Below are 54,121 nucleotides of genomic sequence, written 5' to 3' on the forward strand. Positions count from 1 at the left end.
TAATCATAATATTCCTATAATATCTGACTTTTAATATTATTCCCGAATCGGAGGGATCGGTGCCGGGCCGAGGTTTTGTCGGTGGAGAGACTTGTTGCGGCTGGCTTGTCGGGACGGGCATGGGGCAGGCCGGGACAGCCCGCAACGGGTGAGAAAACCTGCTCGCTCTCCCAGGGGGATGTGAGGCTACCTGTCGCCGAGCGCTCTGTAGCACGCCTCTCTGACCACGCTTTGAAGCCTGGAACAGCCCGGCTCCGTATCCGGGCCTTCTATCCATTCTATCCGGAACGGTCCTCCGCCGGGAAACCGGAAACGAGCACGATAGCGGCCACAGGAGGCGACGCCTACATGCTCGGCGAACTCCACTTTCCAGTCAGACGGGTCATGATAATTCAGCATTCGCAAAATGCGTCTTCATTCCAGGAGACCTACCCGCATAAACCAACGTGTAGCGACGCTGTTCCTCGACATCGGCACTTGGCATCGACACGTTGCCTTTGGTTCATCAAGTCCGCGGCCAGCGGCGACGGCGTTTTGGTCTTCGGCGTGACCCGCTCGTCTCGGGTGCGATGGCTTATCCGGAGATCAACGCCCTGATGGCGAAGGGGCGAGGGGCAGGGAGGTGTCGCTTCTGCTAATGTCATCCTCGGGCTTGACCCGACGGGCCGGAAGCCTTCGAAGCGGTTCTCCGGTGGCCCTTGGATTGCCGAGTCAGGCTCGGCAGCGACAATAAACTGACGGATCAGCCGCCGGCACTGCCGCCGAGCCGCGCCGCCAGGCTGTCCAGGTCGGGCTCGAACCAGATCTCGCGGCCGCGATCGGCCTCGCGCACCCAGTCGCGCAGGGCATTGCTGGCGGAGAGATGCTGCGAGATGTCGCCGATCACCGCCAGCTTCAGCCGGTAGTTGACCGCCTTCTGGGCGATCTCCCCGGCCAGGCCGCTGCGCAGCCGGAAGAAGGCGGGGCCGAGGCGGGCGGCCGGGATGGCCAGGACCGAGGCGCCGGCGAACATCGCCTCGCCGATCAGGTCGGTGGTGGCGCGGGGCGTGTCGATCGCCGGCCCGTCCGTGTCGCAGACCAGCACCCGCTCGTCGCCCCAGCCCAGGATCTCGGTCATCGGTCACATCCTTCGGCCCATTGCGGCGCCGGCCGTTTCGTTGCTGCCCGTTCGAACGCAGCCGGCGATCTCCGGCGAGTTCGACGGAATCCGGGCCGTGGGCCGTGTGTCTTTAGAACGGATTACGGAGGCAAAGGAATGCCCCTCAAGACATCGCTCCTCAAGGCCACCCTCGTCGCCATCGCCCTGGTGACGGTTGCGCCGGTGGCCGCCCAGGCCGCGGGCGCCGGCGACCCGCACATCTCCTATTACTCGCATCGCCGGGACCACGACCGCGATTGGCGGCGGCACCATGATCGCGACCGGGACCGCCACAGCGACCGCCGGCACTGGGATCGCGATCGTGATCGCCATCACGGCGACCGGCACCATCGCAACAGCGCGGAGGAGCGGTTCTGGCGGCTGGTCCGCTGATCCAGGTCTCGCCTGAGCGAGGCAAGGCCCGCCCTGGACATGTCCAGGGCGGGCTTTTTTCTTCCCGGCGCCAGGGCTGGCGGGCGAGTGTCCGCCTGATCGGAATTCGTGGTCTCGCCTGCGCGGCGCAGGCGGTCGAGCATTACGAGATTTTCCGCTACGGCCCCCTCAAGGCGTGGGCCGCGCATCTGGGGATGAAGGATGCGGTGGACCCGTTCGACCAGACCGTGAAGGAGGAGAAGAAGACCGACCAGCTGCAGAACCAATTGGCGGAGCGCGGCCTGAACAGGAAGGCCGCCTGAACGACCGACGGCGGCCACGATGCCGCGGCCGGATCTCCGATGGCGAGCCCGCTCCATGTCTCGCCGTCGGAGGTTCGGCGCGAGCGCCGCCCCGTCTTCGTTGCCGCCTCGCTGCGTTGATGCGTGGCGGCGGGCGCCGGCGGCTGCTACGATCCTTGCGGGTCGGGGGCTCGTCACCCGGGGGGCGAGGAGGTCGGACCATGAACCGCACCCGTGTCGAGCCGGCGATTGTATTCCGGCGACCCCGTGGAGGCACCGCCGTCATGGCCGACGCGGATGCGCTGGCCGGGTGGTTCGAAGCCATATACGACGCCATACTGGATCCGCATCGAACCGAAGGCGCATCGACGCTGCAGGGGCGATCGCTCCAGCTCCTCGAGATCGACCGCGTCCTGATCGAGCTCGCCGACGAAACCGGCGGCGATGGGGATCGGATCACCGCGGCGCTGCGGGCCGTGTGCCAGGCCGTGATCGCGGAGTACCGGGAGATCGTGCCCTTGCCGCCGGCCGCGCTCTCCGATCCGGCGGCGGCCAACGCGGCCTGAGCCGGATCTTCCGACCGGAACCCACGGCATCGCACGCTCATTGCCACAGGAGAGGCCGCCCGGCCTGTTCCACCCGGCCCGCGCCCTCCCGGGCGAAAGCGATGGCAACGGCCCGCCCGATGCCGGAATCGCCGCCGGTGATCAGCGTGATCTTGCCCTGCAGCCGGCCGCTGCCGCGATAGCTGTCCTCGCCATGATCCGGTGGAGGATCCATGGGTGCGGTCAGGCCCGGTGGGCCCTGCTGCTGCTTCGGATGAGGAGGAACGGGGCGGGGGTCGGCCATCGTCATCTCCGTATCGCCATCGCCTCAGGTGGCTGCCGGCCGGACGCGGTTCCGGCGGGCGGGAGCGGCGGCAAGCGCGCAAACCGGCCGGGTGTGACGCTTTCGGATGAACGCTTCGCGCCGTTCGCGCTTCAGCGATCGACACCCGCGAGGTGCGGAGCCGGTTCGCAATACTCGATCAGCAATTCGGTGAGGACCCGTATCTTCCGTGCGGGATGCTGACCCGGCGGGCGGATGACATAGGCACCGGCCGGAGGCGGTGGATGACGCGTCATGACCGGCATGAGCGCACCGGACGCTATATGTTCATGGGTCAGACAATCGGGCAGGTAAGCGATCCCGAGCCCCGCTGTCGCGGCGGCAACCAGGGCCATGCCGTTGTCGGCCTTGAAGCGGCCCTGGGGACGAACCGTGATGATCTTGTCGCCGTCCATGAGCTGCCAGCTCTCGGTGCCTTGCATCAGGGCCTCGTGAGCGACGAGCTCCTCCGGCGTTTCGGGCGATCCGTGCGCCCTGATGTAGTCCGGGCTCGCGACGAGCTTCCCATAGATCGGTCCGACGCGCCTTGCGATCAGGTTGGAGTCCTGAAGATAGCCAACCCGTATCGCACAATCATAACCCTCCGTGATGAGATCGACGAAGCGATCGCTGTAGCAGGTGTGGATCTGGAGCTGGGGGTGGCGCCGCGCCATTTCCGCGAGGATGGGAGCGAAGTGAGTCGGGCCGAAGGAAAGCGGCACGGCAACGCGCAGGCGGCCGCGAAGCTCGCCGGCGGGTAGGATCGTTTCCCTGGCCACGTCGATCTCGGCACAGACCCTGGCTGCATAGTCCCGGAACGTGGCCCCGGCCTCCGTGAGAGCCGCGCCCCGGGTGGTCCGTGCAAGCAGCTGGACACCAAGTTCCGCTTCAAGCCGGACGAGCCGCCGGCTGACGATCGACTTGGAGACGCCGAGCCGGAGCGCGGCAGGCGAAACGCCTCCGGCATCAGCCACTTCCACAAAGGTCCGCAGCTCCTCGATATCCATTTGGCGTTCCCCTTTCCGCGACACAGCTTGCCGTGAAAGGGTGCTACTGCATCTCGAATAGGAACGACAATACTGGTTCCGGGCAACGTCGCCCTGGCGCATGTCTCCCGCAAAACCGATGCCGCTCATATGCGGCAACAAAGGATGTCGTAATGACCTTCCGTAACGGCCTTGCTTCGCTTCTTCGTCCTGAAGACTCGGTACTCGTTCTGATCGACCACCAGCCTTACCAGCTCGCGAACCTGAACAGCCACGATCCGCAGATGGTGGTCAACAACACGACGGCCCTGGCGAAGGCCGCCAAGGCCTTCGGCGTCCCCACCATCCTGACGAGCGTGATCGCCGACCGTGGCGGTCTCCTCTTCCCCCATATCACCGATGTGTTCCCTGGCCAGGAGGTGATCGACCGGACGTTCATCAACACCTGGGAGGACAGGAAGGTGGTGGACGCGGTCAAGGCGACCGGCCGCACGCAGCTGATCATCGCCGGCCTGTGGACCGACATCTGCGTCGCGATGCCGGTGATCCAGGCTCTCGGCGAAGGCTGGGACGTGACGGTCATCACCGACGCGTCGGGCGCGACCTCGGTCGAGGCTCACGAGGTCGCCATCCAGCGCATGATCGCGGCTGGCGCGAACATGATGACCTGGCTGGCGCTGGCGTCCGAATGGCAGCGCGACTGGGCCCGGACCGAGCACGCCGCAGAGTTGACGGACGTGCTCAAGCAGCATGCCGCCGGCAGCGGCATCGCGTTCCTGTGGGAACAGCAGCTGCTCAACACGCCGGTGCCGAGCACCGCTGGCTGATCCGGGAGGGGGTGCCGAGAGTCCCGAGCGGCGCTTCGGGAAAAAGCCGATGGCTTACCGGGCCTCGTCATCCCCTTTCGCTCGAAGGCCGTCCATGCCTTGATGCGACCGGCCGGCCTGATCAACGACCACCGGCCGCGCGCTGCCTTCTTCACGCAGGGGTTCGAGACCGGGCGCGCCAGGGCCAAGCTGGCGCATTGCTCCAACGCCGGATTTCGGCGGGCTCGGGACGCGCGTGCTCGGGCACTCCGCCCGATCCTTATCCCGCGCCTGCAGCCGGCGGAGGTCATTGGCGGAAGGGGTGGGATTCGAACCCACGGTGACGTCGCCGCCACGCCGGTTTTCAAGACCGGTGCCTTAAACCGCTCGGCCACCCTTCCGGATGGGCCGCACCATACGGATTTGCCCCGCCGGTTTCAAATCGCTTCGCATCGTTCGGGCCATGCGGGAGGCGCGGGCAACATTCGACACCTGAAATCGTGAGTTGTCGCTTTTCACTGCGAACCGAAGCGGTTACGGGCGTTGCTGTCGAAGCAGTCGGTATGCCAATACAACCTATGAGGGCATGCAGAAATACCCAGAAATACTGGGTGCAAAGCGACGGCCGGGACAGGTTGCCTCACCGGCCTCCAGCACATGCCATAATATGACGGACCGGACCGAGACGAATATGCTGGACCTTTGACGGGATCTTATGACATACGGGCGGACATGACTGCCGAACCGATCCAGACCCGGTCCGGACGCCGCTCTTTTTGCGTGAAATTCAGCCGCACGAAGTCGGATCGTCTCCCGGGGCTCGCCGTCGTCGCAGCCATCGGCGTGGCGCTGGCCGCCACCGGATGTGCTCCCTCCCAACCGGGCAAGGGGAGCCTCGCCGAGCGGCCCACTCTCGCACGACCCGCCGATCCGGGTGTCGTCACCATCGATGGCGTCCGCTACGTGGCGCGGACGGATCGGGAGTCGGTGCAGGTCGGCAACGCCACCTGGTACGGGCCCGGCTTCCACGGCCGCAAGACCGCCAGCGGCGAGCGCTTCGACACCGGCCTGGTCACTGCGGCGCATCGCAGCCTGCCGCTGCCCAGCCTGGTCAAGGTCACCAACCTCGACAACGGCCGGACGCTGATCGTCAAGATCAACGATCGCGGGCCGTTCGTGCGGTCGAAGATCCTCGACATGTCCTCGCGCGGCGCGGAGCTGCTGGGCTTCCGCGGCGCCGGCACCGCCCGGGTCAAGATCCAGGTGCTGGAGGAGGAAACCCGCTTCAACGCGCTGCAGCAGCAGCGCGACCAGGCGCGGAAGAACCAGGTCGCCTCGACCGGCAAGGATGACGACCTGCCCGACAGCCGCTACGTCGCCGTGCCGTCGGCGCCGCGCGTGCCGGACCGGCTGCCGGAGATCGTCGGCAACGTCCGGGACGAGGCCAGGCCGAACCCGGCCGGCCTGTTCGTCGCCGCCGCCAGGGCCACACGGCCGCAGGAGGTCGCCTCGCTGTCCGAGGCGCTGCGCCGCTTCGGTCCGATCTCGACCGCGGCCGCCGCCGGCGCGATCGAGCTGCGCATCGGCCCCTTCATCGACCCCAAGGCCGCATCGACCGCCTTGAAGCAGATCGCCGACGCGGGCTATTCCGGAGCACGCATCGTCCCCGAGTGACCCGTCCGGTCCGCGGCGCGACGAGGCCGCAACCGAGGACGGATCGCTTGGGCGGACATTTCATCACGCTTGAGGGCGGCGAGGGCTCGGGCAAGAGCACCCAGGTCAAGCGCTTGGCCGCCCACCTTGCCGGGCGCGGCCTCGAGGTCGTGAGCACGCGCGAGCCCGGCGGCTCGCCGGGGGCGGAGGCGATCCGCACCCTCCTGGTCAAGGGCGACACCGACCGCTGGGACCCGGTGACCGAGGCGCTGCTGCATTTCGCCGCCCGGCGCGACCATCTGCGCGTCACCGTGCGCCCGGCGCTGGAGCGCGGCGCCTGGGTGGTGTCCGACCGCTACGCCGACAGTTCGATGGTCTATCAGGGCTGGGGCATGGGCGTGGACCGCGCCAGCCTGGACGCCCTGTTCCGGATCGCCACCGACGGGCTGAAGCCCGACCTGACGCTGGTGCTCGACGTCCCGGTCGAGACCGGCCTGGCCCGCGCCGGCGCCCGCCGCGGTGGCGAGGACCGCTATGAGCGCATGGGCGAGGCCCTGCACCAGCGCCTGCGCGAGGGTTTCCTGGCCATCGCCGCGGCCGAGCCGGAGCGCTGCGTCGTCATTGACGCCACGGGTACGGCCGATGAGGTGGCGGCCGCCATCCGCGCCGCGGTCGACGCCAAATTCGGGCCCGCAGCACCGTGAGCGGCGAGTTTCCGGTTCCCCGCGCCAATCCACGGCTGCTGGGCCATGAGGCGGCGGAGGCGGCGTTCCTCGACGCCCTGCGCGCCGGCCGGCTGCCGCATGCCTGGCTGATCACCGGCCCACCCGGCATCGGCAAGGCCACCTTCGCCCACCGGGTCGCGCGCTTCCTGCTGGCCGGTGCCCCGCGCGGCGCGCCGAGCCTGGAGATCCCGGCCGACCACCCGACGTTCCGCCGCGCCGCCGCCGCCGGCCATGCCGACCTGCTGACCATCGAGCGCAACGGCGGTGGCGAGGAGGAGAAGAAGCGCCGCAGCCGCGAGATCCCGGTCGAGCAGATCCGGCGGATCGAGCCCTTCCTGCGGCTGACCGCGGCCGAGGGCGCCTGGCGCGTCGTCATCGTCGACGAGGCCGAGGCGATGAACCGCAACGGCGCCAACGCCCTCCTGAAGATCCTGGAGGAGCCGCCGGCCCATGCCGTGCTGCTGCTGACCTGCGGCAATCCCGGCGCGCTCTTGCCGACCATCCGGTCGCGCTGCCGCCTGCTGGCGCTGGAGCCGCTGCCGGACGCCACCGTCGACCGTCTGCTGGCCGAGCACGCCTCCGAGCTGGACCCGGCCGAGCGGGCGTCGCTGGTGCGGCTGGCGGAGGGCAGCATCGGCCGCGCCGCGTCGCTGATCGAGGATGGCGGCCTGGGCCTGTACCGCGACATGCTGGCGCTGCTGGATGATTTCCCGCGGGTCGACTTCAAGGCCGTGCACCGGATGGGCGACCGGATCGGGCCCGTCGCCGCCGATTCCAGCTGGCGCCTGTTCACCGAGCTGCTGGTCTGGTGGATGGAGCGGCTGGCCCGCGCCGCCGCCCGCGGCATCGCCCCGGCCGAGATCGTGGCGGGCGAGGGCACGGTGATGCAGCGCGTGGTCGGCGCGCTGGACCGGGCCGGTGGCAGGGCGGGCGGCCTTGATCGCTGGGTGGAGCTGTGGGACAACACCCGCCGTCTGTTCGCTCAGGCGGACGGGTCCAACCTCGATCGGAAGCAGGTTCTCCTGCAGGCGTTCATCGGCATCGAGCGCGCCTGCAACGGCTGACCGCCGCCGTAGCACGGGCCACATAGCACGGGAAGAGGCCGCGATGACGGCGCCGAAGACATTCTACATCACCACGCCGATCTACTACGTCAACGACAAGCCGCATATCGGCCACGCCTACACCACGCTGGCCTGCGACGTGCTGGCCCGGTTCAAGCGGTTGGACGGCTATGACGTCCATTTCCTGACCGGCACCGACGAGCACGGCCAGAAGGTGCAGAAGGCGGCCGAGGCGGCCGGGGTGGACCCGCAGGCCTTCACCGACCGGGTCAGCCAGAATTTCCGCGACCTGGCCGCGGCGATGAACTTCAGCAATGACGACTTCATCCGCACCACCGAGCCGCGCCACGTCAAGGCGTGCCAGGCGATCTGGGAGGCGATGAAGGCCAATGGCGACATCTATCTCGGCGGCTATGCCGGCTGGTACTCGGTGCGCGACGAGGCGTATTACGGCGAGGACGAGCTGACCGTCGTCGACGGCAAGCGCATCGCCCCGACCGGCGCCGAATGCGAGTGGGTGGAGGAGCCGAGCTACTTCTTCCGCCTGTCGGCCTGGGGCGACCGGCTGCTGGCCTTCTACGAAGCCAACCCGGACTTCATCGCGCCGGAGTCCCGCCGCAACGAGGTGATCGCCTTCGTCAAGGCGGGGCTGCGCGACCTGTCGATCAGCCGCACCACCTTCAACTGGGGCGTCAAGGTGCCGGGCGACGAGGCGCACATCATGTATGTGTGGGTCGACGCGCTGACCAACTACCTGACCGCCGTCGGCTATCCGGACGTGGGTTCGGACAGCTTCAAGCGCTGGTGGCCGGCCGACCTGCACATGGTCGGCAAGGACATCCTGCGCTTCCACGCCCTGTACTGGCCGGCCTTCCTGATGTCGGCCGGGCTGCCGGTGACGAAGCGGGTCTTCGCCCATGGCTGGTGGACCAATGAAGGCCAGAAGATCTCGAAGTCGCTCGGCAACGTGATCGACCCGCTGGAGCTGATCGCGACCTATGGGCTGGACCCGGTGCGCTACTTCCTGCTGCGCGAGGTCTCCTTCGGCCAGGACGGCGACTTCTCCCGCCGCGGCATGGTCCAGCGCACCAATGGCGAGCTGGCCAACGGCTTTGGCAACCTGGCGCAGCGCGTGCTGTCGATGATCGGCAAGAACTGCGCCGGCCAGGTGCCCCAGCCGGGCGAGCTGACCGATGAGGACCGCGCGCTGCTGGCCCAGGTCCCGGCGCTGCTGGAGACGCTGCGCCGCGAATTCGACGTCCAGGCCTTCCATCGCGGCCTGGACGCCGTCTGGGCGGTCGTCGGTGAGGCCAACCGCTATGTCGACGAGCAGGCGCCCTGGACGCTGCGCAAGACCGACCCGGCGCGGATGGCGACGGTGCTGTGGGTGCTGGCCGAGACGGTGCGGCGCCTGTCGATCCTGATGCAGCCGGTGATGCCGCAAGCGATGGCGAAGACGCTCGACCAGCTGGCCGTGGCCGCCGATGCCCGCGGCTTCGACCGCGTCGGCGACGACCACGCGCTGGTGCCCGGCACCGCGTTGCCGGCGCCGCAGGGCGTGTTCCCGCGCTATGTCGAGCCGGAGGCGACGGCCTGATGCTCGTCGACAGCCACTGCCATCTCGATTTCCCCGATTTCGCGGCGGAGATCGAGGATGTGGTCGGCCGCGCCGCCGCGGCCGGGGTCGGCTGCATGCTGACCATCTGCACCCGGCCGGACCGGCTGGCGGATACGATCGCCCTGGTCGACCGCTTTCCCATGCTCTACGGCGCGGCCGGGGTGCATCCGCATGAGGCGAAGGATTTCACCGGCCTGACGGTCGAGGGAATCCTCGAGCTCGTCGCGCATCCGAAGATGGTCGGGATCGGCGAGACCGGCCTCGACTACCATTACGGCCTCAGCCCGGCCGAGGCGCAGCAGGAGAGCTTCCGCCGCCATATCCGCGCGGCGCGCATCGCCGACCTGCCGGTGATCGTCCACACCCGCGAGGCCGAGGACGACACGCTGCGCATCCTGGCCGAGGAGGGGCGGGGCGGCGAGCTTCCGCCGCTGCGCGGCATCATCCATTGCTTTAGCGGAACGCGGCAACTCGCTGAAGAATCGGTAAAACTCGGACTTCACATCTCGCTGTCCGGGATCGTGACCTTCAACAAGTCCGAGGACATCCGGGCCACGGCGAAGGATGTGCCGCTGGACCGCATCCTGGTCGAGACCGACGCGCCCTACCTGGCGCCGGTGCCGAAGCGCGGCAAGCGCAACGAACCCGCCTTCGTCGCCCACACCGCCCAGCGCGTGGCTGAGCTGCACGGGCTGTCCGGTTCAGATTTTGCTCGAAGGACGAGCGACAATTTCTTCAATCTGTTCACGAAGATCCCGAAGCAAGAGGCCTGAAGAGGATGCGCGTCACGGTGCTCGGCTGCGGCGGTTCGATGGGCGTGCCCATGGTCGGCGGCGTCTGGGGCACCTGCGATCCCGCCAATCCGCGCAACCGCCGGCGGCGCCCGTCGATCCTGGTGCAGAGCGACAGCACCACCATCCTGATCGACACCTCGCCGGACCTGCGCGACCAACTGCTCGACAACAGCGTCAAGCGGGTCGACGCACTGCTCTACACCCACGTCCATGCCGATCACATCCACGGCATCGACGACCTGCGGCCGCTGGCCTTCAAGCAGCCGATCAACGCCTATATGGATTCGGCGGTGCGGCAGGAGCTGGAGGAGCGCTTCGGCTACATCATGACCTCGGTCGAGATGGACCGCGGCTTCTACCATCCGTTCCTGGTGCCGCATCTGCTGGACGGGCCGTTCCGGGTCGGCGACATCGACATCGTGCCGTTCGAGCAGGACCATGGCCGCGTCGTGTCGATGGGCTACCGCTTCGGCAAATTCGCCTATTCGACCGATGTCGTCCGCCTCGACGACCGCGCCTGGGCGGCGCTGGAGGGGGTGGAGCTGTGGATGGTCGATGCGACCCGGCCGGAGCCGCACGTCTCGCACGCCCATCTGGCGCTGACGCTGGAATGGATCGAGCGGCTCAGGCCGAAGCAGGCCTGGCTGACCCACATGAACCACCAGATGGATTACGAGTGGCTGTGCCGGCAGCTGCCGGGCCATGTCCGGCCGGCGCATGACGGGCTGGTGATCGAGATCGGCTGAGACGGGGATTTTTCGCCCCGTTCCGGCGGCCCCGCCACAAATTCATCCCATTCCTGCGAATAGATTCACAGCGGGACCGCTTCGGGATCCGTCCCGGGAACCAGGCGGCTTTGGGGCTGGGGGCGGTCCTACATCCACCGGCAATCATGGGGGGCGGCGGCCAATGGCGAATGTGTCGATCGACGGCTATGTGTCCAAGACCATCTCGGACATCTGCCGGAACCTGAATGACGACAGCCTGAATCATTGTGCCCATTTCGTCTCGCACGTGCTGGGCATCCAGTTCGGCTACACCTGCTCGGCCCAGTCGGGGAAGAGCCTCAGCCCCTCCGCGAACATCCGGGTGCAGGAGCTGTTCGCCCGCTGCCCGACAGTGGCGGAATGGGATGACACCGCCGCGAAATCCAAGACCCTTCTGGTCTTCGTGACCAAGAAGGGCAACCTGGTCGACCTCAAGACCAAGACCTTCGGCAACATCCCGAAGAAGCATGTCGGCGTCCTGTGGCGGGACAACATCTATCACTATTCCAATTCGGCCGGGCAGGTGATGAAGCAGGCGCCGGCCGACTTCTTCACCCGGATGGCCGGCGCCTACGGGCCGCTGCAGAAATTCACCGGAACCCTGCCCGTCGAAGTCGGCAACCAACTGGTCTGAGGTCCGCCATGAAGATCATCGCAATCCCGGCCGCGCTGGGCCTCTCCCTCCTGGCCGGGTCCTGCCTGGCGGGGAACGGCGCCGCGGCCCCGACCACCGCCGACCTGCTGGAGACGGTCTTCCGGCACGCCGACACGGATATCCGCAAGGTGCCGTCCTGCGAGAGCGTCTTCGCCACGCCGCAGGGCCACACGCTGGGCCGCTACGTCGCCGAGCAGCTGTCGAACCTGTCGGGAACGGGGGAGAACAGCGTCACGTCCTCCTGCACGCCCGGGAAGGGGGGGTGGAGCTGCGACGTGACCTTCCTGCACAAGGATCCGGCGCAGGAGGAGGTGACCAATTACGGCCTGCGCCTGCAGGTCACGGCCGCCGGCCAGCTGAGCCCGGACGGCCTGTCCTGCACCGGCGGCGGTTGAGGCGGAGCGGGCTTGCCGGGAAGGGCGCCTCCGGAAAAAGGCGGCGCCCACGCTGCGCGGTGGCTTCTACGGGCGGCGCGGGGGCCGGCGCGGCTGCGGCGACGGGTTGGCGGCCTGGTTCGCGGCGGCGCGCTCGGCCAGCGCCAGCTCGGTCTTCAGCTCGGCGATCTTGCGGTCCATGGCGTCCCGCAGCGTCTTCGAGGTGTGATTGCCGAGATGGCCGCGCTTCTGCTCCAGCTCCTGCAACTGCTTCCGCTTTTCCTCGCGGTTCCGGCGAATCGGGGCGCCGTCGGACCGCTGTCCGTCAAAAGAACGCATAACTGACCCTACACTGGGTTTTCGGGGGGATGCCGTGGGCACGGCCCGGGGCCGTGCCGCATCCGCGGAAGCGCTGGCCTAACCGATCCGGGGGCCATCGTGCAAGCTGGTATGTGGCGCGACCTCGCGGTAGGGTCGCTGCCTCCGGGCAGAGATGGGGATGGGGAGGGCGCCGTGCAGCCATCGACACGCAGCTTGCGATTCTGGTGTGCCGCGGTCCTGGTGCTGGTGGCCGGCCTGTTTGCCGCGGCCGTTCCGGCCGGCGCCGCCTCGAAGGACAACCGCTTCCGCATCGTCGACGAGCTCGGCCCCGACCAGGTCGAGGAGCTGATCACCGTCGCCATCGACGGCCGCACCATCGGCATCCTGCACATCACCAAGGACGATCCGGTCGCCGAGTTGCAGGTGAAGGTGCCGGCCGGCCGGCCCGCGCGCTACGAGCTGTGCGGCTTCCTGATCGTCCAGACGCCGGAGGGCACCCGGCGCCAGCACCCGATCAACCACACCGGCACGATCGAGAATGCCGATGGGCGCGTGCTGAAGGCGTTCAACCAGAACAACGAGATCTTCTACCTGCAGGACGGCACGCCTGGCGATGCCGCCGCGGCCACGACCACCATCGTCGGCACCGGGCAATGCGCCCAGCCGGTCGCCTGACGCCAACCGACAGAACGGACACAGCCATGCAGACGCCCTGGACCGCCGATACGGCGCGCTACGAGACCGCCCGCTTCCGCCGCTCCGGCCGCAGCGGCCTGCAGCTGCCGGAGATCTCGCTCGGCCTGTGGCAGAATTTCGGCGGGGTCGACCATGTCGAGACCGGCCGCGCCGTGCTGCGCCGGGCCTTCGACCGCGGCGTCACCCATTTCGACCTGGCCAACAATTACGGCCCGCCCTACGGCTCGGCCGAGGAGAATTTCGGCCGCATCTTCGCCGCCGATTTCCGGCCCTATCGCGACGAGCTGCTGATCTCGACCAAGGCCGGCTACGACATGTGGCCGGGGCCCTACGGCAATTTCGGCTCGCGCAAATACCTGGTCGCCAGCCTGGACCAGAGCCTCAAGCGCATGGGGCTCGACTATGCCGACATCTTCTACTCGCACCGGCTCGACCCCGAGACGCCGCTGGAGGAGACGATGGGCGCGCTCGACCATGTCGTGCGCCAGGGCAAGGCGCTGTATGTCGGCATCTCCTCCTATTCGCCGGAGGCGACGCGCCAGGCCGCGGCCATCCTGAAGGATCTCGGCACGCCCTGCCTGATCCACCAGCCGTCCTATTCCATGCTCAACCGCTGGATCGAGGACGGGCTGCTGGACACTTTGGAGGATCTCGGCATCGGCTGCATCGCCTTCTCGCCGCTGGCGCAGGGCATGCTGACCTCGAAGTACCTGGACGGGGTGCCGGAGGATTCGCGGGCCAAGCGCGGCCGCTCGCTGCAGTCGCGGCTGCTGTCGGAGGGCAACATCGCCCGGATCCGTGAGCTGAACGCCATCGCCCAGCGGCGCGGCCAGACCCTGGCGCAGATGGCGCTGAGCTGGGTGCTGCGCGACCCGCGCGTCACCTCGGCCCTGATCGGCGCGCGGTCGGTGGCGCAGCTGGACGACAGCCTCGACGCGCTGAAGGGCGCGCCGCTGGCCGCCGAGGAGCTGGCCGAGATCGACCGCCATGCCCTCGACGGCGGCATCGACCTGTGGCGGGCCTCGTCGACCGCCGCCGCCAAGGCCTAAGGCAGCCGGCGCGCGGGCTGGCTTTGCGGTGCGGCGGACGGCTGGTTGTCGTTCGCCGCGACCCGGCAGGCGATGGCGCCGCCGCCCGCAACCGTCAGCTGCGGATACAGCGCCAGCAGCCGGCGCAGCACGCCGTTGGTCCAGCCGAAGCCGTCCTGGTTCGGATACTCCCCGCCGCTGGCGGCTTCGGTGCCGGCGACATCGTATTTCTCGGTCAGCTTGCCGGTCTGCGCGTAGATTCCGGCGACCCGCTCGGCCCAGCGGCGGGCGACGGTCTCCGCCAGGCGGTCATGGCCGGTGCGGGCCAGGCCGCGGATGGCGATCCATTCCAGCGGCGCCCAGCCATTCGGCGCGTCCCATTGCTGGCCCGACGCGATCTCGGTGGTCAGCAGCCCGCCGGGGGCGAGCAGCCGGCGTTCCAGGGTGTCGGCGACGCGGGCGGCCTGGTCCGGATCGGCCAGGTCGAAGAACAGCGGATAGGCCGTCGCCAGGGTGACCGTGCCGGTCAGCCGCCCTTCGCGCCACAGATAGTCGGTGAACACTCCGGCCTCGGGGTCCCACAGCAGGCGCCGCACCGCCTCGGCGCGCTGCCGGGCCAGGGTCTCCAGCTCCGCCGCGCGATCCGGCCGGCCGGCGGCCGCATAGGCCTTGGCCAGCACGGTCTCCAGCTCGGCCATCAGGCTGTTCAGGTCCGGCGGCACCACCGCCGTCACCCGGATCGTGCCGAGGGTCCTGCCGTCGGCTAGCCAGCGCGAGGAAAAGTCCCAGCCGCTTTCGGCCGCGGCCCGCAGGTCGCGATAGACCTCGCCCGGCGGTCGGTCGGTCGACCGCGCGGTCTCGACATCCTCGCGATAGGATTCGTCGCGCGGCTGGTCGCTGTCGTCCCAATAGCGGTTCAGCAGCGTGCCGTCCGGCAGCCGGACCAGCCGGCGATAGGCCTGGCCGGGCTTCAGGAAGTCGGCGCCGTCCATCCAGAAGGCGTATTCCCGGGCCAGGGTCGGCAGGGCGTCGGCATAGACTTTCGTCGGGTCGTCGCTGCTTTCGGCCGCCAGCTCGACCATGGTGGCGAAGAACGGCGCCTGCGACCGGCTGAGATAGTAGCTGCGGTTGCCGTTCGGGATGTGGCCGTAGCGGTCGATCAGGCTGGCGAAATTGGCCAGCACGTCGCGCGCCAAGTCCTGCCGGCCGCTCTGGATCAGGCCCAGCATGATGAAATAGGAATCCCAGTAATAGACCTCGCCGAAGCGCCCGCCCGGGACGACATAGGGGTTGGGCAGCGGCAGCAGGGTGGAGCGCGGATCGGGCCGGTCCGGCCGCCGCGTCAGCACGTCCCACAGCGCGTCGATATGGCTGCAGACATCCTGGCCCGGCACCGAGTGATAGCCGGTCTTTTCCGGCGCTGGCGGCGTGAAGTGGCGCCGCACGAAGGCGGCCAGGTCGAAGCCGGGCTTGCCTTTCTCCTCGGCGTAGCGGCGCAGGATCTCGGCCGGGTCCGCCTTCGGCTCGGCATCGACGAAGGTCTTGCCGTCCGGGAAGACCCGCTGCATCTGCACGTCCTGGAACAGCTCGCCATAGACCGCCGCGGGCGGCTGTTGCTGGGCCAGGCCGGGCAAGGCGAGGAGGCACAGGGCGAGCAGCAGCGGGACGGCGCGGGCCTGGAACAGCCGCATGGGAAAACTCTCCGGCCTGAGGGGCGGGAGACAGGGAATTTAGGTCCCGCGGCGCCGGCGGCCAGACGGCCGGCTCTGTATCAGGCCGGCGCAATCTCCCGCTGAGCCTGGACTGCGGTGATGAAGCCGGCATAGCTCCAGCCGAGATGCCTGGCCGAGGTCTGGGCGCCGGTCTCGCGGTCGAACTGCTCCGACAGCGCGCCATCGGCCGGGGTGAAGGCCTGGACCGTGGCCAGGAAGGCGTCGCCACGGTCGTGGAAGGCGGCGGCCATCCGGCGGCTGTCGAGGCCGTCGGGCTCGGTGCCCAGCGCGCGGGCGGCGAAGCCGCGATTGTCGTCGGTCAGCGCGAATGCCGCGCCGCCCGCCAGCGCCGCGGCCAGGCGGTAATGGAACTCCGCCGCCGCCAACGTCGCGATGTACCAGGCGCCGCCGCCGAAATAGCGGTCCTCGCGATAGCGGCCCAGCGCCGGGGCGGCGCGGCCGGCATTGATCGGGTAAAGGCCGGCGAACAGGTCCTCCAGCGCCGCCAGCGTCGCCTGGGCGCGCGGATCCAGCACGCTGTGCGGGCCGGAGGGGAGTCTGGCATGGAGCACGCCGAGGATCACCGCGATGTCGAGGTCGCGGCCCGGCGCGCCGGACCCGGCCGGCAGGAGGCTGGCATAGGCCCGGGCGTCGGGCCGCCAATGCCCGTCCGCCGCGGCGGCGAGGGCGGCTGCAGCCTCCCGGCACCGGCCGGCGGCCGCGGCATTGCCCTGGGCCTCCAGCCATTCTGCGCCCCGGCGCAGCGCGGCGCATTGCACGACGCCGGTGTAGTAGTCGTGGCCGAGGCTGTCTTCCCAGATCTCGAAGCTGGGCTCGGCGTGATGCGCCAGCACGAAGTCCAGGTCGATGCGCAGCAGCGCGGCCGCCTCGTCCCGCACGCCCGGCGCCAGCACGCCATCCTCCAGGCACCGCAGCAGGGTCAGGGCCTGCAGTGCCGACCCGTCATGCTGCGGCCGCGACCAGTTCAGCGTATCCAGCGTCCCGTCCGGGTTGACCCGCACCTCGCCCCAGATGCGGTCGCCGGCGACGCCGCGCAGATCGGCTTCGGACCGGACATGCTGCACGAAAGCCGGATCGACGCCCCGCCTCGGGTCGCCCCGGGCCAGCACCGCGGCGCCGGTCAGGTCGCGCAGCCCGAGGCTGAAGCGAATGTAGTCGGCGATGGCGCCGGCATCCGCGGCCGGCCGGGTGCCATCCGCCACCAGGATGCGCAGCGCATCCATCACCAGTGCCGAATCCCGGAACCAGTGGAAGAAATAATCCGGATCGGGGTCGTAGGCGCCCATCACCGAGGACGCCACCACCGATCCCGGCCGCGGCACGATGCGCTGGCGGAAGGGCGGCCGCTCCTTCACCAGATGGGTGGCGGAGACGCCGAGCGTCAGGTTGCGGGCGGCGACCGCGTATTGCCGGTCGATCCAGTCGCCCAATGAAGCCATATCCCCGCCATCTGATGTCATCGGCAGTCGTCCATTCCGACTTCTAAAGCCGTCATCGCGAGGAGCGAAGCGACTTGGCGATCCAGCGGCTCGATGCTGGATGGCCACGCCCCTTCGGGGCTCGCCATGACGATAATGAGCGTAGAGTGTGGTCCCGGGTCCGGCTAGCGCTGGCCCAGATGCGGGCTCTGGAAGCCGAGGGTGCGCAGGCCGCGCTGCACGTCCGGGTCGCTCATGAACAGCTTCCACAAGAGGCCGGTGCGGTGGTTCTCGATCATCACCACGATCGGGCCCTGGTCGATCGCCAGATGAGTGTCGGCCACCCAGTCCGCCTGCTCAGAGAAGGCGTCGACGAAGCCGAACTTGTCCCAGATCCGGTCGCCCAGCGTTTCGTAGAAGTGCCGCAGCGCCCGCATCGACTGCTCGGGGGTGTAGGGCATGGCCGACAACGCCGCGGTCGGGCTGATGACGCCGAGGTCGTTGTCCGGCGCATGCGCCGAATAGCCGCCCGGCGTGTCGCTGGCGGTCAGGCCCCAGCAATCCGGCCCGTAGCCCTTGAAGCCGTTCGGGTTGCGGATGCAGTGCTCGTAATTGATCAGCGTGTGCCGGCGGTTCTGCTCCCAGTAGTCGGCGTACTGGTCCTTCAGGCCGCGCGGGTCGAGGCCGAGGAACGAGTAGTGGCTGAAGAACAGCGGCCCGCCATAGGGCATGCCCAGCGGCAGCTCGATGTCGTAGTAGCGGCGCTGGCTGAGGAACCACCGGCCGACGGCGTAGCCACGGTGATAGACCTCGGCGTCGATGGCGTAGCGCGGCGAGGCGGCGGCCATGACGTAGGTGATCAGGCACTCGTTCCAGCCGCGGATCTCGTGGCCCAGGCCCCAGCCATTGTTGGCGCCCCAGTGCCAGAACAGCACGTTCAGCCCGCCGCGCGTGTACCAGCTCCACTCGGTCTCGTTCCACAGCCAGGCGATGTGATTGCGCAGCTCGGTCTCGCTGGCGGCGTCGCGGTCGAAATAGCGCCGGGCGGTCAGCAGCCCCTGGAACAGGAAGGCGGTCTCGACCAGGTCGCCGCCATCATCCTTGCGGCTGAAGGAGACGGTGGCGCCGGTGCGGCCGTCGAGGAAATGCGGGAACACGCCGTGATGCGAGGTCGTGTGCTCGAGATGGCGCACGATCGTCATCAGCCGCTCGACCGCCGCGGCGCGCTCGATCCAGCCGCGCTCGGCGGCGACGATGATAGCCATGATGCCGAAGCCGGAGCCGCCGGTGGTCACCCAGTCGTTCGGCGCCTTGCCCGCCCGGTCGGTGCGGTCCGGGATCATGCCGCTGACCGGGTGCGCCGCCTCCCAGAAGAAGCGGAAGGTCTGGCGCTGCACGAGGTCGAGCAGGGCGTCGTCCGACAGCGCCGCGGCGCCCTTCTTCGAGGCGCGGCGGGCGGGTGCCGATCGCTTGGTCATTCCATCGGGTCTCGGTGGTGGAGCAGGGGGGCGAAGCCGGCGGAGGAGGGGATGGCCCGCCGCGGCGGCCGGCCGATCGGGATCCGGCGCTCGCCCGTGACTTCGTCGGTCAGGTGCAGCCGCAGGACCCGGGTGTAGAAGCCGTTCTTGACCTCGCGCCGGGCGATGGTGATCACCGCCGTCCCCGGCAGCTCATGCTCGAAGATCGACATCGCGGTCTTCCGCCGCTCCTCGTCCAGCGCGTCGACCATCTCGTCGATGAACACCCATTGCGGCTTGTGCAGCAGCAGCCGGGCGAAGGTCATCGTCTGCAGCTCGTCGCTGGTCAGCTCCTTGTCCCAGTTCTTCACCTGGTCGAGCGAGATCTCGTGATGCCCCATCTCGGTGCGGCGCAGCGCGGCGCAGATCTCGTCATCGGTGAAGCTGGACGCATTCATCGGATAGGTCAGGGCGTCGCGCAGCGGGCCGGGTGGCAAATAGGGCCGCTGCGGCAGGAACATGGTGCTGGCCTGCGGCGGCATCACGATGCGGCCGGTGCCCCAGGGCCACAGCCCGGCGAAGGCGCGGAACAGCGTGCTCTTGCCGCCGCCGGTACGGCCGACGATCAGCACGCGCTCACCCGGCTTGATCTCGACCTGCTCATCGTCCAGAACCGCCAGGCCGCCGGCCGACAGCACGCCCAGCTTCTCGAAGCCGAGCGCCTCGCCGCTGCCCTCGGCGATCTCGATCTTGCGCGGCTCGCCGTTCAGGTTCTCCAGCGTCACCAGCGTCTCGCGGAAGCTCATCACCCGCAGCAGCGTCGCCCGCCAGTCGGCCAGGTTGCTGAAATTGTCGACGAACCAGCGCAGCGCCTGCTGCACCTGGACGAAGGCGCCGACCGCCACCATCAGCTCGCCGAAGGTCAGGTCGCCACCGAAATAGCCGGGCGAGGCGACCAGGATCGGGGCAACGATGGTGAACCAGCCATAGCCGGCGGTGATCCAGGTCAGGTTGGTGACGGCGCGGACATAGCGCAGCATCACCGCGACGATGCGGTCCAGATCGGTGTCCAGGCGCCGCCGCTCATCCGCCTCGCCGCTGTCGAGGGTGATGCCGTCGACATGCTCGTTGACGCGGACCAGGGCGGCGCGCAGGTCGGCCTCGCGAGCATAGCGCTCGGCGTTGATGTTGATCAGCGGCTTGCCGACGCGCCAGCTGATCCAGGAGGCCAGGGCGGCGTAGACCAGGGCGCACCAGACCATGTAGCCCGGGATCGACAGCGCCATGCCGTCGATCCTGAGCACGATGCCCTGGGACAGGATCCACAGCACCCCGATGAAGCTGATCAGCAGCAGGGTCGCCTGCAGCAGGCCGATGCCGAGATCGGTCGACAGCTCGGTCAGGTGCCGTGTGTCCTCATGGATGCGCTGGTCCGGATTCTCACCGATCTCGCCGGCACCGGCCAGGCGGAAGGCGCGCTTCGGCTTCAGCCATTCGGTGAACAGGTCGCGCGTCAGCCCGGCCCGCAGCCGCACCTTCAACGTCTGGTTCAGCCAGGCCTGGGCGACGTTGAGGGTCAGCAGCACGCCGGCGATGAAGACGAAGACGATCAGCTGATGGAAGAAGCCACCCAGGCTCTTCTGCGCCAGGGCGTCGTAGAAGGGCTGGTTCCAGGCGTTCAGCCGGATCTGCGCCGCCGCGGTCAGGCCAATGACGACGACGACGCCGGCGATGAGAACGAGGATCCGCTTCCAATCCGGTGATGCTTTCAGCGTCCGGAACAGGGTCAGGAGCTGAGAAGGAAGACTCTGGCTGACGATCGAGTGCTCTTGACCAGCAGCCGTGTTCGACGCCTCGGGCGCCTGTGCCATTGAACCTGTCCGATCCCTACCGCGTCTCGCGCTCCCATTCGGGATGCCTGCGCCGATCATACTCACACAGTCGAGATCGGTCGTGCACCGAATTGAAACCTCAGCTTTTGTGCGGGTTTCCGCGCCCATCACGCCACCCGCTCCGCTTGGGTGGCGGCGGCGGGGCGGAAGACTCGGCGGGAAAGGCGCCGGGAAACAGCCAAAAATCGTCCGGCATCGAGGCGTACCGCAGCGGCAGAAGAAATCCCTGTCCACCCCTTCACATCGACAATCATACCGCTCTTTATGATCCGCATTGTAGAAATAATATGACCGTTACACTGGGTGATGGATGATGAACTCCGAGTGAATTCAATAGAAGCGTAACACGGAGTCCGGGCCGATCCTCTACCAATATCGGATGAAGCCGGCGAAACGAGGGCAGGGCCGCCATATTGTCGGATGTCGTGGGATTCGGGCCACAGCGACGGCCGCTCCGCGGCGTCAGGCGGCGGCACGGCCCGGGCGGGCTGCGGACTCGGAGAATAAAGGGCCGTTTCCATGCCGCGATCAAAGCATGGGCGGCGGATCCGGGCTGTGACTGCCGTAACAGCCCGGTATGTCCGGGCGGTCAGAACGACACGCGGTCGCCGCCCTTGAGCTCCAGGATCGCGCGCGCCTCGTCGGGCGAGGCGATCTCAAGGCCGAGTCCCTCGATGATCTGGCGGGCCAGGCGCACCTGCTGCGCGTTCGATTCCGCCAGCTTGCCCGGCCCGGCCCAGAGCGAATCCTCGAGCCCGACCCGGACATTGCCGCCCATCGCCGCCGCCATCGCCGCGATCGGCAGCTGGTTGCGCCCAGCCCCGAGCACGGACCATTCGTACTGGTCGCCGAACAGCCGGTCGGCGGTGCGTTTCATATGCGCCACATCCTCCGGATGCGGGCCAATGCCGCCGAGGATGCCGAACACCGTCTGCACGAACAGCGGCGGCTTCACCAGTCCGCGCTCCAGGAAATGGTGCAGGTTGTAGAGATGCGCGGTGTCGTAGCATTCGAACTCGAAGCGGATGCCGTCGTCGCTGAGGGTCCGCAGCACGAACTCGATGTCCTTGAAGCTGTTGCGGAACACCAGGTCGCGCGAGGCCTCCAGCGCCTCCGGCTCCCAGGCATGCTTGAACTCCTTGAACCGGTTGAGCATCGGGAACAGGCCGAAATTCATCGACCCCATGTTCAGCGATGCCACCTCCGGCTTGAAGGTCTGGGCCGGTAGGATGCGCTCCTCGACCCGCATCCAGGGGGCGCCGCCGGTGGTCAGGTTCACCACGCAGTCGGAGCGCTGCTTGATCACCTTGAGGAAGGGCTCGAAGGCCTGCGGCGTCTGGTCGGGCTTGCCGGTCTCGGGGTCGCGGGCGTGCAGATGGACGATGGCGGCCCCGGCCTCGGCCGCGCCGATCGCCGCCTCGGCGATCTCCTCGGCGGTCACCGGCAGGTGCGGGGACATCGACGGGGTGTGGATCGCCCCGGTGACGGCGCAGGTGATGACGATCTTGCGGTTCTTGGCCATCGGGCTGTCCTCTGGTTCAGGATTCGGTCGGGGCGGCGGGCTGCGCCGCCTTGTGGGCCTTCAGCGCCGCCAGGCGCCGGTCGCGCCAGGCGCTGCGGGCGGCCAGCCGCTTCGCGTCCGGGGCCTCGCCCCAGCCGGCCAGCAGCCGCTCGACGGTCGCGGCGTCCCACACCTCGGGCCCGGCGGGGTCGGCGGCGAGGCGGCGGTAGAAGCCGGTGTAGCGGGCGCAGTAGTCGGGGATGCCGCCCGGCGCGTTCAGCTCGATCGTGGCGAAGGGGCCGAGGAAGGACCAGCGCAGGCCGAGCCCGTCCTGTATGGTCTTGTCCAGATCCTGAGGGCTGATCACGCCCTCGCCGACCAGCCGGAAGGCCTCGGCCAGCAGGGCGCCCTGCAGCCGGTTCAGGACGAAGCCGTCGACCTCGCGGTGGATCGTCACCGGTTCCTGCCCCACGGCGCGGTAGACCGCCCGCGCCCGCTCGATCGTCTCCGGCGCGGTCCAGGGGGCGCCGCACAGCTCGACCACCGGCACCAGATGCGGCGGGTTGACCGGATGGGCCACCAGGCAGCGCCCGCGCCCGGCCAGATCCTCGGTGAAGCGGGAGGCGACGATGGCGGAGGTGGAGGAGGCGAGGATCGCGTCGCGCGGCGCCAGCCGGTCCAGCTCGGCGAAGACCGCGCGCTTGATCGCCACATCCTCCGGCAGGTTCTCCTGCACCAGTTCGGCGCCGGTGACGGCCTCGGTCAGCGATCCGGCGGCGCGAACCCGTGCCGCGGCGCCGGCCGGGTCGTCGACGAGACCGTGGGTTGCGAGCTCCGCCAGCCCTTCGGCGATCAGCCCCGGCGCAGCCTCCAGCGCGGCGGCGCTGGCATCGGTCAGCCGCACCTGCCAGCCGGCGGCGGCGAAGACGATCGCCCAGGACCGGCCGATCAGCCCGGTGCCGATGATCGCGACGGTCGGCATGCCCTTCCTCCCGGAGTCTCTTTAGAACAACGGTCCGACAAAGCGGGGCGCGGGTCCAGACCGCGATCGGCAACCCAGGGCGGCTTGGTGGCCATGGCGGGCCGGGCTAGGGTTGCGAATGCGCGCCGCGACGAAGCGCGGCCGGGCGAATAACGAGCGAGAAGAAGGAGACCACCATGGATCTCGGCATCAAAGGCCTGCGCGTCCTGGTCACCGCCGGCGCCTCCGGCATCGGGCGGGAGATCGTCCGCGCCTTCGTCGAGGAGGGCGCTCGCGTTCATGTCAGCGACATCGACCGGGCGGCGCTCGAGGCGCTGGCCGCCGAAACCCCGGCGATCACCGCGACCGCGGCCGACATGTCCGACCGGGCGGCCGTGGCCCGGCTGTTCGACGAGGCGCTGGCGACGCTGGGCGGGCTGGATTGCCTGGTCAACAATGTCGGCATCGCCGGCCCGACCGGCCGGGTCGACCAGATCGATCCGGCGGACTGGGACCGGACGCTGGCGGTCAACATCACCGGCCAGTTCAACTGCACCCGCCTGGCCGTGCCGCATCTGGCGAAGAGCGGCAACGCCTCCATCATCAACCTGTCCTCCTCGGCCGGGCGGCTGGGCTTTCCGTTGCGCACGCCCTATGCCGCCTCGAAATGGGCGGTGATCGGCTTCACCAAGTCGCTGTCGATCGAGCTCGGGCCGCTGGGTATCCGGGTCAACGCGATCCAGCCCGGCATCGTCGAGGGCGACCGCATCCGCCGCGTCTTCGCCGCCAAGGCCGAGCAGCGCGGTGTCACGGCCGAGGCGCTGCAGGAGCAGTCCCTGGCCCAGGCCTCGATCCGCGAGATGATCCAGCCGCGCCAGCTGGCCGACCAGATCCTGCTGCTGGCCTCGCCGCGCGGCCGTACCATTTCCGGCCAGGCGATCAGCATCTGCGGCGACCTGCAGTCGCTGGCCTGAGGACCGTGTGGATCAGCGTTGCGCGGACTTTCGGCAGGGAAGGGCTTTTCAGACCTTGCCTGCTCGGTTCTTTAATGGGAATGCGGTCGGCCTGATTCTCAACAAATTCGTCTAATATCAGGCGATGGGGTGCGTTCGGAGGGGAAGATGGTGGGTAAGGGATCTGAAGTGTCGAGAGTGGGGCGCGCAGCCGCATTGGCCTGCGCGCTGCTCGGGGTGTTCGGCGTATCGTCCGGCCACGCGCAGCACATCGTGCCCGGCCAGCGATCCAGCGTCATCGCATCCGACCCGGCCACCCTGGAGCAGTCGCTGAACCTGGACGAGAAGAAGCTGGTCCAGGAGGGGCTGGCCTGGCTCGGCTTCTACAAGGGCTGGTTCGACGGAGCCTTCGGAAATGGCACGCGCACCGCGCTCTCTGCCTGGCAGGGGCAGAACGGCGTCGCCACCAACGGCGAACTGGACCCCGACCAGGCGGTCACACTTGCCGGCACCGCCCTGGCGATGCGGGACAAGACCGGCTGGCAGCCGCTCTCCGATTCCAGGAGCGGGATCATCATCTCCTACCCTTCCAAGGTCCTGACCAAGCGGTCGGATTCGGAGGCGGGCGGCGTCACCCTGGACGACCCCGACGGCGGCGCGTCGCTGATGACGATGCGCTTCACCGACGTGACGGACGGCCAGATCAACTCGTTCTACGATGCCCTCTCCGGCAGCGGCGAATCCGAGATCACCTACGAGTTCCGCCGGAACAACCTGTTCATCGTCACCGGCAACCGCAAGGGCGGCAAGTTCTACAGCCGCTTTGAGCAGCGCGGCCGCGAGATCCGCGGCTACGACCTGATCTGGCGGGCCGATCACGACGCCGATCTGCAGGCGCTGTCGGTGCTGATCTCGAACAGCTTCTATCCGTTCGGCTATGACAAGCCCCCGGCCGATCCGAGCTATCCGACCCTGATGGCGCTGGCCGATGCCCGGGGCCAGCAGGGCGGCTCGGCCGGCGCCTCGGCCGAGCCGCAGGAGTCCAGCGGATCGCAGCAGGCCAGCAGCCGCCCCCCCGCGGATCAGCCGCCGGCTGCCCGCGACTCGTCGGGGACCGACGCCACGCCCCCGTCCCATCAGGACGACCAGGCCGATTCGAGCGACGGGAAGCAGGCGGAAGAGGACGGGCAATTCGCCTTCGCCTATCTGGAGCCGAAGAGCCCGGGGCTGAAGGAGGCCTACGAGCTGACGCGCGACACCGACCTGCTGCGCCGCAATCCCGAGATCGCCTGGATGAACGGGATGTTCGAGCTGCCGCGCCAGCTGCGCTATGTCGGCGCGGAATGCGGGGCGGTGAACGCGTTCTACTCACCCAAGGATTCGGCGATCGTGCTGTGCTACGAGCTGGTCGATTCCCTGGCGCAGCAGGGCATGAAGCTGGCTGAGAAGGCGGATCCGAAGTCAAACATCCTCGGCGCCTACATCGCCAGCAACATCCGCTTCATCCTGCTGCACGAGACCGGCCACGCCCTGATCGACATGCTGAGCCTCCCCTCGACGGGCCGGGAGGAGGATGCGGTCGACCAGATGGCGGCGATGATGATCCTGCTCAATCCCGGCGGCAAGGAGACGAGCGACCAGATCGCCGAGGTGCTGCGGATGGCCGCCATCTGGTTCCAGAACAACGCCTCCGTCGGCGACGACGCCAGCCAGAACATGCAGGTCTTCGCCGACGAGCACTCCCTCAGCGAGCAGCGCTTCTTCAACCTGCTGTGCTACATGTACGGCCACGACGAGGACACCTACGACTGGATCGTCCGGGAGAAGTTCTTGCCCGAGGCGCGGGCCGCCCGCTGCTCCGACGAATCGCGCAAGATGTTCAAGGCCTGGGCCGCTCTGCTGGCGCCGCACTTCACCCCGCGCTACCAGGCGATCGCGCGCATGCTGCGATAAGCCCGCCTGAACTGCCGCCTCGGCAATCACAGGATTTCAGAATGACGTTCCGCCTGCCGCGGGCAAGGGCCTTGGCGTTCCTCGCCCTCTTCGCGGCGCCGGCCCTCACCGGCTGCCTGTCGTCCGGACCGAACAAGGTGCAGCAGATGGGCGACGCCATGGTCGGCAAGCCCCTCGACGTCGCCTTCCAGGCATTCGGCCAGCCCAATATCGGCATCGGGCCGAGCCCGGGCGGCCAGGACGGCTTCTACCAATGGAGCCACACCCGGGTCAGCACCGGCACCCAGTTCGTGCAGACCGGCCAATCCTCCGGCGCCATGGTGGGCATGACCCAGGGTGGCCAGGGCATCGCCTCGATGCCGATCTACCAGAGCCGGCCCACGGGCTACTACCAGCAGCAGGAGACGGTCGACTATCTCTGCAGCATCATCGTGTCGACCAACCCCCAGAACATCATCAAGGAGGTCACGGTCGCGGGCTGCGACTGACCCTGTCAGGCGACAGCGGCGAGGCCGGGCAGGGCATCGCGTACCGACTGTGCCAGAATCGCGGCCAGGCGGGCGGTGACCGGATCCGGCTCGGCCTCGGCCCGCAGCAGAGTCAGGGGCAAGGCCGGGAGGGCCGGCGCCCTGGCCGGCTCCAGCACCCGAACGCTGCCCGGCAGCCCGAAATCGGTGCGGATGGTGACGCCGAGCCCGGCTGCCACCGCCGCCCACAGCCCGCCCAGGCTGGGGCTGACGAAGGCCAGGCGCCAGGGAATGCCGGCACGGTCCAACGCCGTGGTCGCGGCCGTGCGCAGCAGGCACGGCGCCTCCAGCACCGCCAGCGGCAGCGGCTCGTGGGGCTGATCGTCCACGGAACCGAAGAACCCGCCGCCGGCGGCCGGCCCGACCCAGCGCGTCGGCAGCTCCGCCACCCGCTCGACATGGGGCAGGGCGCCGCCGTCGCCCCAGGCCAGCGCCAGGTCGAGTTGGCCGGACCCGACCCGGTCCAGCAGGTCGAAGCTGCGGGCGATCCGGGCTTCGATCCGCACCTTGGGATGGGCGCGGGCGAAGCGCCCCAGCACCGCCGGCAGCAGCGCCTCGCCGAAATCCTCCGACAGGCCGAGCCGCACCCAGCCCTGCAGATCGATGCCATGGACCGCGGCCGCCGCCTCGTCGTTCAGCGCCAGCAGCCGCCGGGCATAGGCCAGCATGGTCTCGCCGGCCTCGGTCAGGGCCAGGCCGCGGCCGGATCTGCGGAAGATCGGCGTGCCGGCCTGCTCCTCAAGCTTGCGCAGCTGGGCGCTGACCGCCGAGGTCGACCGCCCCAGCCGGTCGGCCGCCTTGGCGTAGCTGCCCAGCTCCATGCCCGTGGCGAAGCTGCGCAGCACATCCAGGTCGAAGGTGATCCGGCGCATGATCACTGTCCCAATTTTCTGAATCAAATGTTCAGATAATTCCGATTTTCCGGACAAACCTGCGGCGCCATCTTCCGGACGTCAAGTCCGATGGAGGTCGCCATGCCGCTCACTCGCATCTCGCTCGCCAGAGGCAAGCCGCCCGAATATCTGCGCGTGCTCTCCGACAGCCTCCACCGAGCGCTGGTCGACGCCTTCGAGGTTCCGCCCGACGACCGCTTCCAGGTCATCCACCAGCATGAGCCGGGAGAGCTGGTGTTCGACCGCCACTATCTCGGCGGCCCGCGCTCGGACGATTTCGTGCTGTTCCAGGTGACCGCCGGCCGGCCACGCAGCACCGCGACCAAGGCGGCGTTCTACCGGTGCCTGGTCGGGCACCTGGCCGAGGCGCCGGGCCTGCGGCCGGAGGATGTCATGGTGGTGATCTCGACCACCTGGCTCGACGACTGGTCCTTCGCCGGCGGCGTCGCCTCGATGGTCCAGGATGGCGGAACCGGCCGATGAGCGCCGAGACAGGGCCGGGCAACCCCGGCGAGATGACCATCCGCCGCGCCGGCAGCGCCATCGCCCGCGCGCCGGACGGCATCGCCAGCGGCCCGTTCTGGGCGGAATGGCTGCTGCACGGCCGCCTCGACGGCGAGATGACGGCGATGCGCGCCACCGTCGACCCCGGCATCCGCACGCGCTGGCACAGCCACCCGCTCGGGCAGCTGCTCTATGTCCTGCAGGGCGTCGGCCTGGTGCAGCGCGCCGGCGGCCCGGTGGTGGAGGTGAGGGCGGGGGACAGCGTCTGGTTCGCGCCGGAGGAGCGGCACTGGCACGGCGCTTCCGCCGACAGCGTCTTCACCTATCTCAGCATCCAGCCGATCCGGGCCGGCACCGCGGTGCATTGGATGGAACCCGTCTGACCGAAACCAGGAGCGTCAATCATCATGTATGCGATGCAGTATGAGATCACCCTGCCGGCCGATTACGACATGCAGGTCATCCGCCGCCGGGTCGCGGCCAAGGCGCCCGCGCTCGACAACCTGCCGGGGCTCGGGCTCAAGGCTTATCTGATCCGCGAGCGCGGCGTCGACGGTTCGCCGGTCAACCAGTACGCCCCCTTCTACCTGTGGGCCTCGACCGAAGGCATGGGCGGGTTTCTGTGGGGCGGGGACGGCTTCGGCAGCGTCGTCGGGTCCTTCGGCCGGCCGCCGGTGCGGCACTGGACCGGAGTGGCCTGCCTGGCAGGGCCGGATCGCGACGGCGCCCCGAGCCATGCCACCCGCCGCACCGAGCCGCTGCCGGCCGATGCCGATCCGGCGGGCCTCGTCACCGAGGCGGTCGCGGATCTGGAGCGGCACGCCCGGCAGCCCGGAATCCACACCGCGGCCCTGGTGATCGATCCGCGGTCGTGGGAGCTGGTGCGCTTCACCCTGTGGACCGATCCCGCCCCGGCGGAGGACGCGCCGCTGTACCAGGTGCTCCATCTGTCGACGCCGCAGCTCGGGGAGATCACGCGCGCGGCCTGACGGGGCGTGCCGTTTCTGGCACGTGACCCAGGTCACCTCCGGTTCCGCCGTCCCGGTGCGATCGTCCGGGCGTTGCACAGGCGGCGGGTTCCAACGCCGCCGGAACCGGAGTCAGAGCCTTGTTTCAGTATCGGACAGAGCCGGCCGCATCCCACGCCTCTTTGCAGATGGGGCTCGAGATGCAATCGGTCCGGCAGGAGGCCGGCCCGGCGCATCATCGCGCGATCCGGGTCGTCGTCGCCGATGACGACCCCGTGATGCGCCGCTCCATCGTCGACTATCTGGAGAGCAACGGCGTGCGGGCGGCTGCGGCGGCCGGGCGCCGGGACCTGGCCCGCTACATCAGCGAGACCAACCCCGACCTGGTGATCCTGGACCTGCAGCTCGACCAGGAGAACAGCCTGCCGCTGCTCGGCGAGATCCGGTCGAAATCCGGCGGACCGGCGATCATCGGGATCGGGCGCGGCCGGGAGGAGATCGACCGCGTCGTCGGGCTGGAGCTCGGCGCCGACGACTATCTCGCCAAGCCTTTCGGATTGCGCGAGCTGCTGGCGCGGATCCGCGCGATCCTGCGCGGGCGTGACGCTCCCCGGGCAGCCTCGCAGCGGGTCCCCGAGCGCGGCCGCTGCCGGTTCGGCGGCTGGCAGCTCGAGCGGCGCCTGCGGCGGCTGACCGACCCCCAGGGCGCCGTGGTGGCGCTGTCGAAGAGCGAATATGCGCTGCTGGTCGCCTTCGTCGAGGCGCCGCAGCGGCCGCTGTCGCGCGAGCAACTGCTGCAGGCGACGCGGGTCCATGAGGATGTGTTCGACCGCAGCGTCGATGTCCAGGTACTGCGGTTGCGCCGCAAGCTGGAGGCCGACCCGCGCGACCCGCAGATCATCCGCACCGAGCGCGGCGTCGGCTACGTCTTCACGCTGCCGGTCGAGGTGCAGTGACGCCTCGATGGATGGAGTGGCCCTCGCCGCGCAGCGCGTGCCGCGCCCGGGCGAGGCGTGACCGGATGGTGCCGATCGGGACGTGAAGCTGCTCCGCCGCCTCCTCGTAGGAGGCGCCGTTGATCGCCACCAGGCGCAGCACGTCGCGATGGCTGCGCGACAGGGTGGGCCAGCGCTCCTCCAGCTCGCGCACCTCGATTGCGTCGGTCTGGCTGGGCGGCGACGGCAGGTCCCAGCCCTCGATCGGCACCATCTCGGTCTGGTTGCGCTTGCCCGCGACGAACTTCGAAAGGTGCAGGCGGCGCATCATGACGATGAGCCAGGCCACGATGTTGCTGCCGGGCCGCCAGAGATGGAGCTTGAGGGCGGCCCGCAGCAGGGTCTCCTGGATCAGGTCGTCGGCATCGGCGCGATTGCGGGTCAGGCTGACCGCATAGCGCCGGAGGTCCGGAATGCAGGGAGCGACGGTCGCGAGAAACTGCCGCTCGGTGGCGGCGGAGATGGCCGGCATCGGAAGCGTCCGTGTTGCGACTGACTGCTGAGGAAACCGATGGGGGACCCGACTGTTCCGTTAAAAATCCCGCTTCCTCGATCCACCTCAGAGTAAAATCCCGCTTCGCTGGACGTATATCGACACCAGGCCTCAGATTTCCTGACGCCGATCCATCAATTGATATCGCCCGATTTCATGATTCCGGAATCGACACACCCGGAGAAAGGTCGGTGTGTCAAAGAAATATCATTTATCGGATGCGAGGATTCCTGGCCCGTCGGCGATTTCAAGGGCATAGGCGACTTTATCGCACCGCGGGCGGAACAATCGCCTGCGCTCGATCATTGGCTCAATGTCCTCTGCCGCAACGCGGCGGAGGCGAACCCTGCCAGCCTGATGGAGAGGTCCAGTGAAACTCGCTCTTCTCGCTGCCGCGGCGGTCATCGTCGCCACACCCGCCTTCGCCGACTGCCAGTCGGACGCCCAGATGCAGGCGCAGAAGGTCCGCGCCGCGACCCAGACCTTGCAGGAACAGTCCAACGCGCCGATGGCGGACCAGTGCCGAACCGGCATGGGGCTGATCGCCGAGGCCAAGCGCCTCAACACGATCCGCCAGAACTGTCAGGCGGAGCTGCAGCTCACGGCCCAGGACCTGCAGCAGGCGGACCAGCGGATCCAGGCCGCCGACCAGGAATACACCGCCCGCTGCGGCGGCTGATTCCACCGATCCGACGGTGAAAGGGGCCGGCTCCCGCGGGACCGGCCCCTTCCGTATCAGCCCGTCAGGGCTTGGCGGATGGTCAAGCCCTGACGGAACCCGACCCGCGACGCGGCGATTGCTCGACCATGGATGTCTCGCTGTTTCACAATCCGAGGGCCGGCGACGGCGACTGGCCGGCGGACCGGCTGGTCCGCCTGCTGGAGATGTCGGGCTTCACCCCGGTCCACACCTCGACCCGCGGCAAGGAGCTGGAGCGGGCGCTGGAGAATCCGCACGACCTGGTGGTGGTCGCCGGCGGCGACGGCGCGGTCGCCGAGATCGTGCGGGCGCTGCACGGCCGTGGCCATACCATTGCGATCCTGCCGACCGGCAGCTCCAACAACATCGCACGGGCGCTCGGCCTCATCGAGGAGCCGCGCCACATCGTTGCCGGCCTGGCCAAGGCGAAGCGCACGCCGCTGCGGATCGGCGTGGTCGAGGGGCCGGAGTGGACGCGCAACTTCGTCGAGGCGGTCGGCATGGGGCCCATCGCCGGGGCGATCGTGGGGGATGGAGGCGGCAAGGAGCATGGCTCCGACCTGGTCGGCGAGCGGCGGCAGGAGCTGCGCCGCATCGTCGCCGACGCCGAGCCGGTCGAGGCCAGCCTGATCATCGACGGCAAGCGGCTGGACGAGAAGCTGCTGATGATCGAGGTCATGAATCTGCCGATGATCGGGCCGAACCTGCTGCTGGCGCCGGAGGCCGACCCGGGAGACGCGCATCTCGACGTGGCCTGGCTGCCGGCGGCGAAGCGCCGGTCCATGCTGGCCTGGCTCAGGGACCCGGAGGCCCGGGGCTCGCCGATGCTCCGGGTGAAGGCCGAGCGGGTCGAGCTGCACCCCCAGGGCGGGACCATCCATGTCGACGACAAGGCACTCGAGGGCGGCGAGGCTACGCTGATGATCCGGATCGAGCCGAAGCCGGTCCATGTCCTGATCCCGAGGGGTGACGAATGACCGGGACGGACGACGACAATGCCGACCTGCCCGCCGGCACGCTGCGGCAGTGGGAGGAGACCGCGGTCGAGTTCGCCAGGCTGGCCGGCGCCGAGATCGTCGCATCGCTCGGGCGGACCCTCAGCGTGCGCTACAAGACGGGGCCGGGCGAGGGGGACGAGCTGCTGTTCCGGGATCCGGTGTCGGAGGTCGACCAGCGGGTCGAATCCCTGATCCGGACGCGGCTGGCGGAGCTGCATCCCGATCACGGCATCATCGGCGAGGAGATGGAGGACCATCCGGCGGCGCCCGACAGCCCGGTCTGGGCGATCGATCCGGTCGACGGCACCACCAATTTCGTCAACGGCCTGCCGCTCTTCGCCGCCTCGATCGGCGTGCTGCATCGCGGCCGGCCGGCGGCTGGCGCGGTCTGGTGCTCGACCAGCCACGGCCTGCGCTCCGGCGTCTATCACGCCTGCGGCCGTGGCCCGCTGAGCTTCGACGGGGCGGCGATCGAGGGCGGCCCGAACCCGGCGGGGCGGCGGCGCCTGTCGGGCGAGCCCCGGATCGATCCCGGCGGCGTGCTGCCCTGGGAGACGCGCAAGACCGGATCGGCCGCGATCGAATGCGCCTTCGTCGCGGCCGGCCTGCTGGAGGTGGCGCGGTTCGAGCGGCCGAATGTCTGGGACGTGGCCGGCGGCCTCTGCCTGGTCGCCGCCGCCGGCGGCACCGCCTTCGTGCTCTGCGATCAGGAGCGGGGCTGGGAACGGTTCACCGGCTTCGGCGACGATCCCCGCAGCTGGCGCGGCCAGCTGGTGATCGGGCCCGAGGAGGCGGCGGCCCGCCGCAGGGACGCCATCGCCGCCGGCTGAGGCCTCCCGTCAGGCGAAGCGAAGCCGTTGGCCGATCCCCAGTGCCCGGGCCTTGTCCACCATGGCCGCGCCGAGCGCCACATCGGTGGTGCTGAGGCCGCGGTGCCAGAACAGGATGGTCTCGTCGTCCCGTTCGCGGCCGGGCTTCAGGCCGGCGACGATCTGCCCGATCTCGGCATGCAGCGTCTCCGCCGTGACCTTGCCTTCGTCGACATGGCGGCGCAGCGCCCCGAAGGGCCGGCCGGGCCCGCATTGCCCCCAGTCATCGACCACGACCTTGTCCATGATGTCGGTCAGGTCGAATTCCAGCGCGCTCATCGTGCCGTAGGGGACGACGAACGCGCCCTTCTTCACCCATCCGGTGCGGAACAGCGGCGTGGGCTCGGGCAGCCGGCTCGCCTCCACCATGATGTCGGCGCCCTTGAGGCAATCCTCCCAGCTGTCGGTGGCGACGATCCTCTTCCCGAGATCCTGTTCCAGGCGTGCGGCGAAGGCATTCCGGCTTTCCGGGCGGCGGGAATGGATACGGATCTCGTCGAAATCGAACAGGTGGTCGAGCAGGCGGACATTCCAGTAGGACGTGCCGCGGGCGCCGATATGGCCCAGCACCTTGCTGCCCTTGCGGGCGAGATGCTTCGCGCCTAGCGCCGTCACCGCGCCGGTGCGCATGTCGGTGATCGCGGTCGCGTCGATCACCGCCTTCGGCACGCCGGTGTGCGGATCGAACAGGTTCAGCACCGCCAGCTCCGAGGGCAGGCCGTGCCTGTAGTTGTCGACGAAGTCGCCGACGACCTTCACCCCGGCGGTGTTCAGCGATTTGACGTAGCCACGCAGCACGTTGAAATGCCCCTTGTCGGAGCTTTCGGGCACCAGATGGACGCGCGGCTCGATGACGGTCTCGCCGCGGCCCTGCGCCTCCAGCGCCGTCTCCACCGCCGCGAGGATCTCGTCATCGCCGAGCGCGAGCGCCTTGGCATCGAGCGCGTTCAGATAGTCGATCCAGATTTCCTGCATTCCTGGTCTCCAGTGGGTCGAGGTGCCTGAGGGCGTCAAGGGCCGTGGTGCGGGGCGGCGGTGCGGATGACCTCCGCCAGCCGCAGGAAGTCCGCGCTCTGGGCGCGGTCCTCGACCAGCGGCGCCACATGGCTGCGGACAAGCCGGTAGGCCTCCGCCGTACCCGCGCCCAACGCCGCCTCCACGCCGCGCAGCTCCACGGCCTGGGCGGAGACGATGAGCTCGATCGCGACGAGGAAGCGCAGCCGGTCGATGATCGCCTCGGTCTTCGCCAGCACCCCCGGGGCCAGCGACGCCTGGTCCTCGACCCCGTCCGCCACGGGGATCGGCGCCAGCGAGGCCGGGGCCGCGAGGTGCCGGATCTCCGCCTCGAGAGCCGAGACGGTCTTCTGGACCGGGCCGAAGCCCGCCCGGCCCGCGCCGACTGGGGTCAGGAACCGCGGCAGGTCCGACAGGCCGGCCGACATGATCTTCATCACGCGATAGGCGGTCGCCGCCGCGGCATGCGCCATCGCCTGGCCGAGCCGCTCCCACGCCAACACGAAGGCCGTCAGGTCGAAATTGCCGTGGGACAGGATCAGCCCTTCCGACGCCAGCACGACCGGATTGTCGCCGGAGCCGGCGAGCTCGATCTCGGTGGCGGCCCGCGCCTCGCCGATCGCGTGATGAAGCGCCCCCCAGACCTGCGGCGCGCAGCGATAGCTCAGCGGATCCTGCACCCGCCGGGCCGCGCCTTCGGCCAGGAGGGCGCTGCCGGCCAGCAGCGCGCGCAGCCTGTCCGCCACCGCGCGCTGGCCGAAGGCCGGCCTGGCAGCCAGGGCGCGGTCGTCGAGGGCCGTCACATTGGCACGGAAGGCCTCGAAATTGAGGGCTACGGCCGCCAGCGACCAGCCGAACAGCCGTTCGATATCCTCCAGGCAGAGGCAGGCCTTGCCGACCGACAGGCTGTTGGCGACGACGATCGCATGGCCGTCCTTCGGCGCCAGCGGCAACGGCTCAAGCCCGGCCCGCCGCAGCGCCTCGGCGGCCGGCATCACCGTGCCGCCGAACTCCGCCTCGCCATCGCCGAGCAGGGCGCGGCCCATATGCGCCAGCGGCGCCAGATCGGCCGCGCCGATCGAGCCCAGAGCCGGAACCACCGGGTGCACGCCGGCATTCAGCGCCGCCACCAGCCCGGCGAACACCGGCAGCGACACGCCGGCGCCACCGGTCGCCATGCCGGCGATGCGCGCCGCCATCATGGCCCGCACCACCTCGCGCGGCAGGGCGGGCCCGACCCCGACCGCCCGGCCGTCCGGGACCCGCCGCTGGAACGCGACCAGATCCTCCGCCGCGAGGCGCGTGTCGACCCCCGCGCCGAGTCCGGTGGTCAGGCCGTAGACCGGCACGTGCGACGCGGCGTAGCGGTCGACGACGGCGCGTGCGGCGAGGATCCGGGCCTCGACCTCCGGCGAGATCGACAGCCGCGCTCCGCGCCGGGCGATGGCCGCGATATCGCCGGTCGTCGGCGCCTCGGCCGACAGGGACACGGTGGCTGCGGGAGCCGTCATCTTTTCGTTCCTGCTCACGACATTGGCCGCTCGCGCCGCGTCCTGATCCGAAAGCGCCGCCGGCCGACTTTGACCACCAGGGTAGGAGAGTGGGGCGCCGGCCACCACCGCCGCCTTAGCCGACCGGGTGCGGCGGAAGATCCTGGGCCACGGCCGGAGGATCCTTTCCGATCCGCAAGGTGCATTGCCTATATGCATTTCGATCTTTGCATGGGCGCAAGCGCCTGGCCATCGGCTCCGAGGCCGGACCGTATTATCTGAATAGCCACGGGCGGGCCGTTCGGGCTCGCGATCTGGAGGCAAGACATGCGCAGCAACGGCATTCACCACGTCACGGCGATCGCGGGCGGCGCCCAGCGCAATCTCGACTTCTACACGCGGGTGCTGGGCCTGCGGCTGGTGAAGAAGACGGTGAATTTCGACGATCCCGGCACCTACCACCTCTACTACGGCGACGAGACCGGCCAGCCCGGCACCATCCTGACCTTCTTCCCCTGGGCCCATGTCGCGCCCGGCCGGGTCGGCGTCGGCGAGACCCAGGAGACGGTGTTCCGAGTGCCGGAGGGATCGGTCGGCTACTGGTTGCAGCGCTTCGTCGAGAAGAGCGTGCCGCACCAGGCCGTCGAGCAGCGCTTCGGCGAAACCATCCTGGCGTTCAAGGACCCGGACGGCATGCGCCTGGCGCTCGTTGCGGTCCCGGGGATCGCGGGCGAGCCCGGCTGGGCCGGCGGCGACATCCCGGCGGAGCATGCGATCCGCGGCTTCCACAGCGTCAGCCTGCTGCTGGAGGAGACGGCGCCGACCGGAGACGTGCTGACCGACGTCCTCGGCTTCACAGAGGCCGGGCGGGAAGGCTCCGTGGTCCGCTACCGGGCCGGCGACACCGGGATCGGCGGCATCGTCGATCTCCGCGCCGCCGGGGGCTTCCTGCCCAGCCGTCCCGGCGCCGGCTCGGTACACCATATCGCCTTCCGCGCGGCCGATGATGCTGCCCAGGCGGAGATGGTGAAGCGGCTGGCGGACAACCACCGGCTGCTGACCACCGAGCAGAAGGACCGCAACTACTTCCGCTCGGTCTATTTCCGCGAGCCGGGGCATGTGCTGTTCGAGATCGCCACGGACATCCCGGGCTTCGCGGTCGACGAGCCGGCGGAGACGCTCGGCCGGGCGCTGAAGCTGCCGCAGTTCCTGGAGGCGCATCGCGCCGAGATCGAACGGGCGCTGCCGGCGATCAACTGACGCCCCGGACGAGACATCCCAGCCGGACGCTGCGCCGCGGCGTCCGGCCCTCTTTTCATCAGGAGCATGCGCGATGACGCAGGAACTGTCCTTCATCCACCGGTTCGAGCCGGAGGCGCCGCCGCTCCTGCTGCTGCACGGCACCGGCGGCGACGAATCCGACCTGCTGCCGTTGGGCCGGGCCGTCGCCCCGGGATCGGCGCTGCTGTCGCCGCGCGGCAAGGTGCTGGAGAGCGGGATGCCCCGCTTCTTCCGCCGGCTGCGCGAGGGCGTGTTCGACGAGGACGACGTCCGGGCACGGGCGAACGAACTCGCGGATTTCGTGGCGGAGGCGCGGGCGGCCTACGGTCTGGCGGCGCCGGTGGCGCTCGGCTTCTCGAACGGGGCCAACATCGCCGCCGCCATGCTGCTGCTACGGCCGGAAGCGCTGGCCGGCGCCGCGCTGCTGCGGGCGATGGTGCCGCTCGCCGAACCTCCGGCCGCGGACCTCCGGGGCAGGCCGGTGCTGTTGCTGTCGGGCGAGATGGACCCGATCGTCCCGGCCGACAACGCGGCGCGGCTGGCCCGGATGCTGGGCACGGCGGGCGCCGAGGTGACGCACCGGATCCTGCCGACGGGCCATGGCCTGTCGCAGGCCGACGTCGCGACCGTCAGCGCCTGGCTCGGCGCCGGCCGCCAGGCCTAGGCCTGGGAGGAGTAGCCGCCATCCACGGGGATGGCGGCGCCGGTGACGAAGTCCGAGGCGCGGCTGGACAGGTACACGGCGGTGCCGGACAGGTCGTCCGGCACGCCCCAGCGCCCGGCCGGGGTGCGCGCCACCACCCGCTCGTTCAGCCCCGGCACCTCGACCCGGCCCTGCTGCGTCAGCTCGGTGTCGATCCAGCCGGGCAGGATGGCGTTGACCTGGATGCCGTGCTGCGCCCAGGCGGTCGCGCAGGCCTTGGTGAACTGCACCACGCCGCCCTTGCTGGCGCTGTAGGGCGCGGCGAAGGAGGCGCCGAAGATCGAGGTCATCGACCCGATATTGACGACCTTGCCGGCGCCCTGGCGCCGCATCGCCGGGAACACCGCCATGGTGGCCAGGAAGGCGCTGGTCAGGTTAGCGTCGATCAGGGCCCGCCACTCCTCCAGCGAATACGCCTCCGGCGCCTTGCGCCAATTGGTGCCGGCGTTGTTGACCAGGATATCGATCCGGCCGTGGCGCTGCAGCGCCGTCTCGGCGAAGGCCCGGCAGTCGGCCTCCACCGTCACGTCAGCCACGGCGCTGGAGGCTTCGGCGCCCAGCGTCGCGATCTCGGCCACCGCGCGTTCGGTCTTGGCCGCGTCGCGGCCGACCAGCAGCAGCGCGGCGCCGGCCCGGGCCAGGCCGCGGGCGATGCCCAGGCCGATGCCGCCATTGCCGCCGGTGACGATGGCGATCTTACCGGTCAGGTCGAACATGGAAGCTCCTGGCGTCGTCGGTAGGGAGAGAAAGGGTAGGGGGCGGTCAGGCCTTCGGGGCAGGGCGCGCCTGCTCCTCGAGGATCCGCTGCTTGATGATCTCGCGCAGGGTCTGCGCCAGGTTCGGCGTGGCGCTGGAGCACATCACCATGATCACGCAGGGCTGGTCGCCGACCGACAGGTAGCCGTGCTTCATGGTGCTGTCGAGATACACGCTGTCGCCCGGCTCCAGCTCGATCGGTTCATAATAGTCGCTGTAGAGCCGCATGCGGCCCTGCAGCACCTCCACGAACTCCTCCCCGACATGGGAGCTCAGGCCCCCCATCTGCTCCGGCTCGGTGGCGCGCACCTCGATCCGGATCGGGATGATCCGCTTGTGGGCGACGTCAGAGCACAGATAGGTGTAGCTGTAGAACTCGGTGTCCAGCCGCTGGCCCTCATGCTGGCGGCTGACGCTGCGCCGGGCCACCACCACGGCCGGCTTGCTGGCTTCGCCGGTGGCGAACAGGTCGGCGATCTCCACCCCCAGCCCGCGGGCCAGCTGCAGGATCTTGTCGTAGGTCGGCGACAGCAGGCCGTTCTCGATCTTCGACAAGGTCGAGGCGGAGATGCCGGTCATGGTGGCGACATCGGCCAGGGTCCAGCCGTGATGGGCGCGGCGCTCGCGCAGCACCCGGCCCAGGGGCGGCAGGTCGTCGGTCATGGCGCGAACTCGGTCATCCGGCGCAGGGGCCCTCCAGGCATCGGGGCGGTTCATCGTTTGGCCGCCATGCTGTCCTTCAACGACAACGCGCCCAGCACCGCAAGCGTCATCGTCGCCAGCAGCACCAGGGCGACCAGCGCGTTCACCTCCGGCGTGAAGCCGACGCGCATCATCGCCCACAGCCGGATCGGCAGGGTGGCGTCGCCGCCGACCAGGAAGAAGGTTACCAAAGTCTCGTCGAAGGACAGGGTGAAGGCCAGCAGCGCCCCCGTGACGATGGCCGAGCGCAGCTGCGGCAGCACCACGAACAGGAAGGTCTGCAGCCCGGTGGCGCCGAGGTCCAGCGACGCCTCGATCTGGCTGGTCTCCAGGCTGTCGAGCCGGACCGAGACCATGCGGTACAGGATCGCCAGCACCAGCACCGCATGGCCGATGGTGACGGTGACCAGGCTGCGCTCGATGCCGAGCTCGCGGAACGCCACCAGCAGCGAGATGCCGGTGATGATGCCCGGCAGCACGAAGGGCAGGAAGATCACGAACTCGACGAAGGGCCGGCCGCGCCGCGTGCCGGTCTTCATGTACCAGGCCAAGCCCAGCGCCAGAACCAGCGCCAGCAGCACTGCCGCGGCCGCCACCAGCAGGGTGTGGCCCAGCGCCGCCAGCATCTCCGGATTGTCGGTCAGGCCGGCATACCAGTGCAGGCTGAAGCTGGACCAGTCGATCGACTGGCCCTTGAGGTCGAAGAAGCTGGTGGTCACCACCGCCAGGGCCGGGCCGTACAGCGCGGCGAAGACCAGGGCGGCGACCAGCCACAGGGCGGTGATAACGATGCGTTCCGCTGCGGTCATTTCACCCTCGCATGGCGGGACACCAGGGCGGCCAGGCCGATCACCGCAGCCACGGCCAACAGCAGCACCACGGCCAGCGCGGCGCCGAACGGCCAGTTGAAGGCCATGCCGAACTGGCTCCAGATCGCACGGCCGAAAGTGAAGCCCTGGTTGCCGCCGACCATCTGCGGCGTCAGGAAGTCGCCCAGCGCCAGCACCATCACGAACAGCCCGCCGACGATCGACCCGGGCAGGCTCAGCGGCAGCACCACGGTGCGGAAGGTCTGGCCCGGCCGGGCGCCGAGATCGGCCGAGGCCGCGGCCAGCGACGGCGGGATCCGCTCCAGCGACAGGAAGATCGGCAGGATGGCGTAGGGCAGGTAGATCACCGCCATGGTGATCATCACCGCCGTCTGGTTGAAGATGAACAGCTTGCTGGGCGCATCCAGGATCCCGGCCGACACCAGGGCCCAGTTCAGGATGCCATTGAAGCCCAGGATGTTGCGCATGGCGTAGATCTTGACGATGTAGTTCATCGCCAGCGGGATCACGCTGAACAGCAGCATGAAGTAGCGGACCCGACCCTCCAGCCGCCAGATCAGATAGGCGATGATGTAGCCGAAGATCAGGCCGACCGCGGCGACGATGGCGGCCAGCTGCAGGGTGCCCAGGAACACCCGGATGTAGCTGGGCTGGGCCAGGAAGGCGGCGTAGTTGGCCAAGGTGAGCTGGTGCACCACCTGGCCGTCCGCCATCGACCAGAAGCCGGTCATCAGGAAGGCGGCCAAAGGCGCCAGGATCAACGCCGTCGGCAGGCCATAGACGGCGATCCGCGGCAGCCAGCGGCCCGCGGCGCGGATGGCGGGCGACCCGGCGCCGAGGCGCCCGGCCGGATCCGCGGGGGCGAAGGCATCGGCCATGGCCATCCTCATGCCCCCAGCACGCTGACATCGGCGTCGGACCACCAGACCGAGACGGGGTCGCCGACCCCGGCGCTCCCGTCATAATCCGGCGTCGGCAGGCGGATCTTGATGCTGGAATCGGTCCCGCCCAGCCGCACCACGATCTGGGTGGTGGCGCCGAGGAAGGTCAGGCTCTCCACCGCGCCCTCGGCCGACCGGCGCTCGGCGCCCGGGCGCAGGCTCAGGCTCTCCGGCCGGATGGCGATGGCCGACGGGCTGCCGGACGGGGCGACGGCATGCCGGCCCAGCGGGCTGTCGACCGCCGCGGCCCCGGCGGCGCGGGCCGGCAGCAGGTTGTTCTCGCCGAAGAACCGGGCCACGAACTCGCTGCGCGGGCGGTAGTAGATCTCCTTCGGCGTGCCGACCTGCTCGATCCGGCCATGGTCCATCACCACGATCCGGTCGGACATGGCGATCGCCTCCTCCTGGTCATGGGTGATGAAGACGAAGGTGGTGCGGATGCGGCGCTGCAGGTCCTTCAGGAACTCCTGCATCGACCGGCGCAGCCCGGCATCCAGGGCGGCCAGCGGCTCGTCCAGCAGCACCACGCGCGGCTCGCAGATGATGGCGCGGGCCAGGGCCACGCGCTGGCGCTGGCCGCCGCTCAGCTCGCCAGGATGGCGATCGGCCTTGTCGGCCAGGCCGACCACCGCCAGCGCGTCGGCCACCCGGCGCTCGACCTCGGCCCGGGGCCGGCGCCGCATCCTAAGGCCATAGCCGACATTGCGGGCCACGGTCATATGCGGGAACAGCGCATAGTCCTGGAACACGGTGTTGAACGGCCGGCGGAAGATCGGCGTGGCGGTGATGTCCGCCCCGTCCAGCAGGATCCGGCCGGTGCTCGGGGCGGTGAAGCCGCCGAGCATCCGCAGGATCGTGGTCTTGCCGGAGCCGGAGGGGCCGAGGATGGTCAGGAACTCGCCGTCCCCGATCTCCAGGTCGAAGGGCTGCAGCACGGTGACCGCGCCGTAGGATTTGCCGACCCCGGCAAGGCGGATGAGGCTTCGGAATGTCATGACGGCCCTCGGCCTGACTCTCAGTTGGCGGGTGTGGCCTTGATCTCGTTCCACAGGTCGATGCGCTTGGAGAAGCTCTCTGGCGCCTGCAGGAACACCAGCTTGTCGGCATAGGTCAGGCCGATCGCCTGGTTGGCGTCGGCATTGGTGGTGTTGCCGTAGCCGGTCTTCTCGCTGATGTAGGTGCCGACCTTCCTGTCCAGCATGGTGTCGATCCAGGCCTCGGCCAGGGCGGTGTCGCGCGCGCCGGCGCTGATCGCCCAGCAATCGATCCAGCCGATCGCCCCTTCCTTCGGGATGGTCAGCGCGGCGTCGATGCCCTTCTTCTGCAACTGCGGCACCTGCGGCTCGCCCATCGACATCATCAGGTCGATCCCGCCCTGGGCGAAGATGCTGACCCCGTCGTCGAAGCCGGCGTAGTAGGACAGCACGGTGCGCTTCTGGTCGATCAGCTTGGCCTTGATCGCGGCGAACTGGTCGTCGGTCAGGTTGAACGGGTCCTTGTAGCCCAGCGTCAGCGCGGTGGTGACAATGGCGTTGTTGGCGTCGTCCATCGCCAGCACCCGGCCCTCGTACTTCTCGTCCCACAGCACCGACCAGCTGTCGGGCGGGGTGGGGAAGGCCTTCTTGTCATAGATCAGCGGGATCGACCCCCAGGCGAAGGGCACGGCGTAGGTCTTGCCGTCGAACACGATGGCCTGGACGTCGCGGAAGGCCGGCAGCAGGTTGGCGGCGTTGGGGATCTTCGCCAGGTCCACCGGCTGCACCAGCTTCTCCTGCACCAGCCGCTTGTAGGACGAGGTTTCGATGGCGATGACGTCGTAATCCTCGCCCTTGGTCGCCGTCATCTTGGCGAAGATCTCGTCGACGCTGCCGGTGTAGGTGATCTTGGCCTTGGCCCCGGTCTTCTCCTCGAACGCCTTGACCCAGGGCTCGTCGGCATAGCCCTCCCAGGTCAGCACCCGCAGCTCCTTCTCCGCCGCCGCGGCGGGCAGGGCCGCCCCAAGGGCCGCCAGCATGCAGGCGCCCATGACGAACTCACGCCGTCTCACCATCTCAGCCTCCTGTTTTCTGTCTTGTTGGTTCAGACCACGCGTCCCGCCAGCGGGCGGTCCGGGTCGGTGTAGTCGACCGGCGTGCGGTGCCAGCCGGCCGCGTGCTTCTCCCAGTACAGCGCCTTCAGCCGGGCGCTGACCGGTCCCGGCCGGTCGTTGCCCATGACATGGCCGTCGACGCGCGACACCGGCATCACGCCGCCGGCGGTAGTGGTGCAGAACATCTCGTCGGCCTGCAGCAGGTCCTCGTGCCGCAGCGGCGCGATCCGGGCCGGCAGGCCGATCTCGTCGCACAGCTCCAGCACCGAGCGGCGGGTGATGCCCTCCAGCGACCCGCGGTCGGGCGTCAGCACCTGGCCGTCGCGGACCACGAAGACGTTGAAGCCCGGCCCTTCGGTGACATAGCCCTCGGCGTCCAGCAGCACCGCGGTGTCGGCGCCGCGGTCATGCGCCTCCAGGAGGCCGCGGGTCAGGTCGCCCCACTGGTAGTTCTTGATCGTCGGATCGACCGAGGCGCTGGCTGTGCGCGGGATGGAGGCGACGTGCAGATGCGCCCCGCGCTCCTGCACATCCTTCGGGATCACGTCGATCCAGGGAATGGCGTAGGCGATGAAGGCATTGTCGCAATCGGCCGGCCGGCGCGACCCGAAGATGCGCGGCCGGCCGCGGGTGCAGATCATCGCCACATAGGCGTCGCGCAGCCCAGCCAGGGCGACGCAGCGGGCCAGGATCGCCGCGATCTCCGCCCGGTCATGTGGCGGCGCCAAGCGCATCCCGGCCAATGACCGCTCGAACCGGTCGAGATGGTCGGCCAGGCGGAAGAAGCCGCCGTCGCGCACATGCACCACGTCATAGGTGACGTCGGACCGGGTGAAGCCCCAGTCCAGCACCGAGATCTTCGCCTCGGCGATCGGCACATAGGCGCCGGCCACGAAGGCCGCCCCGGCCGAGTAATCCTGCTGGCTTGCGGTCATGCGCCGTCCCCGTCTGCGCGGCCCTGCGGCCGGTCCCGTGTTGTCCGGATTGGCCTGCAGGATGCGCAACGAATCTCTCATTGGCAATAGAAATTTCGTATACGAATTTTGATTGATCTTTGGAAACCGGAGTCACATCCTCCGCCGCGATGGGCCAGCGCCCGAATGAGTCAAAACAGGGATGCACATGGTTTCAGCGACCGACACGGCCGGGCTCGGCCCGACGCGCCTCAAAGTCACGCGGCTCGGCCTCGGCACCGCGCCGCTCGGCGGCCTCTATGCGCCGGTGGAGGAGGGGCAGGCCGAGAGCACCATCGCACGGGCCTGGGATCTGGGCCTGCGCTTCTTCGACACCGCGCCGCAATATGGCAACGGCCTGTCGGAGCAGCGGCTGGGCCGCTTCTTGGCCGGCAAGCCGCGCGACAGCTACGTGCTGGCCACCAAGGTCGGCCGGCTGCTGCGCGTGCCGCCGCAGGCCGAGGCGCAGGAGGACGCGTTCTACAAGGGCACCCCGCCGGAACGGCCGGTCTTCGAGTTCTCCTATGACGGCGTGATGCAGTCGCTGGAGGAAAGCCTGCAGCGGCTGGGGCTGGACCGGGTCGACGTGCTGCACATCCATGACCCGGACGACCATTACGACGCCGCCATCGCCGGTGCCTACCGCGCGCTCGACCGGCTGCGCGCCGACGGGGTGATCGGCGCGGTCGGCGCCGGGATGAACCAGGCCGAAATGCTGGCCCGCTTCGCCCGCGACGGCGTGTTCGACTGCTTCCTGCTGGCCGGCCGCTACACGCTGCTGGAGCAGCGGTCGCTCGACGATTTCATGCCGCTGTGCGAGGCGCGCGGCATCGGCGTGATCATCGGCGGCGTCTACAACAGCGGCATCCTGGCCAACCCGAATGAAGGTGCCAAGTTCAACTACCAGGACGCCGATCCGGCGCTGATCGCCCGGGCCCGGGCGCTGGATTCGGTGTGCCGGCGCCACGGCGTGCCGCTGAAGGCCGCGGCGATCCAGTTCCCGGCGGCGCATCCGGCCGTCGCCTCGATCCTGACCGGCGCCCGCACCCCGGCAGAGCTGGAGGAGAACGAGGCGCTGTTCCGCCACCCGATCCCGGCCGATCTGTGGGCCGAGCTGCGCGACGAGGGGCTGATCGCCCCGGCGGCGCCTACACCCTGAATTCTGCCATGCCCACACACAAAGGACCCGCGCCATGCTGATCGGCATCGACCCCATCCTCGGCCCCGACATCCTGCGCGGCCTGCGGGCGATGGGACATGGCGACGAGGTCGTCATCGCCGATGGCAGCTTCCCGGCCGAGACCGTGGCCCGGCGCCTGGTGCGGATGGAAGCGGCGGACCTGCGGCGCATGCTCGGCGCCGTGCTCAGCGTGCTGCCGATCGACGAGTCCGAGCCCGACCCGGTGATGGGGATGGAGGTGATCGGCAACCCTGCCGAGGTGATGCCGGCGCACACTCTGATCCGCGAGGCGCTGGGCCGGGTGGCCGGCAACCACCGGCTGACGCTGCTGGAGCGCTTCGCCTTCTACGACCGGGCCAAGCAGGCCTCGCTGGTGATCGCCACCGGCGAGCGTCTGTTCTACGGCAACGTCATCCTTCGCAAGGGCACCGTGGCGGCACCGTCGTCCTGACCGGGCCGGCGGGGGCCCGGACCTCAATCCTCGATCCGGAAATCGCCGTGACGCTCGACGCAGCGGCGGATGAAATCCCGTAGCACCCGGACGCGCGGCAGCTCCGCCTGCTCCTGATGGGCGTTGATCCAGTAGCTGCGGCGCAGCCTGATCTCGCCGGGCAGCACAGCGACCAGGGTCGGATGCTGGCCCGCGATGAATCGCGGCAGCACGCACAGACCGTCGCCCCGCAGCACGGCGTTCAGCTGCCCCAGCAGGCTGGTCGCCTGCAGCGGCACGTTCAGGCCCGGCAGGATTTCGCCGAGATAGTCCAGCTCGCGCGTGAAGATCAGGTCGTCGACATAGCCGATGAAGCGGTGGTCGTGCAGGTCCTGCCGGGTGCGGACCGGCGGGGCCTTGGCCAAGTAGCCGGCGTCGCCGTAGATCTCGAGGTCGTACTCCGTCAGCCGCTCGGTCTGGAAACGGCCTCGGCCGGGGGGCGCCAGGGTCACCGACAACTCGCCTTCCCGCTGCGACAGCGAGAGGATCTGCGAGACGGTGACCAGCTCGATCGTCAGCCGCGGATAGGTCGCGGCGAACTCGCCCAGATGCCGGGCCAGGAAGTGGTTGCCGAACCCGTCCGGCGTGGCCAGGCGGATCTTGCCCGCCAGCCCGGCCTGGGGCCGGCCGAGGGCCTCCGTCGCCTCCCGCGCCGCGGTCTCGACCCGCTCGGCATGCGGCAGCAGGGCGGCGCCCGCCGGGGTCAGCATGTAGCCGACCGGGCTGCGGTGGAACAGGGCGGAGCCCAGGGCATGCTCCAGCGCGGCGATGCGCCGGCTGACCGTGGCATGGTCGCTGCCGATGGCCCGGGCCGCGCCGCTCAGCGTGCCGTGCCGCGCCACCTCGATGAAGAAGCTCAGATCATTCCAATCGTAGCGGCGCATGCTGTTCATAAACGCACAGACCCATGGGGAACATTCGCGTATTGCTGGTCAAATTCTCCCAGTAATGCAAGACGCAGCAAGGGAGGATGGCTATGGCCGGCGATCAGGAGTTCGATTTCATCGTCGTGGGCGGCGGGTCCGCCGGCTGCGTGCTGGCGAATCGCCTGTCTGCGAGCGGGCGGCACCGGGTGGCGCTGGTCGAGGGCGGGGGGCGCGACAGCTGGATCTGGTTCCACATCCCGGTCGGCTATCTCTTCGCCATCGGCAATCCGCGGTCGGACTGGCTGTTCCGGACCGAGGCCGTGCCCGGCCTCAACGGCCGCGACCTCGCCTATCCGCGCGGCAAGGTGCTGGGCGGCTGCTCCGCCATCAACGCCATGATCTACATGCGCGGCCAGGCCGCGGATTACGACGGCTGGCGGCAGCAGGGCCTGGTCGGCTGGGGGTGGGACGACGTCCTGCCCGTCTTCCGGTCGCATGAGGACCACTGGTGCGGCGCCGATGCCCTGCACGGCGCGGGCGGGGAGTGGCGGGTGGACCGGCCGCGGCTGCGCTGGCGGATCCTGGACGCCTTCATCGGCGCGGCGGAACAGGCCGGGATCCCGCGATCGGCCGATTTCAACACCGGCGACAATGAAGGCTGCGGCTATTTCGACGTCAACCAGAAGCGGGGCCGGCGCTGGAGTGCCGCGCGGGGCTTCCTGCAGCCGGCGCTGAAACGGCCGAACCTCGCGATCTTCACCCAGGCGCTGGCCGAGCGGGTCGTCGTCGAGGACGGGCGGGCGACCGGCGTCGTCATCCGCCAGGATGGGCGGCAGTGCCTGCTGCAGGCGCGGGCGGAGGTCATCGTCTCGACCGGCGCGGTGGCGACGCCCGCGCTGCTGGAGCGGTCTGGCATCGGCGACGGGGACCGGCTGCGGCGGCTCGGCATCGATGTCGCGCACCACCTGCCCGGCGTCGGTGAGAACCTGCAGGACCATCTGCAACTGCGGCCGATCTTCAAGGTCTCCGGCGTGCCGACGCTGAACATGCAGTACCGCTCGCTGCTGCGCCGCGGGCTGATGGGGGCCGAATACGCCCTGCTGCGGCGCGGGGCGATGACCATGGCGCCGTCGCAGCTCGGCGCCTTCACCCGGTCGTCCGACCGCTATGCGACACCCAATCTGCAGATGCACATCCAGCCGCTGTCGCTCGACAAGTTCGGCGACAGCATGCATCCGTTCCCGGCGATCACTGCGAGCGTGTGCAACCTGCGCCCGAGCAGCCGCGGCTCGATCCATGCGCGCTCCGGCGACCCCGCGGCGCCGCCGGTGATCGCGCCCAACTATCTGGCGACGGCGGAGGATCGCCAGGTCGCGGCCGATTCGATCCGGATCGTGCGGCGCATCATGCGGCAGCCGGCCATGGCCCGCTTCGCGCCGCAGGAGTTCCGGCCCGGCCCGGACCTGACATCCGACGAGCAACTGATCGAGGCGGCGGGCAATGTCGGCACCACGATCTTCCATCCGGTGGGCACCGCCAGGATGGGCCTCGACAGCGACCCGATGGCCGTGGTCGATGGCGCCCTGCGGGTCAGGGGTGTCGCCGGTCTCCGCGTCGTCGACGCGTCGGTGATGCCGACCATCACCTCGGGCAACACCAACTCCCCGACCATCATGATCGCGGAGAAGGGGGCGGCGATGATCCTCGACGCCGCGCGCTGACAAGCGGCCCGCACGCTCACTCGGCCTTCGCCACCGCGGCGTAGCTGGCCTTGGGCTGCAGCACGAGGCCGGAGACGGTGTCGCGATGGGCGGCCACCAGGGTCTGCTGGAACAGCAGGACGAAGGGACCTTCGGCCTGCACCTCGCGCTGCAGCCGGCCGTAGAGGGCGGCGCGCTTGGCCGCGTCGGGCTCGCGCAGCGCCTCGGTCACGGTCTGGTTCCAGCCGTCATCCTGCCAGCGGTTGCGCCAGGCCAGCGTCTTCGGCGCATCGGCGTCGTTCACATCCCTGTCGAAGGCGAAGGCGTCGGCGTTGCTGTGCGGGTCGCGATAATCCGGCACCCAGGTGCCGATATAGATGTCGTGCTGCCGCGCCCGGTATTTGGTGATGGTCTGCTTGCCGTCGCCGGGCAGGATCTCCAGCTTCACGCCCGCCTTGGCGAAGCTGGCCTGCAGCGCCTGGGCGATGTCGGCAAAGGGGGCGACGTTGCGCACGTCGATGGTCACGGAAAAGCCGTCGCCCAGCCCGGCGCGGGCCAGCAGCGCGCGGGCCCGGTCGACATCCAGCCGGTAGGGCACGTCGTCGACGGCGCCGAGATATCCCGTCGGCAGGACGCTCTGGCGCGTGGTCCAGGTGCCGCTCAGCAGGCTGTCCTGGATGCCCTGGTAGTCGACCAGCCATTTCAACGCCTCGCGCACCTCGGGCTTGGCCAGGGCCGGGTTGCCCTGGTTCAGGCCGAGATACAGCAGCGCGTCGCCGGCCTCCTCCTGCAGCGCCACGCCGGGCGCGTCCTTCAGGGCCAGGATCTGGTCGCGGGTCAGGTCGCGGGCGTAATCGACATCGCCCTTCTCCAGCAGCAGCCGCTGGCTCGCCGGCTCCGGCACATGCAGGAAGACGAGATGCGGGGTCTTCGGCCCGGTGTGCTGCCCCCCGCTGCTTTGCCAGTGCGGGTTGCCCTCCAGCACCACCCGCTCATTCGGCACCCAGCGCTGCAGCGCATAGGGGCCGCTGCCGGCGCTATGCGCCTTCAGCCAGCCATTGCCGAGATCGTCCTTGGCCTCGTTTGCCTGCACCGTCTTGGCGTCGACCACCGAGGCGACGCCGGCGGTCAGGGTGTTGAGGAAGAAGGTCGGCGCCACCGCATGGTCGATGCGGATCTCCAGCGTGCGGTCGTCGACCGCGCGGATCCGGTCCGCGGCGTTGGCGGCGGTGAAGCCGAACTGGGTCAGGATGAAGGCCGGCGACTTGTCCAGCCGCACCGCGCGCTGCAGCGACCAGGCGGCGTCCTGCGCCGTCACCGGGTTGCCGCTGGCGAAGGCCTGGTCCGGCTTCAGCGTGAAGCGCCAGGTCACCCCGTCATCGCTGATCGACCAGGACTCGGCTAGGTCGCCGATGATGGTCGGGTCGGTGGCGCTGCGATATCCCACCAGCTGGTCGTACAAATTCTGCGTCACCTCGCCGACGCCGGGCTCGAACGCCTCGGCCGGGTCCAGCGAGATGAACTGGTCGATCTGCTTGGCCACCACGATGGTGTCGCGCGGTGTGCCGGCGATGGCCGGGCCGAAGGCAGGCAGGAACAGCAGGGCGCCGAGCAGCAGCGCCGTCAGGCGTCTCATGGGATTCTCCCGGGCTGAAGGGGATGCAGTTAATACTGATATTTAGTGGTAAATTTATATTCTATTGACAGTAGAATGTGTATTTCATGAGATAACAACATGAATCTTCGGTCCATGGCGTCCGGCCCTGGATCCGCCCGCACGTCATCCCGGGGATGAACGGCATGAGCTATCTCCTGAGCCTGCTCGACAAGAGCCCGATCGCCGGCGGCGAGGGGGCGGCGGAGGCGCTGGCGCGCACCGTCGCCCTGGCCCAGCGGGCGGAACGCTGGGGCTTCCACCGCTTCTGGGTGGCCGAGCACCATGACACCGCGCAGCTCGCCAGCTCCTCGCCCGAGGTGCTGATCGCCTATCTGCTGGCCCACACCGCGCGCATCCGCGTCGGGTCCGGCGGGGTGATGCTGCAGCATTACAGCCCCTACAAGGTGGCCGAGAACTTCAACCTGTTGGCGGCGCTGGCGCCGGGGCGGGTCGATCTCGGCGTCGGCAAGGCGCCGGGCGGGCTGCCGCTGTCGGCCCGGGCGCTGCAGGCGGCGGTGGACCCGACGCGCAAGCCGTCCTTCGCCGAGCAGCTGGCCCAGCTCGACGCCTTCCTCGACGACACGGTGCCCCAGGCCGACCCGCTGGCCGGGGTCCGCGCCACGCCGCGGCCGGCGGTGAAGGCCGAGCGTTTCCTGCTGGGCGCCAGCGTCGAGAGCGCGCAGCTGGCGGCGGCCGAGGGCTGGTCCTATGTCCATGCCGGACATCTGAACGGCGACCCGGCACTGCTGGAGCGGGTCTTCGCCGCCTATCGCGCCGTCAGCGCCGGCTGGACGCCGCTGCTGGCCGTCGGCGTGATCGCGGCCGAGACCGAGGCGCGGGCCGAGCGGCTGGCCGCCAATCTCCGCATGTTCAAGGTGCATGTCGACACCGGGCAGAGCGTCACGGTCGGCAGCGTCGCCCAGGCCGAGGAATATGTCCGCCAGGCCGGCGCCCGCGAGTACCGGATCGAGGAGAAGGCGCCGAGCGTGATCCACGGCACCGCCGAGCGCGTGCGGGCCGAGCTGGAGCGGCTGCACCGCCTGCACGGCGTGCGCGAATTCGTCATCGACACCCCGATCGCCGACGGCGCCGAGCGCCTGGCATCCATCGAACTCCTGGCCCAGGCGCATTTCGCCGCCGCCGCGGCCTGACCCTTCCCGCGTTCAAGGACATCATCCGATGAGCAAGCGTCAGATCACCTTCGGCGTCATGCTGCAGGGCCCCGGCGGCCACATGAACGCCTGGAAGCACCCCAGCGTACCGGCCGATGCCAGCGTCAATTTCGGCTTCTACCTCGACAATGCCCGCAAGGCCGAGGCCGCCGGCATCGCCTTCGCCTTCATCGCCGACGGGCTGTACATCAACGAGAAGTCGATCCCGCATTTCCTGAACCGGTTCGAGCCGATCTCGATCCTGTCGGCGCTGGCGGCGGTGACCTCGAAGATCGGGCTGGTGGGCACGCTGTCGACCTCCTACAGCGACCCGTTCACCGTGGCCCGGCAATTCGCCACCATCGACACCATCAGCGGCGGCCGCGCCGGCTGGAACGCCGTGACCTCGCCGCTCGAAGGCTCCGGCCGCAACTACAGCCGCGAGCATCCGGAGCACGGGCTGCGCTACGAGATCGCCCAGGAATATCTCGAGGTCGTGAAGGGCCTGTGGGACAGCTGGGACGACGACGCCTTCGTGCGCGACCGCGCCACCGGCCGATTCGTGGATTTCGGCAAGATGCGCCGGCTGGACCATAAGGGCCGGTTCTTCTCGGTCGAGGGGCCGCTGAACATCGGCCGCTCGGCGCAGGGCCAGCCGGTGCTGTTCCAGGCCGGCGCCTCCGATGACGGCATCCGCCTGGCCGGGCATCATGCCGACGCCGTGTTCACCAATGGCGGGCCGATCGAGGACGCCAAGGTGTTCTACCGGCAGGTCAAGGACAGCGCCGTCGCCCATGGCCGCCGGCCCGACGACGTGAAGATCTTCCCCGGCATCGGCCCGATCGTCGGCGCCACGGCGGCGGAGGCGGAGGAGAAGTACCGCGCCATCCGCGACCTGCTGTCGGTGGACGAGGCGCTGCTGTATCTCGGCCGTTTCTTCGACCATCACGATTTCAGCCAGTACCCGCTGGACGGGCCGTTCCCGGATCTCGGCGACATCGGCAGGAACAGCTTCCGCGCCACCACCGACGGCATCAAGCGCACGGCGCGGGAGCGCAACCTGACCCTGCGCGAGGTGGCGCTGGAGACGGCGACGCGGCGGACCCTGATCGGCACGCCGGAGACAGTGGCCGACGAGCTGGTGCGCTGGGTGGAGGAGGGGGCGTCTGACGGCTTCATCCTCGGCTTCCCGGTGCTGGGCCAGGGGCTGGACGACTTCATCCGCCACGTCCTGCCGGTGCTGCAGGAGCGCGGCCATTTCGACCCGGTGCTGCACGGCACCACGCTGCGCGACCATCTCGGCCTGCCCTATCGCGAGAGCCGCTATGCCGGAGAGCCGGCGCGGGAGCGGGCCGTGGCCGGGGGCCGCTGATGGCCGAGGCCATCCGCATCGCGGGCGCCGCGGACGCGCCGGCCGTGCTCGACCTCCTGCGCGCGGCGTACCAGCCCCTGCGCGAGATGGGCATCCGCTTCACCGCGGTGACCGCCGATCTCGACCTGGTGCGCCGCACGGTCGAGCGCCATACCACCTTCCTGCTGGAGCGGGACGGCGAGGCGGCCGCCACTGTGTCGGTGCGCTTCCCCTGGCCGATGGGGGAGGGGCACCTCGCCAGCTATCCCTTCCTCCACTGGTTCGCGGTGGCGCCAAATCTTAAGCGCCAGGGCGTCGGCTCGGCCCTGCTGCGGCATGTCGAGAACGGGTTCCTGCGCGACCAGGTCAAGGCGCCGGCAGTCTATCTGGCGACCGCGATGCGCCATCCCTGGCTGCGCGGCATCTATGAGCGGCGCGGCTACCAAGCCTTTCACCGCCAGCCCAGCAGCCGGGGCGAGGAGATGGTGTTCCTGCGCAAGATCCTGCTGCCGGAGATCTATCGCGACCTGGAGGTGGCGGAGCTGAGGCGGTCGGATCCGGACGGGCTGGCGCTGGTGCAGGCGGGTGCGGCATGAGCGCGGACAGCATCGCGACGGGCGTCGCGGCGCATCGTGAGGCGATGGTGGCGCTGCGCCGCGACCTGCATCGCCACCCCGAGCTGGCCTATCGCGAGCGGCGCACCGGCGACCTGGTGGCGCAGGCGCTGTCCGCCTGGGGCTACGAGGTCCATCGCGGCCTGGGTGGCACCGGCGTGGTCGGCACCCTGGCGCTGGGCGACGGCCCGCGCCGCATCGGCATCCGCGCCGATATGGACGCGCTGCCGATCGTCGAGGCCACGAACCTGCCCTATGCCAGCGGCACGGCGGGGGTGATGCATGCCTGCGGCCATGACGGCCACACCGCCAGCCTGCTGACCGCCGCCCGGGTGCTGGCCGAGCGGCGCGGCTTCTCCGGCACGCTGCACCTGATCTTCCAGCCGGCGGAGGAGGGCGGCGCCGGCGCCCGCCGGATGATCAAGGATGGGCTGTTCGAGCGATTCCCCTGCGACGCCGTCTACGGGCTGCACAACTGGCCCGGCGTGAAGCTGGGCCAGTTCGGCTTTATCGCCGGTCCGGCCATGGCCGCGGTCGACCGGGTGACGATCCGCGTCATCGGCCGGGGCGGCCACGGCGCCGTGCCGCAGCAGACGATTGATCCGGTGGTGGCCTCCGCCTCGCTGGTCATGGCGCTGCAGAGCGTGGTGGCGCGCAATGTCAGCCCTCTGGACGCCGCGGTGGTGACGGTCGGCACCATCCATGGCGGCACCGCACCGAACGTGATCCCCGACGCGGTCGAGCTGCAACTGACCGTCCGCACCTTCCGGCCGGAGGTGCGGGAGCGGATCGAGGCCCGCATCACCGCTCTGGCGAAGGCCCAGGCCGAGAGCTACGGCGCCGCGGCCGAGATCGAGTATCTGCGCGGCTATCCGGTGCTGGTGAACCATGCGGCGGAGACGGAGTTCGCGCGCCAGGTGGCGGCGGAGCAGTTCGGCCAGGACCGGATCGAGGCCGAGTTCCCGCCGATCACCGCCAGCGAGGACTTCGCCTACATGCTGGAGGAGCGGCCGGGGAGCTATCTCTATCTCGGCAATGGCGACAGCGCCGCGCTGCACAGCCCGCACTACAACTTCAATGACGAGATCCTGCCCGTCGCCGCCCGCTACTGGGTGGCGCTGGCGGAACGGTATCTGGTGGCGGCGTAGGGTTTCGCTGCCCCCTTCTGTCATTGCCGGGCTTGACCCGGCAATCCAGGGGCCACCCAGAGCGGCATCGGCATTTCCTGGATGCCCGGGTCAAGCCCGGGCATAACACAGAAAAAGAGGCGAGCTGCGGCCTTCACGCCGTCCGCCGCACCGCCGGTGCCAGCGGACTGATATCCTTCTCGAAAGGCAGCTTGCCGTGGATCTCCGGGTCGATCTCGGTGTCG

57 protein-coding genes and 1 tRNA gene (1 of these 58 only partly in view) are annotated in these 54,121 nt (G+C 69.4%); 33 read left to right on the top strand and 25 right to left on the bottom strand.

What is annotated here, in order from left to right; translation table 11 throughout:
* Positions 1 to 742 precede the first annotated feature (742 nt).
* Complete coding sequence (locus BWR60_RS03910; RefSeq protein WP_088149701.1) at positions 743 to 1,117, bottom strand: DUF4180 domain-containing protein; 375 nt, start codon at positions 1,115 to 1,117, stop codon at positions 743 to 745.
* Between the two features lie 138 nt (positions 1,118 to 1,255).
* Between BWR60_RS03910 and BWR60_RS03915 the strand changes: the two genes are divergently transcribed.
* The 3 genes from BWR60_RS03915 to BWR60_RS36880 all read left to right on the top strand — a co-directional run bounded on the left by BWR60_RS03915 (position 1,256) and on the right by BWR60_RS36880 (position 2,378).
* Entirely contained in the window at positions 1,256 to 1,531 is a 276-nt protein-coding gene (locus BWR60_RS03915; protein WP_088149702.1) for a hypothetical protein, read from the top strand.
* A 104-nt stretch (positions 1,532 to 1,635) separates the two neighbouring features.
* On the top strand, positions 1,636 to 1,833 hold the full coding sequence (locus BWR60_RS38000; RefSeq protein WP_275542365.1) for a ferritin-like domain-containing protein: 198 nt from the start codon (positions 1,636 to 1,638) through the stop codon (positions 1,831 to 1,833).
* Positions 1,834 to 2,033: 200 nt separating this feature from the next.
* Positions 2,034 to 2,378 carry a hypothetical protein gene (locus BWR60_RS36880; protein ID WP_179221620.1) on the top strand — a complete coding sequence of 115 codons (345 nt, stop codon included), beginning with the start codon at positions 2,034 to 2,036 and terminating at the stop codon, positions 2,376 to 2,378.
* 37 nt (positions 2,379 to 2,415) lie between these two features.
* Here BWR60_RS36880 and BWR60_RS03930 read toward each other — a convergent pair whose 3' ends face one another.
* Positions 2,416 to 2,661, bottom strand: a complete 246-nt coding sequence (locus tag BWR60_RS03930) for a hypothetical protein (protein ID WP_429913004.1) — start codon at positions 2,659 to 2,661, stop codon at positions 2,416 to 2,418.
* Between the two features lie 131 nt (positions 2,662 to 2,792).
* A complete protein-coding gene (locus tag BWR60_RS03935; protein ID WP_088149705.1) occupies positions 2,793 to 3,686 on the bottom strand; it encodes a LysR family transcriptional regulator in 894 nt (297 codons plus the stop codon).
* A gap of 152 nt (positions 3,687 to 3,838) precedes the next feature.
* Here BWR60_RS03935 and BWR60_RS03940 point away from each other — a divergent pair, with 152 nt between their 5' ends.
* On the top strand, positions 3,839 to 4,492 hold the full coding sequence (locus tag BWR60_RS03940) for a hydrolase (RefSeq protein WP_088149706.1): 654 nt from the start codon (positions 3,839 to 3,841) through the stop codon (positions 4,490 to 4,492).
* Between the two features lie 290 nt (positions 4,493 to 4,782).
* On the opposite strand, the gene BWR60_RS03945 is transcribed toward BWR60_RS03940, so the two are convergent.
* Positions 4,783 to 4,872, bottom strand: a tRNA-Ser gene (locus BWR60_RS03945).
* A 562-nt stretch (positions 4,873 to 5,434) separates the two neighbouring features.
* On the opposite strand from BWR60_RS03945, the gene BWR60_RS03950 reads away from it, so the two are divergent.
* The 8 genes from BWR60_RS03950 (at position 5,435) to BWR60_RS03985 (ending at position 12,142) form a co-directional block, all read left to right on the top strand.
* Positions 5,435 to 6,145, top strand: coding sequence for a septal ring lytic transglycosylase RlpA family protein (locus tag BWR60_RS03950; RefSeq protein WP_230982938.1), 711 nt, complete (start codon positions 5,435 to 5,437; stop codon positions 6,143 to 6,145).
* A gap of 47 nt (positions 6,146 to 6,192) precedes the next feature.
* On the top strand, positions 6,193 to 6,828 hold the full coding sequence (gene tmk, locus BWR60_RS03955; protein ID WP_088149708.1) for a dTMP kinase: 636 nt from the start codon (positions 6,193 to 6,195) through the stop codon (positions 6,826 to 6,828).
* Complete coding sequence (locus tag BWR60_RS03960; RefSeq protein ID WP_179221621.1) at positions 6,825 to 7,913, top strand: DNA polymerase III subunit delta'; 1,089 nt, start codon at positions 6,825 to 6,827, stop codon at positions 7,911 to 7,913. The genes tmk and BWR60_RS03960 overlap by 4 nt, the downstream gene beginning before the upstream one ends.
* Positions 7,914 to 7,956: 43 nt before the next feature.
* On the top strand, positions 7,957 to 9,510 hold the full coding sequence (metG, locus tag BWR60_RS03965; protein WP_088149710.1) for a methionine--tRNA ligase: 1,554 nt from the start codon (positions 7,957 to 7,959) through the stop codon (positions 9,508 to 9,510).
* The gene (locus tag BWR60_RS03970) at positions 9,510 to 10,304 is read left to right on the top strand and encodes a TatD family hydrolase (RefSeq protein ID WP_088149711.1); all 795 of its coding nucleotides are present in this window, start codon (positions 9,510 to 9,512) and stop codon (positions 10,302 to 10,304) included. The genes metG and BWR60_RS03970 overlap by 1 nt, the downstream gene beginning before the upstream one ends.
* 5 nt (positions 10,305 to 10,309) lie before the next feature.
* Positions 10,310 to 11,071, top strand: coding sequence for an MBL fold metallo-hydrolase (locus BWR60_RS03975; protein WP_088149712.1), 762 nt, complete (start codon positions 10,310 to 10,312; stop codon positions 11,069 to 11,071).
* 163 nt (positions 11,072 to 11,234) lie between these two features.
* Positions 11,235 to 11,726 (top strand): hypothetical protein, encoded by a 492-nt coding sequence (locus BWR60_RS03980; protein ID WP_088149713.1) that lies wholly within the window; start codon positions 11,235 to 11,237, stop codon positions 11,724 to 11,726.
* A gap of 8 nt (positions 11,727 to 11,734) precedes the next feature.
* Complete coding sequence (locus BWR60_RS03985; protein ID WP_088149714.1) at positions 11,735 to 12,142, top strand: hypothetical protein; 408 nt, start codon at positions 11,735 to 11,737, stop codon at positions 12,140 to 12,142.
* A gap of 66 nt (positions 12,143 to 12,208) precedes the next feature.
* Here BWR60_RS03985 and BWR60_RS03990 read toward each other — a convergent pair whose 3' ends face one another.
* A complete protein-coding gene (locus tag BWR60_RS03990) occupies positions 12,209 to 12,388 on the bottom strand; it encodes a hypothetical protein (RefSeq protein ID WP_088149715.1) in 180 nt (59 codons plus the stop codon).
* Positions 12,389 to 12,634: 246 nt separating this feature from the next.
* Here BWR60_RS03990 and BWR60_RS03995 point away from each other — a divergent pair, with 246 nt between their 5' ends.
* The gene (locus BWR60_RS03995; protein WP_144445518.1) at positions 12,635 to 13,117 is read left to right on the top strand and encodes a hypothetical protein; all 483 of its coding nucleotides are present in this window, start codon (positions 12,635 to 12,637) and stop codon (positions 13,115 to 13,117) included.
* 26 nt (positions 13,118 to 13,143) lie between these two features.
* Positions 13,144 to 14,187 (top strand): L-glyceraldehyde 3-phosphate reductase, encoded by a 1,044-nt coding sequence (mgrA, locus tag BWR60_RS04000; RefSeq protein WP_088149717.1) that lies wholly within the window; start codon positions 13,144 to 13,146, stop codon positions 14,185 to 14,187.
* On the opposite strand, the gene treF is transcribed toward mgrA, so the two are convergent.
* The 6 genes from treF to BWR60_RS04030 all read right to left on the bottom strand — a co-directional run bounded on the left by treF (position 14,184) and on the right by BWR60_RS04030 (position 23,149).
* Positions 14,184 to 15,857 (bottom strand): alpha,alpha-trehalase TreF, encoded by a 1,674-nt coding sequence (gene treF, locus BWR60_RS04005; RefSeq protein ID WP_088149718.1) that lies wholly within the window; start codon positions 15,855 to 15,857, stop codon positions 14,184 to 14,186. The two genes, mgrA and treF, sit on opposite strands and share 4 nt — an antisense overlap.
* Before the next feature lie 80 nt (positions 15,858 to 15,937).
* Complete coding sequence (locus BWR60_RS04010; protein ID WP_218823333.1) at positions 15,938 to 17,338, bottom strand: glycoside hydrolase family 15 protein; 1,401 nt, start codon at positions 17,336 to 17,338, stop codon at positions 15,938 to 15,940.
* A gap of 164 nt (positions 17,339 to 17,502) precedes the next feature.
* On the bottom strand, positions 17,503 to 18,795 hold the full coding sequence (locus BWR60_RS04015) for a glucoamylase family protein (protein WP_088149720.1): 1,293 nt from the start codon (positions 18,793 to 18,795) through the stop codon (positions 17,503 to 17,505).
* Positions 18,792 to 20,645 carry an ABC transporter ATP-binding protein/permease gene (locus tag BWR60_RS04020; protein ID WP_088149721.1) on the bottom strand — a complete coding sequence of 618 codons (1,854 nt, stop codon included), beginning with the start codon at positions 20,643 to 20,645 and terminating at the stop codon, positions 18,792 to 18,794. Before BWR60_RS04020 ends, BWR60_RS04015 begins: the two co-directional genes overlap by 4 nt.
* A gap of 610 nt (positions 20,646 to 21,255) precedes the next feature.
* Complete coding sequence (locus BWR60_RS04025; protein ID WP_088149722.1) at positions 21,256 to 22,188, bottom strand: 3-keto-5-aminohexanoate cleavage protein; 933 nt, start codon at positions 22,186 to 22,188, stop codon at positions 21,256 to 21,258.
* 16 nt (positions 22,189 to 22,204) lie between these two features.
* A complete protein-coding gene (locus BWR60_RS04030) occupies positions 22,205 to 23,149 on the bottom strand; it encodes a 3-hydroxyacyl-CoA dehydrogenase (RefSeq protein ID WP_088149723.1) in 945 nt (314 codons plus the stop codon).
* A 176-nt stretch (positions 23,150 to 23,325) separates the two neighbouring features.
* Here BWR60_RS04030 and BWR60_RS04035 point away from each other — a divergent pair, with 176 nt between their 5' ends.
* The 3 genes from BWR60_RS04035 (at position 23,326) to BWR60_RS04045 (ending at position 26,522) form a co-directional block, all read left to right on the top strand.
* Positions 23,326 to 24,102, top strand: coding sequence for an SDR family oxidoreductase (locus BWR60_RS04035; protein WP_088149724.1), 777 nt, complete (start codon positions 23,326 to 23,328; stop codon positions 24,100 to 24,102).
* A gap of 177 nt (positions 24,103 to 24,279) precedes the next feature.
* The gene (locus BWR60_RS04040; protein ID WP_179221622.1) at positions 24,280 to 26,034 is read left to right on the top strand and encodes a DUF4344 domain-containing metallopeptidase; all 1,755 of its coding nucleotides are present in this window, start codon (positions 24,280 to 24,282) and stop codon (positions 26,032 to 26,034) included.
* Between the two features lie 41 nt (positions 26,035 to 26,075).
* Positions 26,076 to 26,522 carry a hypothetical protein gene (locus tag BWR60_RS04045; RefSeq protein ID WP_088149726.1) on the top strand — a complete coding sequence of 149 codons (447 nt, stop codon included), beginning with the start codon at positions 26,076 to 26,078 and terminating at the stop codon, positions 26,520 to 26,522.
* 5 nt (positions 26,523 to 26,527) lie between these two features.
* Here the strand turns inward: BWR60_RS04045 and BWR60_RS04050 are convergent, their stop codons facing one another.
* On the bottom strand, positions 26,528 to 27,433 hold the full coding sequence (locus BWR60_RS04050; protein WP_088149727.1) for a LysR substrate-binding domain-containing protein: 906 nt from the start codon (positions 27,431 to 27,433) through the stop codon (positions 26,528 to 26,530).
* Positions 27,434 to 27,535: 102 nt separating this feature from the next.
* Here BWR60_RS04050 and BWR60_RS04055 point away from each other — a divergent pair, with 102 nt between their 5' ends.
* The 4 genes from BWR60_RS04055 to BWR60_RS04070 all read left to right on the top strand — a co-directional run bounded on the left by BWR60_RS04055 (position 27,536) and on the right by BWR60_RS04070 (position 29,882).
* Positions 27,536 to 27,937 (top strand): tautomerase family protein, encoded by a 402-nt coding sequence (locus BWR60_RS04055; RefSeq protein WP_088149763.1) that lies wholly within the window; start codon positions 27,536 to 27,538, stop codon positions 27,935 to 27,937.
* On the top strand, positions 27,934 to 28,341 hold the full coding sequence (locus tag BWR60_RS04060) for a cupin domain-containing protein (RefSeq protein WP_088149728.1): 408 nt from the start codon (positions 27,934 to 27,936) through the stop codon (positions 28,339 to 28,341). The genes BWR60_RS04055 and BWR60_RS04060 overlap by 4 nt, the downstream gene beginning before the upstream one ends.
* Before the next feature lie 24 nt (positions 28,342 to 28,365).
* Positions 28,366 to 28,947: a DUF4865 family protein gene (locus tag BWR60_RS04065; protein WP_088149729.1), complete on the top strand. Its 582-nt coding sequence runs from the start codon at positions 28,366 to 28,368 to the stop codon at positions 28,945 to 28,947.
* A gap of 179 nt (positions 28,948 to 29,126) precedes the next feature.
* Complete coding sequence (locus BWR60_RS04070) at positions 29,127 to 29,882, top strand: winged helix-turn-helix domain-containing protein (RefSeq protein WP_218823334.1); 756 nt, start codon at positions 29,127 to 29,129, stop codon at positions 29,880 to 29,882.
* On the opposite strand, the gene BWR60_RS04075 is transcribed toward BWR60_RS04070, so the two are convergent.
* Complete coding sequence (locus BWR60_RS04075) at positions 29,857 to 30,393, bottom strand: RNA polymerase sigma factor (protein ID WP_088149731.1); 537 nt, start codon at positions 30,391 to 30,393, stop codon at positions 29,857 to 29,859. The genes BWR60_RS04070 and BWR60_RS04075 overlap by 26 nt on opposite strands.
* A 391-nt stretch (positions 30,394 to 30,784) precedes the next feature.
* Between BWR60_RS04075 and BWR60_RS04080 the strand changes: the two genes are divergently transcribed.
* From BWR60_RS04080 to BWR60_RS04090, 3 genes are all read left to right on the top strand, one after another.
* A complete protein-coding gene (locus BWR60_RS04080) occupies positions 30,785 to 31,093 on the top strand; it encodes a hypothetical protein (protein WP_088149732.1) in 309 nt (102 codons plus the stop codon).
* Between the two features lie 128 nt (positions 31,094 to 31,221).
* Complete coding sequence (locus BWR60_RS04085) at positions 31,222 to 32,091, top strand: diacylglycerol/lipid kinase family protein (protein ID WP_088149733.1); 870 nt, start codon at positions 31,222 to 31,224, stop codon at positions 32,089 to 32,091.
* Positions 32,088 to 32,942: an inositol monophosphatase family protein gene (locus BWR60_RS04090; protein WP_088149734.1), complete on the top strand. Its 855-nt coding sequence runs from the start codon at positions 32,088 to 32,090 to the stop codon at positions 32,940 to 32,942. The genes BWR60_RS04085 and BWR60_RS04090 overlap by 4 nt, the downstream gene beginning before the upstream one ends.
* 9 nt (positions 32,943 to 32,951) lie before the next feature.
* Here BWR60_RS04090 and BWR60_RS04095 read toward each other — a convergent pair whose 3' ends face one another.
* Together BWR60_RS04095 and BWR60_RS04100 are read right to left on the bottom strand one after the other, a co-directional pair.
* Positions 32,952 to 33,956, bottom strand: coding sequence for an ornithine cyclodeaminase family protein (locus BWR60_RS04095; protein WP_088149735.1), 1,005 nt, complete (start codon positions 33,954 to 33,956; stop codon positions 32,952 to 32,954).
* A gap of 35 nt (positions 33,957 to 33,991) precedes the next feature.
* The gene (locus BWR60_RS04100; protein WP_088149736.1) at positions 33,992 to 35,506 is read right to left on the bottom strand and encodes an HAL/PAL/TAL family ammonia-lyase; all 1,515 of its coding nucleotides are present in this window, start codon (positions 35,504 to 35,506) and stop codon (positions 33,992 to 33,994) included.
* 306 nt (positions 35,507 to 35,812) lie between these two features.
* Between BWR60_RS04100 and BWR60_RS04105 the strand changes: the two genes are divergently transcribed.
* Both BWR60_RS04105 and BWR60_RS04110 read left to right on the top strand, forming a co-directional pair.
* The gene (locus BWR60_RS04105) at positions 35,813 to 36,745 is read left to right on the top strand and encodes a ring-cleaving dioxygenase (protein WP_088149737.1); all 933 of its coding nucleotides are present in this window, start codon (positions 35,813 to 35,815) and stop codon (positions 36,743 to 36,745) included.
* 73 nt (positions 36,746 to 36,818) lie between these two features.
* The gene (locus tag BWR60_RS04110) at positions 36,819 to 37,430 is read left to right on the top strand and encodes an alpha/beta hydrolase (RefSeq protein ID WP_088149738.1); all 612 of its coding nucleotides are present in this window, start codon (positions 36,819 to 36,821) and stop codon (positions 37,428 to 37,430) included.
* On the opposite strand, the gene BWR60_RS04115 is transcribed toward BWR60_RS04110, so the two are convergent.
* The 7 genes from BWR60_RS04115 to BWR60_RS04145 are packed head-to-tail and all read right to left on the bottom strand — an operon-like array spanning position 37,427 to position 43,722.
* Positions 37,427 to 38,185 (bottom strand): glucose 1-dehydrogenase, encoded by a 759-nt coding sequence (locus BWR60_RS04115; protein WP_088149739.1) that lies wholly within the window; start codon positions 38,183 to 38,185, stop codon positions 37,427 to 37,429. The genes BWR60_RS04110 and BWR60_RS04115 overlap by 4 nt on opposite strands.
* Before the next feature lie 46 nt (positions 38,186 to 38,231).
* Entirely contained in the window at positions 38,232 to 38,888 is a 657-nt protein-coding gene (locus tag BWR60_RS04120) for a helix-turn-helix domain-containing protein (protein WP_179221623.1), read from the bottom strand.
* Between the two features lie 50 nt (positions 38,889 to 38,938).
* Complete coding sequence (locus BWR60_RS04125; protein WP_088149741.1) at positions 38,939 to 39,736, bottom strand: ABC transporter permease; 798 nt, start codon at positions 39,734 to 39,736, stop codon at positions 38,939 to 38,941.
* Complete coding sequence (locus tag BWR60_RS04130) at positions 39,733 to 40,635, bottom strand: ABC transporter permease (protein ID WP_179221624.1); 903 nt, start codon at positions 40,633 to 40,635, stop codon at positions 39,733 to 39,735. Before BWR60_RS04130 ends, BWR60_RS04125 begins: the two co-directional genes overlap by 4 nt.
* A gap of 8 nt (positions 40,636 to 40,643) precedes the next feature.
* Positions 40,644 to 41,693 (bottom strand): ABC transporter ATP-binding protein, encoded by a 1,050-nt coding sequence (locus BWR60_RS04135; RefSeq protein WP_088149743.1) that lies wholly within the window; start codon positions 41,691 to 41,693, stop codon positions 40,644 to 40,646.
* 20 nt (positions 41,694 to 41,713) lie between these two features.
* Complete coding sequence (locus BWR60_RS04140; protein WP_218823335.1) at positions 41,714 to 42,748, bottom strand: ABC transporter substrate-binding protein; 1,035 nt, start codon at positions 42,746 to 42,748, stop codon at positions 41,714 to 41,716.
* Positions 42,749 to 42,777: 29 nt separating this feature from the next.
* Positions 42,778 to 43,722: an aminotransferase class IV gene (locus BWR60_RS04145; RefSeq protein ID WP_088149745.1), complete on the bottom strand. Its 945-nt coding sequence runs from the start codon at positions 43,720 to 43,722 to the stop codon at positions 42,778 to 42,780.
* A 187-nt stretch (positions 43,723 to 43,909) separates the two neighbouring features.
* Between BWR60_RS04145 and BWR60_RS04150 the strand changes: the two genes are divergently transcribed.
* Both BWR60_RS04150 and BWR60_RS04155 read left to right on the top strand, forming a co-directional pair.
* Complete coding sequence (locus BWR60_RS04150; RefSeq protein ID WP_088149746.1) at positions 43,910 to 44,899, top strand: aldo/keto reductase; 990 nt, start codon at positions 43,910 to 43,912, stop codon at positions 44,897 to 44,899.
* A 34-nt stretch (positions 44,900 to 44,933) separates the two neighbouring features.
* A complete protein-coding gene (locus tag BWR60_RS04155; protein WP_088149747.1) occupies positions 44,934 to 45,371 on the top strand; it encodes an RbsD/FucU family protein in 438 nt (145 codons plus the stop codon).
* 23 nt (positions 45,372 to 45,394) lie between these two features.
* On the opposite strand, the gene BWR60_RS04160 is transcribed toward BWR60_RS04155, so the two are convergent.
* Entirely contained in the window at positions 45,395 to 46,294 is a 900-nt protein-coding gene (locus BWR60_RS04160; RefSeq protein ID WP_088149748.1) for a LysR family transcriptional regulator, read from the bottom strand.
* A 92-nt stretch (positions 46,295 to 46,386) separates the two neighbouring features.
* Here BWR60_RS04160 and BWR60_RS04165 point away from each other — a divergent pair, with 92 nt between their 5' ends.
* A complete protein-coding gene (locus tag BWR60_RS04165) occupies positions 46,387 to 47,997 on the top strand; it encodes a GMC family oxidoreductase (protein ID WP_218823336.1) in 1,611 nt (536 codons plus the stop codon).
* Positions 47,998 to 48,013: 16 nt separating this feature from the next.
* On the opposite strand, the gene BWR60_RS04170 is transcribed toward BWR60_RS04165, so the two are convergent.
* Entirely contained in the window at positions 48,014 to 49,612 is a 1,599-nt protein-coding gene (locus tag BWR60_RS04170) for an ABC transporter substrate-binding protein (protein WP_088149750.1), read from the bottom strand.
* A 164-nt stretch (positions 49,613 to 49,776) separates the two neighbouring features.
* Here BWR60_RS04170 and BWR60_RS04175 point away from each other — a divergent pair, with 164 nt between their 5' ends.
* From BWR60_RS04175 to BWR60_RS04190, 4 genes are read left to right on the top strand one after another with little or no spacing between them, the layout of a single operon-like run.
* Positions 49,777 to 50,784 carry an LLM class flavin-dependent oxidoreductase gene (locus tag BWR60_RS04175; RefSeq protein WP_088149764.1) on the top strand — a complete coding sequence of 336 codons (1,008 nt, stop codon included), beginning with the start codon at positions 49,777 to 49,779 and terminating at the stop codon, positions 50,782 to 50,784.
* 28 nt (positions 50,785 to 50,812) lie between these two features.
* On the top strand, positions 50,813 to 52,156 hold the full coding sequence (locus tag BWR60_RS04180; protein WP_088149751.1) for an LLM class flavin-dependent oxidoreductase: 1,344 nt from the start codon (positions 50,813 to 50,815) through the stop codon (positions 52,154 to 52,156).
* Positions 52,156 to 52,731 (top strand): GNAT family N-acetyltransferase, encoded by a 576-nt coding sequence (locus BWR60_RS04185; protein WP_088149752.1) that lies wholly within the window; start codon positions 52,156 to 52,158, stop codon positions 52,729 to 52,731. Before BWR60_RS04180 ends, BWR60_RS04185 begins: the two co-directional genes overlap by 1 nt.
* Positions 52,728 to 53,897 (top strand): M20 aminoacylase family protein, encoded by a 1,170-nt coding sequence (locus BWR60_RS04190; protein ID WP_088149753.1) that lies wholly within the window; start codon positions 52,728 to 52,730, stop codon positions 53,895 to 53,897. The genes BWR60_RS04185 and BWR60_RS04190 overlap by 4 nt, the downstream gene beginning before the upstream one ends.
* A 133-nt stretch (positions 53,898 to 54,030) precedes the next feature.
* Here the strand turns inward: BWR60_RS04190 and BWR60_RS04195 are convergent, their stop codons facing one another.
* Positions 54,031 to 54,121, bottom strand: the 3' portion of a protein-coding gene (locus BWR60_RS04195) for a GNAT family N-acetyltransferase (protein WP_088149754.1). It continues 422 nt past the right edge of the window; the window shows 91 of its 513 coding nt (coding positions 423-513); the start codon falls outside the window, past its right edge; the stop codon is at positions 54,031 to 54,033.

The sequence above is a fragment of the Inquilinus limosus genome, from assembly GCF_002195995.1.
Lineage (GTDB): Bacteria > Pseudomonadota > Alphaproteobacteria > DSM-16000 > Inquilinaceae > Inquilinus > Inquilinus limosus_C.

Coding starts and splice junctions, on each gene's coding strand:
- BWR60_RS04165 (WP_218823336.1), top strand. CDS start 46,387: ATGGCCGGCGATCAGGAGTTCGATTTCATCGTCGTGGGCGGCGGGTCC.
- BWR60_RS04145 (WP_088149745.1), bottom strand. CDS start 43,722: ATGACCGCAAGCCAGCAGGATTACTCGGCCGGGGCGGCCTTCGTGGCC.
- BWR60_RS03940 (WP_088149706.1), top strand. CDS start 3,839: ATGACCTTCCGTAACGGCCTTGCTTCGCTTCTTCGTCCTGAAGACTCG.
- BWR60_RS04105 (WP_088149737.1), top strand. CDS start 35,813: ATGCGCAGCAACGGCATTCACCACGTCACGGCGATCGCGGGCGGCGCC.
- BWR60_RS04095 (WP_088149735.1), bottom strand. CDS start 33,956: ATGCAGGAAATCTGGATCGACTATCTGAACGCGCTCGATGCCAAGGCG.
- BWR60_RS04025 (WP_088149722.1), bottom strand. CDS start 22,188: ATGGCCAAGAACCGCAAGATCGTCATCACCTGCGCCGTCACCGGGGCG.
- BWR60_RS03935 (WP_088149705.1), bottom strand. CDS start 3,686: ATGGATATCGAGGAGCTGCGGACCTTTGTGGAAGTGGCTGATGCCGGA.
- BWR60_RS03980 (WP_088149713.1), top strand. CDS start 11,235: ATGGCGAATGTGTCGATCGACGGCTATGTGTCCAAGACCATCTCGGAC.
- BWR60_RS04110 (WP_088149738.1), top strand. CDS start 36,819: ATGACGCAGGAACTGTCCTTCATCCACCGGTTCGAGCCGGAGGCGCCG.
- BWR60_RS03930 (WP_429913004.1), bottom strand. CDS start 2,661: ATGGCCGACCCCCGCCCCGTTCCTCCTCATCCGAAGCAGCAGCAGGGC.
- BWR60_RS04125 (WP_088149741.1), bottom strand. CDS start 39,736: ATGACCGCAGCGGAACGCATCGTTATCACCGCCCTGTGGCTGGTCGCC.
- BWR60_RS04115 (WP_088149739.1), bottom strand. CDS start 38,185: ATGTTCGACCTGACCGGTAAGATCGCCATCGTCACCGGCGGCAATGGC.
- BWR60_RS04035 (WP_088149724.1), top strand. CDS start 23,326: ATGGATCTCGGCATCAAAGGCCTGCGCGTCCTGGTCACCGCCGGCGCC.
- BWR60_RS04030 (WP_088149723.1), bottom strand. CDS start 23,149: ATGCCGACCGTCGCGATCATCGGCACCGGGCTGATCGGCCGGTCCTGG.
- BWR60_RS04155 (WP_088149747.1), top strand. CDS start 44,934: ATGCTGATCGGCATCGACCCCATCCTCGGCCCCGACATCCTGCGCGGC.
- BWR60_RS04100 (WP_088149736.1), bottom strand. CDS start 35,506: ATGACGGCTCCCGCAGCCACCGTGTCCCTGTCGGCCGAGGCGCCGACG.
- BWR60_RS04085 (WP_088149733.1), top strand. CDS start 31,222: ATGGATGTCTCGCTGTTTCACAATCCGAGGGCCGGCGACGGCGACTGG.
- BWR60_RS03915 (WP_088149702.1), top strand. CDS start 1,256: ATGCCCCTCAAGACATCGCTCCTCAAGGCCACCCTCGTCGCCATCGCC.
- BWR60_RS04070 (WP_218823334.1), top strand. CDS start 29,127: ATGCAATCGGTCCGGCAGGAGGCCGGCCCGGCGCATCATCGCGCGATC.
- BWR60_RS03985 (WP_088149714.1), top strand. CDS start 11,735: ATGAAGATCATCGCAATCCCGGCCGCGCTGGGCCTCTCCCTCCTGGCC.
- BWR60_RS04015 (WP_088149720.1), bottom strand. CDS start 18,795: ATGACCAAGCGATCGGCACCCGCCCGCCGCGCCTCGAAGAAGGGCGCC.
- BWR60_RS03910 (WP_088149701.1), bottom strand. CDS start 1,117: ATGACCGAGATCCTGGGCTGGGGCGACGAGCGGGTGCTGGTCTGCGAC.
- BWR60_RS04150 (WP_088149746.1), top strand. CDS start 43,910: ATGGTTTCAGCGACCGACACGGCCGGGCTCGGCCCGACGCGCCTCAAA.
- BWR60_RS36880 (WP_179221620.1), top strand. CDS start 2,034: ATGAACCGCACCCGTGTCGAGCCGGCGATTGTATTCCGGCGACCCCGT.
- BWR60_RS03970 (WP_088149711.1), top strand. CDS start 9,510: ATGCTCGTCGACAGCCACTGCCATCTCGATTTCCCCGATTTCGCGGCG.
- metG (WP_088149710.1), top strand. CDS start 7,957: ATGACGGCGCCGAAGACATTCTACATCACCACGCCGATCTACTACGTC.
- BWR60_RS04045 (WP_088149726.1), top strand. CDS start 26,076: ATGACGTTCCGCCTGCCGCGGGCAAGGGCCTTGGCGTTCCTCGCCCTC.
- BWR60_RS04190 (WP_088149753.1), top strand. CDS start 52,728: ATGAGCGCGGACAGCATCGCGACGGGCGTCGCGGCGCATCGTGAGGCG.
- BWR60_RS03975 (WP_088149712.1), top strand. CDS start 10,310: ATGCGCGTCACGGTGCTCGGCTGCGGCGGTTCGATGGGCGTGCCCATG.
- BWR60_RS04055 (WP_088149763.1), top strand. CDS start 27,536: ATGCCGCTCACTCGCATCTCGCTCGCCAGAGGCAAGCCGCCCGAATAT.
- BWR60_RS04135 (WP_088149743.1), bottom strand. CDS start 41,693: ATGACATTCCGAAGCCTCATCCGCCTTGCCGGGGTCGGCAAATCCTAC.
- BWR60_RS04140 (WP_218823335.1), bottom strand. CDS start 42,748: ATGGTGAGACGGCGTGAGTTCGTCATGGGCGCCTGCATGCTGGCGGCC.
- BWR60_RS04075 (WP_088149731.1), bottom strand. CDS start 30,393: ATGCCGGCCATCTCCGCCGCCACCGAGCGGCAGTTTCTCGCGACCGTC.
- BWR60_RS04130 (WP_179221624.1), bottom strand. CDS start 40,635: ATGGCCGATGCCTTCGCCCCCGCGGATCCGGCCGGGCGCCTCGGCGCC.
- BWR60_RS04060 (WP_088149728.1), top strand. CDS start 27,934: ATGAGCGCCGAGACAGGGCCGGGCAACCCCGGCGAGATGACCATCCGC.
- BWR60_RS04160 (WP_088149748.1), bottom strand. CDS start 46,294: ATGCGCCGCTACGATTGGAATGATCTGAGCTTCTTCATCGAGGTGGCG.
- treF (WP_088149718.1), bottom strand. CDS start 15,857: ATGCGGCTGTTCCAGGCCCGCGCCGTCCCGCTGCTGCTCGCCCTGTGC.
- BWR60_RS04050 (WP_088149727.1), bottom strand. CDS start 27,433: ATGCGCCGGATCACCTTCGACCTGGATGTGCTGCGCAGCTTCGCCACG.
- BWR60_RS04120 (WP_179221623.1), bottom strand. CDS start 38,888: ATGACCGACGACCTGCCGCCCCTGGGCCGGGTGCTGCGCGAGCGCCGC.
- BWR60_RS04185 (WP_088149752.1), top strand. CDS start 52,156: ATGGCCGAGGCCATCCGCATCGCGGGCGCCGCGGACGCGCCGGCCGTG.
- BWR60_RS04175 (WP_088149764.1), top strand. CDS start 49,777: ATGAGCTATCTCCTGAGCCTGCTCGACAAGAGCCCGATCGCCGGCGGC.
- BWR60_RS04065 (WP_088149729.1), top strand. CDS start 28,366: ATGTATGCGATGCAGTATGAGATCACCCTGCCGGCCGATTACGACATG.
- BWR60_RS04020 (WP_088149721.1), bottom strand. CDS start 20,645: ATGGCACAGGCGCCCGAGGCGTCGAACACGGCTGCTGGTCAAGAGCAC.
- BWR60_RS04090 (WP_088149734.1), top strand. CDS start 32,088: ATGACCGGGACGGACGACGACAATGCCGACCTGCCCGCCGGCACGCTG.
- BWR60_RS04010 (WP_218823333.1), bottom strand. CDS start 17,338: ATGGCTTCATTGGGCGACTGGATCGACCGGCAATACGCGGTCGCCGCC.
- BWR60_RS04180 (WP_088149751.1), top strand. CDS start 50,813: ATGAGCAAGCGTCAGATCACCTTCGGCGTCATGCTGCAGGGCCCCGGC.
- mgrA (WP_088149717.1), top strand. CDS start 13,144: ATGCAGACGCCCTGGACCGCCGATACGGCGCGCTACGAGACCGCCCGC.
- BWR60_RS04170 (WP_088149750.1), bottom strand. CDS start 49,612: ATGAGACGCCTGACGGCGCTGCTGCTCGGCGCCCTGCTGTTCCTGCCT.